Origin of the sequence: Enterobacter cloacae complex sp. 2022EL-00788 (genome assembly GCF_026627565.1) — a bacterium.
GTDB lineage: Bacteria > Pseudomonadota > Gammaproteobacteria > Enterobacterales > Enterobacteriaceae > Enterobacter > Enterobacter pasteurii.
Window position 1 is genome coordinate 1 of record NZ_JAPNMC010000023.1, and the last position, 57,671, is coordinate 57,671.

The 57,671-nt window shown below is 54.5% G+C and carries 52 protein-coding genes (1 of these 52 running past the window's edge); 24 read left to right on the forward strand and 28 right to left on the reverse strand.

Annotated elements, in window-relative coordinates; translation table 11 throughout:
• Positions 1-166: 166 nt before the first annotated feature.
• Genes OWK27_RS23085 through OWK27_RS23095 form a run of 3 tightly spaced genes read right to left on the reverse strand, consistent with a single transcriptional unit; the run spans position 167 to position 3,125 of the window.
• Entirely contained in the window at positions 167-1,129 is a 963-nt protein-coding gene (locus tag OWK27_RS23085; protein WP_267591300.1) for a lysylphosphatidylglycerol synthase domain-containing protein, read from the reverse strand.
• Positions 1,129-2,367 carry a cardiolipin synthase ClsB gene (gene clsB / locus OWK27_RS23090; RefSeq protein ID WP_267591301.1) on the reverse strand — a complete coding sequence of 413 codons (1,239 nt, stop codon included), beginning with the start codon at positions 2,365-2,367 and terminating at the stop codon, positions 1,129-1,131. Before clsB ends, OWK27_RS23085 begins: the two co-directional genes overlap by 1 nt.
• Positions 2,364-3,125: an endonuclease/exonuclease/phosphatase family protein gene (locus OWK27_RS23095; RefSeq protein WP_193356622.1), complete on the reverse strand. Its 762-nt coding sequence runs from the start codon at positions 3,123-3,125 to the stop codon at positions 2,364-2,366. Before OWK27_RS23095 ends, clsB begins: the two co-directional genes overlap by 4 nt.
• A 133-nt stretch (positions 3,126-3,258) precedes the next feature.
• On the opposite strand from OWK27_RS23095, the gene OWK27_RS23100 reads away from it, so the two are divergent.
• On the forward strand, positions 3,259-3,669 hold the full coding sequence (locus tag OWK27_RS23100) for a YbhQ family protein (RefSeq protein ID WP_006809522.1): 411 nt from the start codon (positions 3,259-3,261) through the stop codon (positions 3,667-3,669).
• On the opposite strand, the gene OWK27_RS23105 is transcribed toward OWK27_RS23100, so the two are convergent.
• From OWK27_RS23105 to cecR, 5 genes are read right to left on the reverse strand one after another with little or no spacing between them, the layout of a single operon-like run.
• Positions 3,631-4,737: an ABC transporter permease gene (locus tag OWK27_RS23105; protein ID WP_252003309.1), complete on the reverse strand. Its 1,107-nt coding sequence runs from the start codon at positions 4,735-4,737 to the stop codon at positions 3,631-3,633. The two genes, OWK27_RS23100 and OWK27_RS23105, sit on opposite strands and share 39 nt — an antisense overlap.
• Positions 4,738-4,746: 9 nt before the next feature.
• Positions 4,747-5,880: an ABC transporter permease gene (locus OWK27_RS23110; protein WP_148420758.1), complete on the reverse strand. Its 1,134-nt coding sequence runs from the start codon at positions 5,878-5,880 to the stop codon at positions 4,747-4,749.
• Positions 5,870-7,609 (reverse strand): ATP-binding cassette domain-containing protein, encoded by a 1,740-nt coding sequence (locus tag OWK27_RS23115; protein ID WP_252003310.1) that lies wholly within the window; start codon positions 7,607-7,609, stop codon positions 5,870-5,872. The genes OWK27_RS23110 and OWK27_RS23115 overlap by 11 nt, the downstream gene beginning before the upstream one ends.
• Entirely contained in the window at positions 7,602-8,597 is a 996-nt protein-coding gene (hlyD, locus tag OWK27_RS23120) for a secretion protein HlyD (RefSeq protein WP_252003311.1), read from the reverse strand. The genes OWK27_RS23115 and hlyD overlap by 8 nt, the downstream gene beginning before the upstream one ends.
• Positions 8,594-9,271, reverse strand: a complete 678-nt coding sequence (gene cecR / locus OWK27_RS23125) for a transcriptional regulator CecR (protein ID WP_148420755.1) — start codon at positions 9,269-9,271, stop codon at positions 8,594-8,596. The genes hlyD and cecR overlap by 4 nt, the downstream gene beginning before the upstream one ends.
• A gap of 205 nt (positions 9,272-9,476) precedes the next feature.
• On the opposite strand from cecR, the gene rhlE reads away from it, so the two are divergent.
• Entirely contained in the window at positions 9,477-10,859 is a 1,383-nt protein-coding gene (rhlE, locus tag OWK27_RS23130) for an ATP-dependent RNA helicase RhlE (protein ID WP_252003312.1), read from the forward strand.
• 97 nt (positions 10,860-10,956) lie between these two features.
• Positions 10,957-13,134: an ATP-dependent DNA helicase DinG gene (dinG, locus tag OWK27_RS23135; protein WP_267591302.1), complete on the forward strand. Its 2,178-nt coding sequence runs from the start codon at positions 10,957-10,959 to the stop codon at positions 13,132-13,134.
• On the opposite strand, the gene OWK27_RS23140 is transcribed toward dinG, so the two are convergent.
• From OWK27_RS23140 to OWK27_RS23160, 5 genes are all read right to left on the reverse strand, one after another.
• A complete protein-coding gene (locus OWK27_RS23140; protein WP_148420752.1) occupies positions 13,121-13,621 on the reverse strand; it encodes a fimbrial protein in 501 nt (166 codons plus the stop codon). The genes dinG and OWK27_RS23140 overlap by 14 nt on opposite strands.
• A 10-nt stretch (positions 13,622-13,631) precedes the next feature.
• Entirely contained in the window at positions 13,632-14,621 is a 990-nt protein-coding gene (locus OWK27_RS23145) for a fimbrial protein (protein WP_242174732.1), read from the reverse strand.
• A gap of 17 nt (positions 14,622-14,638) precedes the next feature.
• Positions 14,639-17,134 carry a fimbria/pilus outer membrane usher protein gene (locus OWK27_RS23150; RefSeq protein ID WP_267591303.1) on the reverse strand — a complete coding sequence of 832 codons (2,496 nt, stop codon included), beginning with the start codon at positions 17,132-17,134 and terminating at the stop codon, positions 14,639-14,641.
• Between the two features lie 74 nt (positions 17,135-17,208).
• Positions 17,209-17,883, reverse strand: a complete 675-nt coding sequence (locus OWK27_RS23155) for a molecular chaperone (RefSeq protein ID WP_252003315.1) — start codon at positions 17,881-17,883, stop codon at positions 17,209-17,211.
• 61 nt (positions 17,884-17,944) lie between these two features.
• On the reverse strand, positions 17,945-18,478 hold the full coding sequence (locus OWK27_RS23160; protein ID WP_242174729.1) for a fimbrial protein: 534 nt from the start codon (positions 18,476-18,478) through the stop codon (positions 17,945-17,947).
• 220 nt (positions 18,479-18,698) lie between these two features.
• Here OWK27_RS23160 and ybiB point away from each other — a divergent pair, with 220 nt between their 5' ends.
• Positions 18,699-19,661 carry a DNA-binding protein YbiB gene (ybiB, locus tag OWK27_RS23165; protein ID WP_148420747.1) on the forward strand — a complete coding sequence of 321 codons (963 nt, stop codon included), beginning with the start codon at positions 18,699-18,701 and terminating at the stop codon, positions 19,659-19,661.
• Positions 19,662-19,777: 116 nt separating this feature from the next.
• On the opposite strand, the gene ybiJ is transcribed toward ybiB, so the two are convergent.
• The 3 genes from ybiJ to mcbA form a co-directional block, all read right to left on the reverse strand.
• Positions 19,778-20,038: a DUF1471 family protein YbiJ gene (ybiJ, locus tag OWK27_RS23170; RefSeq protein ID WP_148420746.1), complete on the reverse strand. Its 261-nt coding sequence runs from the start codon at positions 20,036-20,038 to the stop codon at positions 19,778-19,780.
• 285 nt (positions 20,039-20,323) lie between these two features.
• Positions 20,324-20,590, reverse strand: a complete 267-nt coding sequence (locus OWK27_RS23175; RefSeq protein WP_148420745.1) for a DksA/TraR family C4-type zinc finger protein — start codon at positions 20,588-20,590, stop codon at positions 20,324-20,326.
• Positions 20,591-20,708: 118 nt separating this feature from the next.
• On the reverse strand, positions 20,709-20,972 hold the full coding sequence (mcbA, locus tag OWK27_RS23180) for a DUF1471 family periplasmic protein McbA (protein WP_148420744.1): 264 nt from the start codon (positions 20,970-20,972) through the stop codon (positions 20,709-20,711).
• Positions 20,973-21,216: 244 nt separating this feature from the next.
• On the opposite strand from mcbA, the gene rlmF reads away from it, so the two are divergent.
• The gene (gene rlmF / locus OWK27_RS23185) at positions 21,217-22,128 is read left to right on the forward strand and encodes a 23S rRNA (adenine(1618)-N(6))-methyltransferase RlmF (protein WP_193356611.1); all 912 of its coding nucleotides are present in this window, start codon (positions 21,217-21,219) and stop codon (positions 22,126-22,128) included.
• A 41-nt stretch (positions 22,129-22,169) separates the two neighbouring features.
• On the opposite strand, the gene ybiO is transcribed toward rlmF, so the two are convergent.
• The 6 genes from ybiO to rhtA all read right to left on the reverse strand — a co-directional run bounded on the left by ybiO (position 22,170) and on the right by rhtA (position 28,769).
• Positions 22,170-24,380: a mechanosensitive channel protein gene (ybiO, locus tag OWK27_RS23190; protein WP_148420859.1), complete on the reverse strand. Its 2,211-nt coding sequence runs from the start codon at positions 24,378-24,380 to the stop codon at positions 22,170-22,172.
• A gap of 120 nt (positions 24,381-24,500) precedes the next feature.
• Complete coding sequence (gene glnQ / locus OWK27_RS23195; protein WP_022647522.1) at positions 24,501-25,223, reverse strand: glutamine ABC transporter ATP-binding protein GlnQ; 723 nt, start codon at positions 25,221-25,223, stop codon at positions 24,501-24,503.
• Positions 25,220-25,879, reverse strand: a complete 660-nt coding sequence (gene glnP / locus OWK27_RS23200; RefSeq protein WP_003858462.1) for a glutamine ABC transporter permease GlnP — start codon at positions 25,877-25,879, stop codon at positions 25,220-25,222. The genes glnQ and glnP overlap by 4 nt, the downstream gene beginning before the upstream one ends.
• 93 nt (positions 25,880-25,972) lie before the next feature.
• On the reverse strand, positions 25,973-26,716 hold the full coding sequence (gene glnH / locus OWK27_RS23205; protein ID WP_003858455.1) for a glutamine ABC transporter substrate-binding protein GlnH: 744 nt from the start codon (positions 26,714-26,716) through the stop codon (positions 25,973-25,975).
• A gap of 361 nt (positions 26,717-27,077) precedes the next feature.
• Positions 27,078-27,581, reverse strand: coding sequence for a DNA starvation/stationary phase protection protein Dps (dps, locus tag OWK27_RS23210; RefSeq protein WP_000100801.1), 504 nt, complete (start codon positions 27,579-27,581; stop codon positions 27,078-27,080).
• A gap of 300 nt (positions 27,582-27,881) precedes the next feature.
• On the reverse strand, positions 27,882-28,769 hold the full coding sequence (gene rhtA / locus OWK27_RS23215; protein ID WP_252003318.1) for a threonine/homoserine exporter RhtA: 888 nt from the start codon (positions 28,767-28,769) through the stop codon (positions 27,882-27,884).
• Positions 28,770-29,123: 354 nt separating this feature from the next.
• Here rhtA and ompX point away from each other — a divergent pair, with 354 nt between their 5' ends.
• The gene (gene ompX / locus OWK27_RS23220) at positions 29,124-29,642 is read left to right on the forward strand and encodes an outer membrane protein OmpX (protein WP_003858450.1); all 519 of its coding nucleotides are present in this window, start codon (positions 29,124-29,126) and stop codon (positions 29,640-29,642) included.
• 143 nt (positions 29,643-29,785) lie between these two features.
• Here the strand turns inward: ompX and OWK27_RS23225 are convergent, their stop codons facing one another.
• Positions 29,786-31,369, reverse strand: a complete 1,584-nt coding sequence (locus tag OWK27_RS23225; protein WP_267591304.1) for a phosphoethanolamine transferase — start codon at positions 31,367-31,369, stop codon at positions 29,786-29,788.
• A 267-nt stretch (positions 31,370-31,636) separates the two neighbouring features.
• Positions 31,637-31,765, reverse strand: coding sequence for a manganase accumulation protein MntS (gene mntS, locus OWK27_RS23230; protein WP_032645368.1), 129 nt, complete (start codon positions 31,763-31,765; stop codon positions 31,637-31,639).
• Between the two features lie 183 nt (positions 31,766-31,948).
• On the opposite strand from mntS, the gene mntR reads away from it, so the two are divergent.
• From mntR to OWK27_RS23260, 6 genes are all read left to right on the forward strand, one after another.
• Positions 31,949-32,419 (forward strand): manganese-binding transcriptional regulator MntR, encoded by a 471-nt coding sequence (gene mntR, locus OWK27_RS23235; RefSeq protein WP_148420737.1) that lies wholly within the window; start codon positions 31,949-31,951, stop codon positions 32,417-32,419.
• Complete coding sequence (locus OWK27_RS23240; RefSeq protein WP_267591305.1) at positions 32,416-33,525, forward strand: anion transporter; 1,110 nt, start codon at positions 32,416-32,418, stop codon at positions 33,523-33,525. Before mntR ends, OWK27_RS23240 begins: the two co-directional genes overlap by 4 nt.
• Positions 33,526-33,626: 101 nt before the next feature.
• Positions 33,627-34,721 (forward strand): HlyD family secretion protein, encoded by a 1,095-nt coding sequence (locus OWK27_RS23245; protein ID WP_267591306.1) that lies wholly within the window; start codon positions 33,627-33,629, stop codon positions 34,719-34,721.
• Positions 34,718-36,289, forward strand: a complete 1,572-nt coding sequence (locus tag OWK27_RS23250; RefSeq protein WP_193356605.1) for a DHA2 family efflux MFS transporter permease subunit — start codon at positions 34,718-34,720, stop codon at positions 36,287-36,289. Before OWK27_RS23245 ends, OWK27_RS23250 begins: the two co-directional genes overlap by 4 nt.
• The gene (locus OWK27_RS23255; RefSeq protein WP_267591307.1) at positions 36,289-37,812 is read left to right on the forward strand and encodes an efflux transporter outer membrane subunit; all 1,524 of its coding nucleotides are present in this window, start codon (positions 36,289-36,291) and stop codon (positions 37,810-37,812) included. The genes OWK27_RS23250 and OWK27_RS23255 overlap by 1 nt, the downstream gene beginning before the upstream one ends.
• A 101-nt stretch (positions 37,813-37,913) precedes the next feature.
• Positions 37,914-38,954, forward strand: coding sequence for an aldo/keto reductase (locus tag OWK27_RS23260; RefSeq protein ID WP_193356603.1), 1,041 nt, complete (start codon positions 37,914-37,916; stop codon positions 38,952-38,954).
• A 387-nt stretch (positions 38,955-39,341) separates the two neighbouring features.
• Here the strand turns inward: OWK27_RS23260 and OWK27_RS23265 are convergent, their stop codons facing one another.
• Together OWK27_RS23265 and OWK27_RS23270 are read right to left on the reverse strand one after the other, a co-directional pair.
• Positions 39,342-39,638 carry a hypothetical protein gene (locus tag OWK27_RS23265; protein WP_148420731.1) on the reverse strand — a complete coding sequence of 99 codons (297 nt, stop codon included), beginning with the start codon at positions 39,636-39,638 and terminating at the stop codon, positions 39,342-39,344.
• 187 nt (positions 39,639-39,825) lie between these two features.
• Complete coding sequence (locus OWK27_RS23270; RefSeq protein WP_252003326.1) at positions 39,826-40,677, reverse strand: winged helix-turn-helix domain-containing protein; 852 nt, start codon at positions 40,675-40,677, stop codon at positions 39,826-39,828.
• A gap of 471 nt (positions 40,678-41,148) precedes the next feature.
• Here OWK27_RS23270 and OWK27_RS23275 point away from each other — a divergent pair, with 471 nt between their 5' ends.
• The 8 genes from OWK27_RS23275 (at position 41,149) to OWK27_RS23310 (ending at position 50,862) form a co-directional block, all read left to right on the forward strand.
• A complete protein-coding gene (locus tag OWK27_RS23275) occupies positions 41,149-41,922 on the forward strand; it encodes an EAL domain-containing protein (protein WP_267591308.1) in 774 nt (257 codons plus the stop codon).
• 10 nt (positions 41,923-41,932) lie between these two features.
• Entirely contained in the window at positions 41,933-42,529 is a 597-nt protein-coding gene (locus OWK27_RS23280; RefSeq protein WP_176610817.1) for a hypothetical protein, read from the forward strand.
• 99 nt (positions 42,530-42,628) lie between these two features.
• Positions 42,629-47,362, forward strand: coding sequence for a YadA-like family protein (locus tag OWK27_RS23285; protein ID WP_267591309.1), 4,734 nt, complete (start codon positions 42,629-42,631; stop codon positions 47,360-47,362).
• A gap of 62 nt (positions 47,363-47,424) precedes the next feature.
• The gene (locus OWK27_RS23290; RefSeq protein ID WP_267591310.1) at positions 47,425-48,219 is read left to right on the forward strand and encodes an OmpA family protein; all 795 of its coding nucleotides are present in this window, start codon (positions 47,425-47,427) and stop codon (positions 48,217-48,219) included.
• Positions 48,220-48,232: 13 nt separating this feature from the next.
• The gene (locus OWK27_RS23295) at positions 48,233-49,093 is read left to right on the forward strand and encodes a hypothetical protein (protein WP_267591311.1); all 861 of its coding nucleotides are present in this window, start codon (positions 48,233-48,235) and stop codon (positions 49,091-49,093) included.
• A 119-nt stretch (positions 49,094-49,212) separates the two neighbouring features.
• Positions 49,213-49,560 carry a hypothetical protein gene (locus OWK27_RS23300; protein ID WP_176610813.1) on the forward strand — a complete coding sequence of 116 codons (348 nt, stop codon included), beginning with the start codon at positions 49,213-49,215 and terminating at the stop codon, positions 49,558-49,560.
• Positions 49,553-49,855 (forward strand): hypothetical protein, encoded by a 303-nt coding sequence (locus OWK27_RS23305; protein ID WP_267591312.1) that lies wholly within the window; start codon positions 49,553-49,555, stop codon positions 49,853-49,855. Before OWK27_RS23300 ends, OWK27_RS23305 begins: the two co-directional genes overlap by 8 nt.
• A 29-nt stretch (positions 49,856-49,884) precedes the next feature.
• Positions 49,885-50,862 carry a DNA-binding protein gene (locus tag OWK27_RS23310; protein WP_148418671.1) on the forward strand — a complete coding sequence of 326 codons (978 nt, stop codon included), beginning with the start codon at positions 49,885-49,887 and terminating at the stop codon, positions 50,860-50,862.
• 103 nt (positions 50,863-50,965) lie between these two features.
• On the opposite strand, the gene OWK27_RS23315 is transcribed toward OWK27_RS23310, so the two are convergent.
• Positions 50,966-51,508, reverse strand: coding sequence for a DUF523 domain-containing protein (locus OWK27_RS23315; RefSeq protein ID WP_267591313.1), 543 nt, complete (start codon positions 51,506-51,508; stop codon positions 50,966-50,968).
• Positions 51,509-51,990: 482 nt separating this feature from the next.
• Between OWK27_RS23315 and OWK27_RS23320 the strand changes: the two genes are divergently transcribed.
• The 3 genes from OWK27_RS23320 to OWK27_RS23330 are packed head-to-tail and all read left to right on the forward strand — an operon-like array spanning position 51,991 to position 55,473.
• Positions 51,991-53,367, forward strand: coding sequence for a glycoside hydrolase family 1 protein (locus OWK27_RS23320; protein WP_267591314.1), 1,377 nt, complete (start codon positions 51,991-51,993; stop codon positions 53,365-53,367).
• A 51-nt stretch (positions 53,368-53,418) separates the two neighbouring features.
• On the forward strand, positions 53,419-54,741 hold the full coding sequence (locus OWK27_RS23325; protein WP_267591315.1) for a PTS sugar transporter subunit IIC: 1,323 nt from the start codon (positions 53,419-53,421) through the stop codon (positions 54,739-54,741).
• A gap of 15 nt (positions 54,742-54,756) precedes the next feature.
• Complete coding sequence (locus tag OWK27_RS23330; RefSeq protein ID WP_242174706.1) at positions 54,757-55,473, forward strand: GntR family transcriptional regulator; 717 nt, start codon at positions 54,757-54,759, stop codon at positions 55,471-55,473.
• A gap of 42 nt (positions 55,474-55,515) precedes the next feature.
• Here OWK27_RS23330 and ldtB read toward each other — a convergent pair whose 3' ends face one another.
• Positions 55,516-56,436 carry a L,D-transpeptidase gene (gene ldtB / locus OWK27_RS23335; RefSeq protein WP_193356600.1) on the reverse strand — a complete coding sequence of 307 codons (921 nt, stop codon included), beginning with the start codon at positions 56,434-56,436 and terminating at the stop codon, positions 55,516-55,518.
• 222 nt (positions 56,437-56,658) lie between these two features.
• On the opposite strand from ldtB, the gene OWK27_RS23340 reads away from it, so the two are divergent.
• A protein-coding gene (locus OWK27_RS23340) for an ABC-F family ATPase (RefSeq protein WP_267591316.1) crosses the window boundary here: on the forward strand, positions 56,659-57,671 show its 5' portion. The gene runs 583 nt beyond the window's last position; 1,013 of the gene's 1,596 nt are visible here — the first part of the coding sequence; the start codon lies at positions 56,659-56,661; its stop codon lies beyond the right edge, outside the window.

The following is a 57,671-nucleotide window of genomic DNA, read 5'->3' on the forward strand; positions in this document are numbered from 1 at the left end:
CAGGAAACGCCTCAGCGATTTACAGCCGGACCAGGGCGTCGCTGTAATTCATTTATTTTCCTGAAACAACATTCGTCGCTTTCGGTAAAAAAATTACTGGGGATCCCTCAGCCCGAAGGGAGAGGGAACAAACCCTAAAAACGGCAACGAAGTTGCCGTTTTGCTTTTATTTTGCCATCGCCTTCTCGTTCTTCGCCCGCAGCTTCTTCGCCCGACTTTCCAGCACCAGATAACAGACCGTTGCCAGCGCCAGCGGCAGGAAGTAGTAGATCATGCGGTACGCAAGGAGGGCAGCGATGATCGTTCCCTGAGAGACATGCTCGCCGGCCAGCAGGGCAATAAATACCGCCTCCAGCACGCCAATGCCCGCCGGGATATGGACTATCACGCCGGCAATACTGCTCACCAGCAGCACGCCCAGCACGAAGAAGTAGTTCACATCTTCTCCGATCAACAGCCAGATAATGGCCCCCATCGCCATCCAGTTGGCGCTGGAAACCACCATTTGCAGGACGGCGAACTTCCACGACGGCAGCACCAGCTTCTGCCCTTTAATGGTCATATGGCGACGTTTAGCAAAGGCGCACGCCCACAGATAGACCGCGATAACCAACAGCAGCACAATGCCCAGAATGCGCAACGTTGCTTCATCGATATACCAGTGCGCAGGCAGCTGCACGACGCCGATGGTGAAAATCACCCCGCCCAGCAGGATGTACCCCAGCCAGTTGGTGGTAATACTCAGCGAGAAAATGCGGGTGATGGTTCCGCCGGGTAATCCGAGGCGCGAGTACAGGCGATAGCGCATGCCGATGCCGCCCACCCAGGTGCTCAGCGTCAGGTTGAAGGCGTAGCAGATGAACGACACCAGCATCACCTGCCGCTTTGCCAGCTTATGGCCGCAGTAGGCACGCCCGAGCAGGTCGTAGCAGCCGTACATCAGGTAGCTCACGATGACCAGCCCAACGGCCCCCAGCAGCACCATCCGGTTGTAGTTGCGGATAACTTTCCACACCTCTTCCCAGTCCACTTTCTGAGCGTACACCACCAGCAGTACCGCGACGGCAATAAAGAACAGCCAGGTGAGTATTTTTTTCGCCAGCCGCCAGCGAGGATGCGATTTTGACATCAGGTTTTCCCTCCATCTTCCGCTTCAACGCGGTCCTGGGTTTCCATTTCGGGTTGAACCGGAGGATCAACCAGCGCCAGCTTCGGCGTGTGCGCGGGCAGCCAGCCCACCATCGCCGGGAAGTGGCGCAGGAAGTGGAACACCACCACGCCGATGCCAACGTTCCACCAGCTGCGTTTCGGCACCATGGATTCATCCACCCGCACGCAGTCATTCTTGATAAGCCCCTGAAGATTATCGCGCAGGGTCTGGTTAAACTGGCGATCGTGAATGATCAGGTTCGCTTCCAGATTGAGCGACAGGCTCAGCGGATCGAGGTTGCTGGAGCCGACGGTTGCCCAGTGGTCATCCATAACGGCCACTTTGCCGTGCAGCGGGCGGCGGCGATATTCATAGATCTGCACGCCGCTTTTCACCAGGTAGCGGTAGAGCAGACGGGCGCCGACCTTCACAATCGGCATATCCGGCTCGCCCTGCACGATGAGCTTCACGCTCACGCCGCGTCGGGCCGCGTTGCGCATGGCGTGCAAAATACGATAGCCGGGGAAGAAGTAGGCGTTGGCGATAATCACCTCGCGTTTGGCGTTGGCCAGCATCTTCAGGTAGTGGCGCTCGATGTCGTCCCGATGCTCCTCGTTGTCCCGCCAGACAAACAGCGCCTGGGCTTCGCCCGGCTTGCGGTTCTCTTCCGGGCGGTGGCGGCGTCGCCACCAGCGGCGAGCGGCCTCTTTGCCGGGCAGGTTTTCCAGCACGAACAGCTGAATGTCCTGCACCACCGGTCCTTCAATACGGATGGCGTAGTCCTGCTTGGCCTCCGGACCGTAATCCGACATATGCTCAGCGGAGTAGTTAATGCCGCCCACGAACGCTACCGTTTCGTCCACCACCACGATTTTGCGGTGCATACGGCGGAACAGGTTGGTGCGCATGCCGAACAGGCGCGGGCCGGGATCGTAATAGCGGAACACCACGCCCGCGGCGGTGAGCTCATTAACAAATTCATCGCTGAGATCCGGCGAGCCATACCCGTCGAGCAGAACCTCGATTTTTATACCGCGCCGGGCGGCCTGCAGCAGCGCAGCGTGGAGCTGTCGGCCAACGTCGTCTTCAAACCAGATAAACGTTTCCAGGAATACTTTCTGCTGTGCGTGGCTAATCGCCTCAAAGACCGCCGGATAAAAGTTATCGCCGTTTTCCAGCAGCGTAATGCGGTTACCTTCCTGCCATGTGCATTTCATAAGTGTATCTCCGCGCTGAGTGGGGCATGGTCGGAGAGATGTCGCCAGTTGAGTAAGGCCAGCGCCGTCGGGCTGCTGGCATGGGCATTTTTAACGTAGATGCGGTCCAGGCGCAGCAGGGGGAAGCGCACCGGAAACGTCCGTGCGGGACGCCCGCGCGCGCGGGTGAAAATCTCCTCCAGCCCCGCGTTCACCTTCAGCGGATGGTTGGCGCGCTGCCGCCAGTCGTTGAAATCACCGGCAACCACCACGGGCTCGCCCTCGGGCAGCGCATTCGTCCACTCTGCCAGCATCTGCAGCTGGGCCTGACGGTGGGCTTCACGCAGGCCCAGGTGCACGCAGCCCACGTGTATGGGGAAATCAAGATCCGGCGGCGTGATGCGGCAGTATAGCAGCCCGCGCTTTTCGCTCTCACCAACGGAGACGTCGCGATTCTCATAATGTTCAATTGGATAACGCGACAGCACGGCATTACCGTGATGCCCCTCCGGATAAACCGCGTTGCGCCCGTAGGCGTAATCGCTCCACATGGTATCCGCCAGAAATTCGTAGTGGGGCGTGTCGGGCCAGTTTTCGAAATGCATCGGATGCACCTCGTGGGCGCCCATGACCTCCTGCAGGCAGACAATATCGGCGCTGACGGTGCGTACCGCGTCGCGCAGCTCCGGTAAAATGAAGCGGCGGTTAAATGCTGTGAAGCCCTTATGAATGTTTATCGTCAGCACCTTAAGCGAGAAATGCTGCGTTTTTTTGCTCATAAACACCTTCCTGGGTGACTATCCCGATGAAAATAAAGTGTAGTAGGCGTCACAAAAAGATGCGGCGTTACGGAATTTTCCGTAAAGTGCGGTAGTCTGAATTAGCAGAGAAAAATCCTTCAGGAGAGAAGCCATGAAGTGGCAACAACGCGTTCGTGTCGCAACCGGTTTGAGTTGCTGGCAGATAATGTTGCATTTACTGGTCGTGGCCGTACTGGTGATGGGCTGGATGAGCGGCACGCTGGTGCGTGTTGGCTTAGGCTTATGCGTGCTTTACGGCGTGACCGTGCTGTCGATGCTGTTTTTACAGCGTCATCACGACGCGCGCTGGCGTGAAGTGGGTGATGTGCTCGAAGAGCTCACCACCACCTGGTATTTCGGTGCGGCAATGATCGTCCTGTGGCTGCTGTCACGCGTGCTGCAAAACAACCTGCTGCTGGCCCTGGCGGGTCTGGCTATCCTCGCAGGGCCTGCGGTGGTGTCGTTGCTCACCAAAGAGAAAAAGCTACGCGATGTTTCGTCTAAACATCGCATAGGCCACTGAGCCCGTTGTGGCCGCGATGACCAGTAGCGGCCACAAGCTTCCCCACACAATATCCAGACTCGCATCCTTCAGATAGATTTGCTTGGTGATATCCGTAAAGTGACGAATCGGGTTTATCCACGTCAAATCCTGTAGCCACACCGGCATGTTCTCAACAGGCGAAACGTACCCTGAAAGCAAAATCGCCGGCATCATAAAGACAAACACCCCGATAAACGCCTGCTGCTGCGTGGAGCAGAGCGCGGAAATCAGCAGTCCAAATCCTACCAGCGACAGGCCGTAAATCACCATCGTGAAGTAAAACAGCGCCAGCGAACCGGCGAACGGGATCTGGTAGGCCCAAATCCCAATACCCAGCACGATGGTGGCCTGGAAGGTGGCGACAATCAGCGCCGGCACCGCCTTGCCGACGAAGATCTGCCAGGTGGCGAGCGGGGAGACCAGCAGCTGATCGAGCGTACCTTGTTCCCGCTCGCGGGCCACGGACAGCGAGGTGACGATCATCACACCGATGGTGGTGATCATGGCGATCAGCGACGGCACCACGAACCACTTGTAGTCCAGATTCGGGTTGTACCAGTTGCGCACCACCAGCTCGCTGTTGTTGGGTGTAGGCTTGCCCGTCATCAGCTCCTGCTGGTAATCCTTCACCACCTGTTGCAGGTAGTTCGCCGCAATCTGGGCGCTGTTGGAGTTACGCCCGTCGAGGATCAGCTGCATCGGCGCGGTCTGGAAGGTGTCCAGGTTACGGGAGAAATCCGCCGGGAAGCGCACCAGCAGCAACGCTTTCTGCGTGTCGATGGTGGGCTGGATCTCCTGCGGGCTTTTCAGCAACAGCACGTGGGTAAAGGCTTTGGCGCGGGCGAAGCGCTGGGTCAGCTCGACGGAATGCCTGCCGTTGTCCTCGTTGTAGACGGCGATGGTGGCGTTAGTCACCTCCAGCGTGGCGGCAAACGGAAACAGTAAAACCTGAAGCAGCACCGGCAGCACCAGAATGGCGCGGGTCTGCGGCTCGCGCAGCAGCGATTGCAGCTCTTTGCGGATCAGTGTCCATAAACGGTGAAACATGCTTGCTCCTCAGTCCAGTCGCCGTCTGGTTTTCAGCCACGTCAGGCCGATAAACATCACCGCCGACGCCATCAAGAACAGGGTGTTAATAATCAGCACCACCGGAATATTCCCCGCCAGGAACAGGCTTTGCAGCGTGCTGACAAAGTAGCGCGCCGGGATGACGTAGGTCACGGCGCGGATCACCGCGGGCATGCTGTCTATCTGAAAGATAAACCCGGATAACATAATCGACGGCAGGAAGGCGGCGTTAAGTGCCACCTGCGCGGCGTTAAACTGGTTGCGGGTGATGGTGGAGATCAGCAGCCCCATTCCCAGCGTGCTCAGTAAAAACAGGCTGGTAATAAAGAACAGCACGATGAGTGAACCGCGGTACGGCACGCCGAGGATAAAGACCGCGACAAGCATGCAGAGCAGCATCGCCAGCATGCCGAGGAAGTAGTAGGGGATGAGCTTGCAGAGCAGCAGCTCGACGCGCGTCACTTCGGTGGAGAGCAGCGCCTCCATGGTGCCGCGCTCCCATTCGCGGGCGATGACCAGCGAGGTGAGGATCGCCCCTATCACCGTCATGATGATGGTCACCGCGCCCGGAATAATAAAGTGCTGGCTGATGGCGGCGGGGTTAAACCAGTAGCGCGTCTGCACGTCAATCAGCGGTTCAAACTTTTCCCCCCGGTCCTCGGCGCGCTGCATCTGCCAGAGCTGCCAGATCCCCTCCGCGTAGCCCTGCACAAAGTTCGCGGTGTTCGGCTCGCTGCCGTCGGTAATCACCTGGATCGGCGCGTCGGCGCCCGGGCGCGCCATGTTGGCCGCGAAATCTACCGGGATGACGATCAGGCCGCGAATTTTCCCGGCCTGCATTTTCTGGATCAATTCCTGCCGGCTGTCGCTGATGGTGGCATCAATGTAGGGCGAGCCGGTCATGGCGTGGGTGAAGTCCAGCGCCTCTTCGCTCTGCTGCTCCAGCAAAATCCCGATCCGCAGCTTGCTGGAGTCGAGGTTAATGCCGTAGCCGAAAATAAACAGCAGCAGCAGGGGGATCACTACCGCAATCAGCCAGCTGCTGGGATCGCGCACGATCTGGCGGGTCTCTTTGACGCACAGGGCGCGTACCCGGCGCCAGGAGAGGGCGTTACTGCGCATGGGCATTCTCCTTATCCCAGTCGTGGATGAGGGTGATAAACGCCTGCTCCATGGTCGGGTCCGGCTGTTCGTCGTCGGCGGCCTGCGCTTTCAGATCGTCCGGCGTGCCGTGGGCAATCAGCTTGCCGCGGTAAACCAGCCCGATGCGGTCACAGTACTCCGCCTCGTCCATAAAGTGGGTGGTGACCATCACCGTGACCCCTTTCTCCACCATGCTGTTGATATGCAGCCAGAACTCGCGGCGGGTGAGGGGATCCACGCCCGAGGTGGGTTCATCAAGAAACAGGATATCCGGCTCATGCATCAACGAGCAGGCCAGCGCCAGCCGCTGCTTGAAGCCGAGCGGCAGCGCGTCGGTCGCCTGCGAGGCGATGTCGGTCAGGCCGAAGGCGTCGCACATGCGGCCAATCTTCTCGTTCTGCGCCCGACCCCGCAGGCCGTAGACGCCGGAGAAAAAGCGCAGGTTCTGCTCAACCGTCAGGTTGCCGTACAGGGAAAACTTCTGCGCCATATAGCCCAGGTGCTGGCGCGCCTTGCCGGAACTGACCTTGAGATCCATGTCCAGCACCAGCGCCTTGCCGGAGGTCGGCACCAGCAGGCCGCACATCATTTTAAAGGTGGTCGATTTTCCCGCGCCGTTTGGCCCCAGCAGGCCAAAAATTTCGCCGCGCTTCACGGCAAAGTTGACGTTGTCGGTGGCGGCAAAGTCGCCAAATTTCTTGGTGAGCGATTTCGCTTCAATCACCGTTTCGCCCGCCGTGCCTTCAACCGTGTGCAGAATGGCGCCAAGCGGCGACTCCGAGGTTCCCGCGCCCCCCAGCAGATCGATAAACGCATCTTCAAAGCGCGGGGCGGTTTCCTGCATCTCGATTTCAGGCATACCCTGCGCCCGGCGGATATCGTCGGCGGTGGCCTCTTTTTTGAGGATCGCCCGCACCGAACGTCCCTGAATCATCCCGTCGCTGATCTGCGGGAGCTTCAGCACCCGCTGGAGCAGCCTGCGGTTCGACTCCTGCGGGCTGTGCAGCAGGAAGCTGCGTCCGGCCATGGTTTGCGTCAGCTTAGTGGGTTCGCCCTGATAGAGCAGTTCCCCTTCGTTCATCAGCAGCACGTCGCGGCACTGTTCTGCTTCATCAAGGTAGGAGGTGCTCCAGAGGATAAGCATGCCGTCGCCCGCCAGCTCGTGCACCATCTGCCACAGCTCGCGGCGGGAAATCGGGTCCACGCCCACGCCGGGTTCATCCAGCAGCAGCACTTTCGGCTCGCCCACCAGCGTACAGGCCAGCCCCAGCTTCTGCTTCATCCCGCCGGAGAGCTTGCCCGCCAGCCGGTCGGTGAACGGGCCGAGGGAGGTAAACTCCAGTAGGCGCGCAAAGGTGTTCTGCCGGGTTTCGCCGGTGACGCTGCGCAGGTCGGCGTACAGATTGAGGTTTTCCATCACCGTCAAATCTTCGTACAGGCCAAACTTCTGCGGCATATAGCCGAGCATGCCGTGGAGCGCCGCGTCGTCTTTAATCGGATCGAGGCCAAGCACGCTTGCCGCGCCTTCATCCGGCTTCAGCAGCCCGGCCAGCATCCGCATCAGCGTGGTTTTACCCGCGCCGTCCGGGCCGACCAGCCCGGTCACATAGCCTTTGTGAATGGTGCAGTTCAGCGGCGCGACCGCCGGTTTGTCCATTCCCGCGAAGCGTTTGACCAGATTATTGAGCTGGATAACCGCATCATTCATGTCGTTCCCCGTCGTTTAAGGTCACGGTAACGGGCATACCCTGGCGCAGCGCGTCGTCCGCGTCGGTAACGATAATGCGCAGGCGATACACCAGGTCGGTACGCAGATCCGGGGTTTCAACCGTTTTCGGCGTAAATTCAGCCGTTGGGGAGACAAAGCCCACCTTGCCGTGATACGGCCTGTCCGGGCGACCGTCGGTGTAGAGCAGCAGCTCGCGGCCCGGCTGCATCTGGCCGAGATTAGGCTCATCAATGTAGGCGCGCACCCACACCGGACGCGTTAAGGAGAGCGTTAATACGGTGCTGCCCGCGCTGAGCATGCTGCCCGGCTCCACGGCGCGGGTCATCAGGGTGCCGTCAGACGGGGCGATGAGGGTGGTATCGCGCAGATCCAGCTCCGCCTGGGCCAGCTGCGCCTGGGCCTGTTCGAGGCTGGCTTTTGCCTGAGCAATGTCCTGCGCGCGGTTACCGGAGCGGTACTGGCTGAGCTTATCCTGCGCAGATTTCAGCGTCGCCTGCGCCTGATCGCGAGATGAGCGCGCATTTTCCAGATCGTTGGCGGAAATGGTGCGGCTTTTCCACAGCCCCTGCTGGCGGTTGTAGAAGTTTTGCGCGTAGTCATAGGCGGCTTTCGCCTGCTTAACGGCAGCGGCGGCCTGAGAAATTTCTTCATCGCGATAGCCCGCCAGCATCAGGTCATACTGCGCCTGCGCGACCGAAACGCCTGCTTTTGCCTGCATCAGGGCGTTCTCAAACGGGGCCTTGTCCAGCATCCCCAGCGTCTGCCCGGCTTTAATGGCATCGCCTTCGTCAACGTTCAGCGAGGCCAGCCGGCCGCCGACGCGGAAGCTCATATTCACGGTGCGGATATCAACGTTGCCGTAGAGCGTCAGGCCACGATCCTGCTGGCTCTGATACCACAGCCAGCCGCCAATGCCCGCAGCAAGCAAAATAACAACCACCAGAATGATGGCGACAGGTTTTTTCATGACTTCTCGCTCCTTTGCGTTAAGCCTTGCAGGATCAGATCAACGTGACGGGTAATGACCTGGCTAATTTGCGCGGCTTTATCCTCATCGAATTGTGTCCAGCCCGTACGTAACAGGATGGTTTCGCGCCCCAGACGGAAGGCGAGTACTTCGCCCAACAGGGCGTGGGTATGCAAAATGGTGGCGGTATCGCTGGCGTCCCGTCCGGTATAGGCTGCGACAAGCCGGGTCAGATGGGTGTGCATCGGGGCGATCACCTGTTCGTGAACCAGCTGGTAGGCGGCAGTGGGGGAGAGCTGCTCGCGGGAGATAAACCTGCTCAGGTTCAGCGTATCGTCGTGCGTCAGCAGGCGGATCATGTTGTGACAGGCGTTAAGAATCAGCTGGCGGATGGCGGCACGGTCTGGCTCTGGCTGGCTGAACAGCGCGGTGGCCTCTTCAACGTGTGAACGAAAGTGGGTGCCAATAAAATCGGCGATCCACTGGGCGCAGGCGAGGTACAAATCCTCTTTTGAGCCAAAATAGTAGGTAATGGCCGCAATGTTCTGTCCGGCCTGGGCGGCGATATCCCGCGTGGTGGCATGCAGGCCATACTCACCAAACTGCGCCAGCGCGGCGGCGATAAGCTGGCTTTTTGCCTGTTCGCCTTTGGTTGTCGTTGGGGTCGTATTCATGGCGGTATTAAAAATTAATCAATCGATTGATTAAGATTATGCCGGAATCGCGCAAACGTCGAGGCATCACCGGGGATATTTTATGCGCCACGTCACAAAAGCTGCTACACTCCGCACCTTCGTGACATTGTGGTTTTTGTCCTTCCCGTTTGTTATATCTCCCTGAAAACTACACCTGTGATGGTCGGGGCGGTTCGGAGTTTTTATGTCTTTTGATTCCCTTGGCCTGAACCCGGAAATTCTGCGCGCCATCGCAGAGCAGGGCTACGTTGAGCCAACCCCTATTCAGCAGCAGGCCATTCCGGCCGTGTTGCAGGGCCGTGACCTGATGGCCAGCGCCCAGACCGGCACCGGTAAAACCGCGGGCTTTACCCTGCCGCTGTTAGAGCTGCTGGTAAAAAATCAGCCGCACGCCAAAGGCCGTCGTCCGGTACGCGCGCTGATCCTTACCCCAACCCGCGAGCTGGCGGCACAGATCGGCGAGAACGTGCGTGAGTACAGCCGCTACCTCAACATCCGTTCGCTGGTGGTGTTCGGTGGGGTGAGCATTAACCCACAGATGATGAAGCTGCGCGGCGGCGTGGACGTGCTGGTGGCAACGCCGGGCCGTCTGCTGGATCTGGAACACCAGAACGCGGTGAAGCTGGACAGCATCGAAATTCTGGTGCTGGACGAAGCGGACCGCATGCTCGACATGGGCTTTATTCATGATATTCGCCGCGTGCTGGCGAAGCTGCCTGCGCGTCGTCAGAACCTGCTGTTCTCCGCGACCTTCTCCGACGAGATCAAGGCGCTGGCGGAAAAGCTGCTGCATAACCCGCTGGAAGTGGAAGTGGCGCGCCGCAATACCGCCTCCGAGCAGGTGACGCAGCACGTTCACTTCGTTGATAAAAAACGCAAGCGGGAGCTGCTCTCCCAGATGATCGGTCAGGGCAACTGGCAGCAGGTGCTGGTCTTTACCCGCACCAAGCACGGCGCGAACCACCTGGCGGAACAGCTGAACAAAGACGGCATCCGCAGCGCGGCGATCCACGGCAACAAGAGCCAGGGCGCGCGTACCCGGGCGCTGGCGGACTTTAAGTCTGGTGATATCCGCGTGCTGGTGGCGACCGACATCGCCGCCCGCGGTCTGGACATTGAAGAGCTGCCGCACGTGGTGAACTACGAGCTGCCAAACGTGCCGGAAGACTACGTTCACCGCATTGGCCGTACCGGCCGTGCGGCGGCAACCGGTGAAGCGCTCTCTCTGGTTTGCGTAGATGAACACAAGCTGCTGCGCGATATTGAACGCCTGCTGAAGAAAGAGATCCCGCGCATCGAAACCCCGGGCTATGAGGTTGATCCGTCAATCAAAGCCGAGCCGATTCAGAACGGCCGCCAGGGCGGCGGTCGCGGTCAGGGCGGCGGCGGCCGCGGCCAGCAGCCGCGTCGTTCAGAAGGCGGCACCGCGAAATCCCCGGGCAAACCGCCGCGTCGTAATAACGACAGCAAACCGGCCGGTGAAAACCCGTGGCGCAGCGGCGAAGGGAAGCCGGCAGGGGAAGGGCAGCGCCGACGCCGCCCGCGCAAGCCTGCTAACCCGCAGTAATCTGGAAGCCCGGTCGTAATGCCGGGCTTTTCTTTTTGCGGCAGCGGGAAGAAAGTGCCACAATAGTGGCTGTTTATACAGTATTTCAGGTTTCCCGATGGCTTTAACCGCGGCGCTAAAAGCGCAAATTGGCGCATGGTATAAGGCGCTACAGCAGCAGATCCCCGATTTTATCCCCCGAGCGCCGCAGCGGCAGATGATTGCCGACGTGGCTAAAACGCTCGCCGGGGACGACGGGCGACATCTGGCGATAGAAGCCCCGACCGGAGTCGGGAAAACCCTGTCGTATCTCATTCCCGGCATCGCGATTGCCCGGGAAGAAGACAAAACGCTGGTGGTCAGCACCGCCAACGTAGCGCTGCAGGATCAGATCTTCAGCAAAGATTTACCGCTGCTGCGCAAAATCATCCCCGACCTGCGGTTCACCGCCGCCTTTGGGCGCGGGCGCTACGTTTGTCCGCGTAACCTCGCGGCGCTGGCCAGCAGTGAACCTTCCCAGCAGGATCTGCTCGCCTTTCTCGACGACGAGCTGACGCCAAACAATAAGGCGGAGCAGGAGCTGTGCGCAAAGCTGAAAACCGAGCTCGACGGCTACAGGTGGGACGGCCTGCGGGATCACACCAGCCAGGCGATTAGCGACGACCTGTGGCGCAGGCTCAGCACCGATAAAGCGAGCTGCCTGAACCGCAACTGTCACTACTACCGCGAGTGCCCGTTCTTTGTCGCCCGGCGCGAGATTCAGGAGGCGGAGGTGGTTGTGGCAAACCACGCGCTGGTGATGGCCGCGCTGGAGAGCGAAGCGGTGTTGCCGGAGCCGAAAAACCTGCTGCTGGTGCTCGACGAAGGCCACCATCTGCCCGACGTGGCGCGGGACGCGCTGGAGATGAGCGCGGAAATCACCGCGCCGTGGTTCCGTCTACAGCTGGATCTGTTCTGCAAGCTGGTGGCCACCTGCATGGAGCAGTTCCGCCCGAAAACCACGCCGCCGCTGGCGGTCCCGGAGCGGCTGAGCGAGCACTGCGACGAGGTTTACGGCCTTATCTCCTCGCTGAATAACATCCTCAACCTCTATCTTCCCGCCGCCCAGGAGGCGGAACACCGCTTTGCGATGGGGGAGCTGCCGGAAGAGGTAATGGAGATTTGCCAGCAGCTGGCGAAGCACCTCGAAAAGCTGCGCGGGCTGGCGGAGATGTTCTTAAACGATCTCAGCGAGAAAACCGGTACCCATGACGTGGTGCGTTTGCACCGCATTCTGCTGCAAATGAACCGCGCGCTGGGGATGTTTGAAGCGCAGAGCAAGCTCTGGCGGCTGGCCTCGATGGCGCAGGCGTCCGGCGCGCCGGTGACGAAATGGGCGACCCGCGAGGTGCGGGAAGGGCAGGTGCATCTGTTCTTCCACTGCGTGGGTATCCGCGTGGCGGATCAGCTGGAAAAGCTGATCTGGCGCAGCGTGCCGCACGTGGTGGTGACGTCCGCGACGCTGCGTTCCCTGAACAGCTTCTCAAGGCTGCAGGAGATGAGCGGCCTGAAAGAGAAAGCGGGCGACCGCTTTGTGGCGCTGGACTCGCCGTTTAACCACTGCGAGCAGGGCAAGCTGGTCATCCCGCGCATGAACTATGAGCCGCTTATCGACAACGAAGAGCAGCACATTGCCGAGATGGCGGCCTACTTCCGCGAACAGGTCGAGAGCAAAAAATACCCCGGCATGCTGGTGCTGTTTGCCAGCGGGCGCGCGATGCAGCGCTTTCTGGAGCACGTTACCGATCTGCGTTTACTCCTGCTGGTGCAGGGCGACCAGCCGCGCTACAGGCTGGTGGAAACCCACCGCAAGCGGATTGATAACGGCGAGCGCAGCGTGCTGGTGGGGCTTCAGTCTTTTGCGGAAGGTCTGGATCTGAAGGGGGATTATCTGACGCAGGTGCATATTCATAAAATCGCCTTCCCGCCCATCGACAGCCCGGTAGTCATCACCGAAGGCGAGTGGCTGAAAAGCCTCAACCGCTACCCGTTTGAGGTGCAAAGCTTACCGGCGGCGTCGTTCAACTTGATTCAGCAGGTTGGGCGTCTTATTCGCAGCCACGGCTGCTGGGGCGAAGTGGTGATATACGACAAGCGTCTGCTCACCAAAAACTACGGGCAGCGGCTGCTGAACGCGCTGCCGGTGTTCCCGATTGAGCAGCCGGAGGTACCGGAAGTGAAAAAACGCCCGGCAAAACTGGCCGCCGGGCGTAAAAAAGGCATCCATGCCAGGGGGCGCGGTCCTACTGGTAAGTAAAGGTGGCCTGAACAACGCTGTTGAACGTGCCGGCAGTGACGGGCATGGCGGTTGCGTAATAGCGTGCGGCCATGGGGAACGTGGCGGTGTGGGTGCCGGCATCGATCACCACGCTGAACCGGGCCTCGGGGGCAAGCACGATGTAGTCCAGGCGATCGGCCAGCTCTAGCGCCACCCCCGTTGCGGTGCCGCTATTGGCGAATTTGAAGGGATGGTCCCTGTCGCGCGGGCCGTCAACGGAAACGGTGGCGACCGTCAGCGTGGGCGGGCAGTTCGTCAGCGTTAAATCGAATTTTTTCCACGGACCGGTATCGCCGATGTCACGGAAGTCGCTGGCAACGCCCTGCCCCAGATCCACCACCATATTCTGGCTGCCACCGTCCACCTGACAGGTGGTGTCGTAAATATTTCCTTCGATATTGAGCGTAACGTCGGTCGCGACCGCCGGGAGGCTCGTCAGTGCGAGTAAAAGGGGTAACGTTTTCATCTTCGCTCCGTCACTGGTATTCAAGATCGATTGTGGCGATCGTATTAGCTTTCCCCGCGGTGACGGTGGCATCCGTCTGGTAATACTGCACGGCGAAGGGAATGGCATCCGGCACGTCAGGTGCAGTTCTTCCACCAACCGGGATAGGGAAGTCGTATTTAAGATCGACACCGTCAAGCAGCATTCGCACCCCGACGCCCGTGGCGCTGTCGCTGCCGGGCGTAAGGTTCAGGACATCACCAAACTGGCCGTTAACGCCGTTCGCGCTGGTCACCGAGGCCGTAAGGTTGACCTCTTCCGTGCAGGTGGCGGTGATGCTGAAATACTTCCAGGCCGTATAGCTGCCCACGTGGGTAAACTGTGATACCGGGAAATCGCCGAGTGAGACCGTCAGATTGAGGGGATCGATGGAGCAGGTCGCCGTTCTTTCGCTAACCGTGGCGGAATAGTGGCTCGTATTTCGCGCGCCAGAGATACCGACAGAACGAAAAACGCCGAATCCAAAGGGATCCATCGCCACCGACAGGGTGCCGCTCCCGATGTGTGACGCCGTTTTGATTAAGCGCTGGGTATAGCTGAACGAGAACGTTTGTCCGCTGTCGCTGCTGACCGTCCCGACGGGCGTCGCGGTGGTATCACATGAGTAGCCCTTTCCACGAACGATCTGCCCGTTACTGTTCAGAAGCTCAATGCCAATGCCGTCTACGTTGGTCGAGTACACGCCCGGCATGCCCGGCACTTCCGTTCCCGTTCCGTAATAGCAGGAAATAATAGTGTGATTAGTCATTGGCCCGACACAGCTGCCGTTAACGGTATGCGTCTTTGCCGACCCCGGGATGATGCCGCCAATGTCGAGGGTCGTGGGGACGGAAAGCGTGCCGGCGTCCAGGGTATAAGGCAGGTCGGTGCTGTCGCAGGTGGTTGCCGCCTGCGCATGCGGCATCAGGCACGCGCCTGAGAGCAAGACAACCATCGCAAAGGCAAATCTCAATATGTTCATTTTTACCTCGAAAAGTCTCACACGCACCGCGCCGTAACGTTAATAACAGCCCCGTCGTCTTTTGCGGGAAGGTGATAGGTTGCGGAGCAGCGGCTGTCGGCGGTTTTCCCCCAGCTGACCTCAACCCTGCCTTTTTTCTGCATGCCGGTCATATAAACCTGCCCGCCATCGCCCACGATAAATTCGCCCTCCTGATGAGGCTGCGATGCCGTTGCGCCGAACGGGATCGCGCGTCCGTCCGCGCGTTTCAGCGTAATTAATACCCGGCTGCCCACGTGCGTTTCGTAATGCGCGCGAACAATCGCCCCGCGCGTCGGCGTTACGGTTTTTGCGGCCTGAGCAACGTCCGCCTTTTCCGGCAGCGTTTCGGTGTTGAGCGCAAGGGTGTTATGGCGGTATGGCGACACGTACGGCACGATAGCATAGCCGCGGAAATCGGTGCTCACGCCGGTCTGATTGGTAATGTTCGTGTCGTCTGCGCCCGGCGCTTCGACCAGCGCGGCCGTCTCGCCCATCGGCTGGCCCAGCGTGACGCCATGCGCATGGGCGATCATGCTGCCCTGAAGGCCGACGTTAAGCTGCTGCTGCTGGCTATCCTGTGAATATCCGGCGCTCACCTCCCCGTAGGTGCCTTTGTAATCGGCGTTCAGGCTGGTGCTGTCGCCGCTGCTCTGACCGTGGCTCTGCTGGACGCCCCAGCTGAGGTTATCGCCGGCGAGCGCGGTGCCGTTCAGGCCCACGCTTTGGGTGGAGTCGTGTTTCGTGCTGTTCAGGTTGTAGTTGACCCAGGTGTTGCGAAGCCAGCGATCGAGCGGCACGGAGACGTTAAAGGCGATGGTCTGCTCGCTGGTTTTCTCGTTATTGTCGTCGCTGCCGTCACGGGTGTTTTTATTGAGTCCGTAGTTCAGGCCGTAGCTGACCCCGTGCCAGGAGTTGTTATAGCCGACGTTCACTGACGTCATGCTTTCGCTGGAATTCCAGTAATTCTCCTTCACCAGGCTCAGGGTCAGGGATCCAAACCTTCCGCCCAGGGATTGATCGACGGTGGCCTCTTCCCGGCTGCGTCGGGTGTCCGGCATTTCCCGGTCGTCATTGCGGGTATGCGAATCCAGGGTGTCCTGCAGCGTATAAAACCCTTTGCTGTTGTAGCGATAGCCGGCAATGGAAAAATGGGTGCCGGTGGTGGCGAAATCTTTGCTGTAGCGGATGCGCCAGGAGCGCCCGTGGGTCGGCGCCTTGTCCTGCATCTCTGATTTGGCATCGGTGACATCCACCGAAAACGCGCCGAGATCGCCGATATTCTTACCGACTCCCAGCGCCAGGGCATCGTAATACTGGCTGGCCTGCACGCCGCCGTAGGCGGTAAAGCCGTAAGGCAATCCGTAGATTGCCGTACCCTGCATGAAAGGCGTTTTTTCGACGTCGCTGTCGTAGCTGCGGTAGCGTCCTGCGGTGAGGCTGTACTTAAAGCGGCCCTCACGCTGCAATACCGGCACCGAAGCGTAGGGCACCACAAAATGCTGTTCGCTGCCGTCGGTCTCTTTCACGGTGACGTTTAAGTCCCCGCTGCCGCCGGTGGGGTAGAGGTCGTTTATTTCAAACGGGCCCGGCGCAACGTAGTTTTGATAGATGACGTAGCCGTTCTGGCGGACGATAACCTGGGCGTTGCTGTGTGCCGTTCCGCGGATGACGGGGGCAAAACCTTTCATGCTGTCCGGCAGCATATCGTCGTCCGACGCGATCTGCGCCCCGGTGAATGAAATGCTGTCAAACACGTCCGAAGGCGACGAGCTTTGCCCGAATTTAACGCTGCTGCCAAGGGAAATAATATCCCGCTGGACGTAGGTGTACACGGAAGAAAACTGGCTCTCCGCGTCACCGTCTCCGCTGGTTTTGCTCCAGGTGGAGTAGTTTCGCAAACGCCACGCCCCGAGGTTAAGACCGGGACGCAGGTTAAGAAACTCGCTGCGCTGGTCTGTGCCGTTCTCGCCCTTGCCGCGGTTGTCCCCGGCGGTAAAGCTGTAGTTCAGCAGCAGGGCGTTGATCCCCTCGTCATACTCCTGCGGGTCGACATAGTTGCGCGGCACCCGGGTAATAGCGGTCTGCGGGATGCTTAACAGCAGCTGCTGCGGGTTAACGTGAAACGTGGCGCTGGCGGATGGGATAACGCTCAGGTCAATGCACTGCGCCTTATCATCCTGCACGAATTTATCAATTTTAATGCCGAAGCTTTTTAACTGAGCCGCGCTCAGGCACGGCTGCAGCGTCGATTTTCCGCTGGCGTCTTTCTTTAGCGTGAACTCAATCTCTTTACTGGCGACTTTATTATTATTGACGTAGACGTCGACGTGATATTTACCGGGAGCCTGGCCGGGGCCGATCTCGTAAATACTGAGGTCGGTTTTTCCCTGTCCGGGGTTGTCAATATCCAGCAGTGCCGGGTTGAAATAATCATCGGCCAGAACTTTTTGCACGCAAACGCCCAGCAGCGTACAGCCCAGCGCAATTAGCATTGAGCGTCCGTGCTGTTTGGGTGGTTCGGTGCTATATTCCCAGCGCATAATGATGTTCAGATATTCCCGGCGAGTTAGTTAATCTTTGCGGTATAAGACGGGCTAATGCCGCCGTAGTCATTAATGATTTTCCAGCTCACCGAGCGCGCGGTGATATTCCCCGGGGTAGCAAAACGCGTTTCGCCGTCTGGAGCTGCATAGGTGACTTTGTCAACCTTTTTACCGTCCAGCTTTATTTCCTGGAAGTTCATATAAAATGGCGTAGGGTTGTTGACAATAAGCTGGTTGCCCTGCATGTGCCAGGATAAATGCGCGGCAACATCCTCCGGTTTACCGGTAATATCTGCCGGGCGATAGATAAGCTTAATTCGGGTTTTAATGGCAATTTGCAGCGTGTTGCTGATTTCATTGCGCTTAGAAGACGGAATGGATTTAATATTTAGCCAGAAAAGCGATTCACGATCGGCAGGCAAATTTCCCCCGGTCCGGATGATGCGCAGAACGTTGTCCTGTTTACCGTCCAGGCGGAACAGCGGCGGTGTGATCAAAAACGGTGCTTTCTCCCGCGCGTTATCTTCCGTCTCTACCCATGACTGCACCAGATAATCAAGATTGTCCGGGTTGCTGATACCAATGGAAGATTCTTTTTTATTTTCCGGGTATACCACGCGCGTGCCGCCGATGGTAATTCCGGCGTGCGCGGCAGTGGTGATCAATAAAAAGGAGGAGAGCAGAAGATATTTGCGCATAGCGACACCGTAATAAAGAAGTAACAGATATTAGCCACTGGGGTAGCTAATATCTGTTTTATTAGTTGTAAACGATGGTGAAGGTTGATGCGGCGTTCGCCAGCCCGGCAGAAATGATGTCTCCGGTCTGGATATAGCGTGCGCCAAACTGTAAATCGTTCGTTGTGGCACCTGGCGTGAGCGCATATTCTGTGGAAGCAGTATATAAGCTCAGCGGGTTTTGGGTTTTATCCAGCAGCTGGACTCCCACTCCCGACGCCGCGCCTGTTCCTGACGTAACCGCAAGGATATCCTTATTGTTACCGTCAGGCGTCCCACCGAAAGTCACTGAGGCGCTGGTGACCGTTTCAGGACAATCTTTGAGTTGAATGCTAAAGCGGGTTGTCGACGTCGTCGAACCACTTCCCGTAAATGCAGATTTAGCCACCTTACCTAATGAAACATTAAGCGGGTTGCTTAAACCATTTACAACAGTACATGCGGAATCAATAATTTCACCCGTGAAATTAATTTGTCCTTCACCACTTGATGCAAATGCAGAAACGGAAGCACACGCCATCCCGGCAGCGATGCCCGCAATAATCAATTTTTTCATTTTAATCCTCTGAATGAAAGTGTGGTACTTCTCGCATTAATCATCACCTGGCTGATTAATTCGGGGCGAACTATCGCTGAGATTTATTTTTCGTTCAATTTCTCTTCAGACCATTTTTATCCTCGAAGCGTCTGCTCCAGCACCTAAGGGCGGAAAATGATTACCCGCTCGACATTTATCAGGGCTATAGTATCTGCATAGAGCCGCAAGGAGAGATGTCGTGGATTATCGTAAAATTATCAAAGAGGTAGGGCGTGGAAAGAACCATGCCCGCGACCTGGATCGGGAAACGGCCCGGGCCCTGTACACCCATATGCTAAACGGTGATGTCCCCGATCTGGAGATGGGCGGTATCCTGATTGCGCTACGCATTAAAGGCGAAGGTGAAGCGGAGATGCGCGGCTTTTATGAAGCCATGCAGGCGCAAACGCTGCGCTTAACGCCGCCGGCGGCAAAACCGATGCCGATTGTGATCCCAAGCTATAACGGTGCCCGCAAGCAGGCAAACCTGACGCCGCTGCTGGCAATATTGCTGCACAGGCTCGGATTCCCGGTTGTTGTGCATGGCGTAACGGAAGATCCAACCCGCGTCCTGACTGAGACCATTTTTGATCTGCTGGGCATAGCCCCAACCCTGCACGCCGGGCAGGCGCAGGCCAGGCTTGACGGACATCAGCCGGTCTACATTCCGGTCGGGGCGCTGTGTCCTCCGCTGGAAAAGCAACTGGATATGCGCTGGCGTATGGGGGTCCGTAACAGCGCCCACACGCTGGCAAAGCTGGCAACACCGTTTGCTGAAGATGCGGCGCTGCGCCTTTCCAGCGTATCGCACCCGGAATACGTCACCCGCGTGGGTAAATTCTTTGAGGACATTGGCGGAAGGGCGCTGTTAATGCACGGGACGGAAGGGGAAGTGTACGCCAATCCCCAGCGTTGCCCTCAGCTTATGCTTATTGATTCCACCGGAACGCGCGCCATTCTGGAACGCGGCGAGGAAAATACCGGCGTGATATTGCCCGAGGCGAAAGATCCGCATACGACCGCTCGCTGGATTGAGCAATGCCTCGCCGGAAACGTGCCTGTTCCACACTCCATCAGGCTGCAAATGGCGTGCTGCCTGGTGGCGACAGGGGAAGCGGAAACGGTGGAAGCGGGAATGCAGCGCGTGGCGCAGTCGTTTTAAGCAAAAAAAAGCCCGTCCAGTGGCGGACGGGCAAACAAAGGGTAACAACAACAGGGTCAATGAGGGTTGGAGCATCTCACCAGAGGGATGGTGAGGGTGGAGCATAATTCATTCGATTATTTGTAGATAACCGCGGTACCGCTCAGCTTGTTATTACCGTTAGCGGAGGTAATGGTGTATCCACTTGCGCCGGCAGCCGCTGCTTTCTCAGCCAGTTTTGCTTCCAGACCGTCCAGCGTGGTCGCGCCTTCAGCACTCACAACGCCGATTTTGTTCAGGCTCTGCGCCTGAGTGGAAGAGACCGGCTCTACGGCGAAAGCGCCGAAGGACAGAGCGGACAGGGCAACAGCGGCAACAGCATATTTGATAGTTTTCATTGTTAAATTCTCGCAGGTTATTCTGTTAAGGGGACGATGTTCCGTCGATGTGATAAGTATCACGCTTTTTTGCGGAAGATAAAATCGAAGAGAATTGACGTGGTTGCTCAAAAAAATTGAATGACAAATAACTTATTGATTACTAATAAATTCGCAGGTGCGATTTACACTTCTTGCGGCTGCGCTTTACAGAAGCGATGAGAAGGGCACGTTTTGCTACGCGGTTCGCTGAAAGTCGTGAGCGTAAAGCTAAGCGCTTGCGCGGTTAACTTAGGTAAAGGAAAGTCAACGTAACTGGCTGTCTTTCGATCCTCTGCGATTATATCCTGAATGTGATGCGTTTTTTGAATCTTTCTCCTGCTGACAGGCAATGCAAAGCCGTACGCCGGGAATGGCCTTACGGCGCGCCTCGGGAATGGGTTCCCCGCACTCCTCGCATTCAGCCAGGCTTTCGCCGCGCGGAATTTCACCGCGTGCGCGCGCTACGGCATCTTCAATAGTACTGTTGATCTGTTCATTAACGGCGTCGTCATTCGCCCAACCGGAAGCCATGCTGTTCCCCTGAGTGGTTTAAGCCATATTATCATTATGGGGTTAAAAAACGCGCAGACAAGGCGCAAAGAAAGAGAACTGCATCCGTCGGGCAGATGCAGTTCAGGACTGGAAGGGGTTATTTATAGATGGTCGCCGTACCGTACATGTGGTTATCCCCGCCGGCGGCGTTCACCACAAACCCTTTAGCTCCTTCCTGACGGGCTTTTTCAGCCAGCTTGTCCTGAAGGTCATCAAGGTTGCTAGCCCGGCTGACGGAGACGGTCCCGGCCGCACGCAGCTGGCTGGTGTCGTTGCCGTTGGTCAGGGGTTGAACGGACCAGGCAGAGAACGAGGCGCCTGCCAGCGCACCCGCAATAATAAAGGTCAGATACTTTTTCATAATCACATCCTCAGGAGGGAAACAACAGGTGATTCCCCTTAAGTTTAGAAGCCTGACGAGTGTGATTTAGCGCAAAAATTTGATGATGATCTGCTTGTTTTTTGAACGATATAATCTGACATTTTCTTGACAGATCATAGACATACAGGCCACTGATTTTGGTCGTTTTTTTGCGCCTCTCAGACAGATATTTACCCCTGCGCCTTCACAGGGTATCTTACGCGGCTGTTTAAAGGAGAATGCCATGACTTCCCAAAAGCCGGGATTGCACCCGCGTAACCGCCACCGTAGCCGCTACGACATGAATGCCCTGTGCCTGAGCTGCCCTCAGTTACGGGCGTTTATCGTTCAGACCCCTGCCGGTGAACCGTCGATCAACTTCGCCGATCCGCTGGCGGTTAAAGCGCTGAACAAGGCGCTGCTGGCCCACTTTTATGGCGTAGCGAACTGGGACATCCCTGAAGGCTTTCTCTGCCCACCGGTGCCGGGGCGTGCGGATTACGTCCACCACCTTGCCGATCTGCTGGCGGATGACAACGGCGGCGCGGTGCCGAACCAGGCCACCGTTCTTGATATCGGTACAGGCGCGAACCTGATCTATCCGCTGATAGGCGCGCATGAATACCAGTGGCGGTTTACCGGCAGCGAGATCGGTGCCGACGCGTTCGCCAGCGCGCAGGCCATTATCAACGCCAACCCGGGCTTAAGCCGTGCCGTTCGTCTGCGCCGTCAGAAGGACGCCGCGGCCATTTTCAACGGCATTATTCATAAGAACGAAAGCTACGATGCCACCATGTGTAACCCGCCGTTCCATGACTCGGCCGCTTCCGCACGCGCGGGAAGCGAGCGCAAGCGTCGTAATCTGGGCCAGGCTGAAGATGGTGCGCTGAACTTTGGCGGCCAGCAGCAGGAACTCTGGTGCGAGGGCGGGGAAGTGGCGTTCATTCTGCGCATGATTGCCGAAAGCAAAGGCTTTGGCCGTCAGGTGAAATGGTTTACGACGCTGGTCTCCCGTGGCGATAACCTGCCGCCTCTCTACCGCGCGCTGACCGAAGCCGGCGCCGTAAAAGTGGTGAAAAAAGAGATGGCGCAGGGACAGAAGCAGAGCCGCTTCATCGCCTGGTCGTTTATGGACGATAACAAACGCCGCAAATAGGGTTTCAGGCCCGGCAAGCGTAGCGCCGCCGGGCAGAACGATTACAGCGTCGGCGCCTGCGGCGGTGGCGGCGTAGCCGGCGATGGCAGTACCTGATAGGTCTGTACCGGCGCGCGCACCTCCGCCAGATCGAAGTGTTTTTTCACCATGCTGTCGAGCGCGAAGCGCACCGTCCACTGCTTTAGCGGCTGGGTGGTGAACGACACGCGCAGGGTAAAGGCGGTGTTCGTCAGCCCGACGATGCCGGCGAACGACGGCTCGCCAATCACCAGCCCGCGAATATCCTCCATCTCCATCAGTTCGCTCACCGCGTCCCGCAGCGCCTGCTTCGCTTTCTCCGCGTCTTCATGGCGATCCACGTCGTAGTTCGCCACCACCGAACCAATGCCGCGCACAAAGTTGGCAAAGGTGGTGATCGAAGACCACGGAATGATGTGGTACGCCCCGGTGTCCTGACGCACGCCGACGGAGCGAATGGACATCCGCTCCACCGTGCCGGTGAGCGGCCCGATGGTTACGAGGTCTCCGGTGTTCATCCCGTTCTCAAACTGGATAAAGATGCCGGTGATAATATCTTTTACCAGCGTCTGCGAACCGAAGGAGATCGCCAGCCCCAGGGCACCGGCGCCTGCCAGCAGCGGGGCGATATTCACGCCGATCTCCGACAGCACAATCATGATGGTAATGGTGCTGATGATCACCGCCAGCGCGTTGCGAAACAGTGTGAGCAGCGTGCGGGCGCGGGCGCTGGGCAGCGGCCTGCCATGGACATCAGAGACCAGACGGTTCTCAATAAGGCTTGCCAGCAGCGTCCAGCCGACGGCGGAGAAGAACAGGATCAGCGCGATACGAATAAGTATATCGACGGTCTTTTCCCCCGCGCCGTTGTGCAGCCAGTTCCAGAAATCAAACAGGCTCCACGCGTTCAGCAGCAGCATGATTGCCACGCAGACCGTCAGAATACGCGCCGCTTTCAGGGAGACCGACATCCAGCCGTTAACCCGTTTTTGCAGCTCCGGGTAATTCCGCTGAACCGGCGGCGACAGGGTAATGGTTTTCGAAAGCCAGCGGGAGAGCAGGCCGGAGACAAACGCCGCTATGCCGATAATCGCCAGGCTTTTAAACGTCGCCCCCATCATAAACTTCAGGCTGTTGCCCGGGTCGAACAGCGAGAAGAAGCACAGCACAATAAAATAGGCGCTGGCCAGCCAGTGCCACACCAGGGCAAAGGCGCGGATAAACAGGCTGAAAAAGGAGAGGGAGCGATCGGCCAGGTGCAGCAGGCTCTCGGTAATCGCTTTTTTATTATGGAAGATGAGGTACAGCGCCCAGACGGTTATACAGAGCATGATTAGCACGTTCGCCAGCGCCCCAAACTGCACGTTAACCTGGTTGGAAATAATCGGCACGGCAACCAGCAGGCCGTAACCAATTAACCCGCTCAGTACGCTGAGCCGCACCGCCCAGTATTTGGCGCTCCGATCCTGAATCGCGAAGGGGCGAAGATCCGGCACGCGCGGGCAGAAGATCAGCCGCAGAAGGGCCTTAAAGAATTCAATCAGCGCAAACGCGTTGAGGAACAGCGCCTGCTGAAAGGCGATGGTTTTGTTTCCGGTGTTAAGCCGGTCTGCCAGCAGCTGGCCGACAAACAGCGTCATCGCCAGCAGCAGTAAATCGATGATAAAGGCTCCGGTAATCATCGCCGGAAGATGTAACCAGCTGCTTTTTTGCTGATTCTTTTTACGTCCCCACTGGCCCATTTTTCGGTACAGTGGCCAGACGCACAGGCGCAGCAGCCAGTAAAAAATGAATACGGCACCCGCCAGAATGGCAAACTGCGTGGCGGCAGCGGAGAAGGTGTGGGGGTTAAAAGGCTTGTGTGATGTGCCAATCAGGTTTCGGTAGAGCTGGGCAAAACGCGACGACAGCGCTTCACCGTAGTGACGGCTGATGTCGGTGACGTTTTCCAGCACCGTTTTTTCTTCTTCGACCTGCGGCGGCGCTATGGTCGGAACCGGATCCTGAGGCGGCGTGGCGGCCACCTTCCTTAGCTGATCGATTAACTCCTGCCTGGACGTGTCGTTCTCAAGCACGTCGGCCAGGGCGCTGTACGCGGCTTTTTTCTTTTCGGCGTCTGGCTCCGGCGGCGCATTCTGCTGGGTGGCGGTGGCTCCGGTGGTGACGCCAGGAATGGTTACAGCCAGCGATGGCGCGCTAAGCAGGCTAAACAAGAGCAACAGGATCCACGGCACGGCGTCCTCCGACAAAAATATCGTGCAAAATGATAAGTATAGAGGGCGAGAAGCGGAGGGGAGCTTTTGGGAACAATCCGGCGTAAAAAAGCCGGGCAAGCCCGGCTTAGCGTACTGCTGTCAGGAGACGTGCTGAAGGAATTCCTGGAGGCGCTGGCTTGGCGGGTTCGCGATCAGCGCCTGCGGATTTCCGTCTTCCGCGATACGGCCTTTATCAATGAAGATCAGACGGGACGCCACCTTTTCGGCAAAGCCGATTTCGTGGGTAACGATAACCATCGTCATGCCTTCTTCCGCCAGATCCTGCATGACCTTAAGCACCTCGTGACGCAGCTCCGGGTCGAGTGCGGAGGTTGGCTCATCAAACAGCATCATTTTTGGCTTCACCGCCAGCGCACGGGCAATCGCCACGCGCTGCTGCTGGCCGCCGGACAGCTCGGAAGGATAGTGATGGGCACGCTCCGCCAGGCCCACTTTTGCCAGCAGATCTTTGGCCAGCGTTTCGGCCGCCGCTTTGCTGGCTCCGCGCACGCGCAGCGGACCGAACATCACGTTTTCCAGCGCCGTCAGGTGCGGGAACAGGTAGAACTGCTGGAACACCATGCCCGCTTCCTGGCGGATCAGGCGCTCGTCTACTTTCGGATCGTTAACCTTCAGACCATCGACGATTAAATCGCCGCTGGTGATCTCTTCGAGCTTGTTAATGCAGCGCAGCAGGGTGGATTTACCGGAGCCGGACGGCCCGATAATGACCACCACTTCACCCTGCCTGATGTTCAAATCAATATTGTGCAGCACCTGGGTTGGGCCAAAGTGCTTGGAAACGTTTTTAAATTCAATCACAGGATTTTCATCCTTCTTTCAAGACGACGCAGAACAAAGCTCAGGACAAGCGTGATAATCAGATAAACAACGGCGACCGCACTCCAGATTTCCAGGGCGCGGAAGTTACCCGCAATGATCTCCTGGCCCTGACGGGTCAGCTCGGCAACGCCGATTACAATGAACAGCGAGGTGTCTTTGATACTGATGATCCACTGGTTGCCCAGCGGTGGCAGCATGCGGCGCAGCGCCAGCGGCAGGATCACGTGACGGATCGTTTCGCGACGTGAAAGGCCTAGCGCCAGGCCGGCTTCGCTGAAGCCTTTATGAATCGACAGTACCGCACCGCGGGTGATTTCCGCAATGTAGGCACCTGAGTTGATCATGATGGTGACAACGGCGGCGCTGAACGGGTCAATGCGCAGGTCGGTGAATGCCATTGGCAGGGCGAAGTAGATAAACATCACCTGCACCACAATCGGGGTGCCGCGGATCACTTCGATGAAAACCAGTGCGATGTGGTTTGCAATCCAGCCGCCGTAGGTGCGAGCGAAACCGGCCACCAGACCGATAATCAACCCGCCAACCAGACCAAGGACCGAGATCCATAGGGTCATTTTGGCGCCTTCAAGCAAGAGAGGAATGGCAGGCCAGATGGCGCTCCAGTCAAACTGCATGATGTATTCCTGTATACCGTGGTGAAAAACAAAAAACGTAGGCCCGGCAAGCGTGAGCGCCACCGGGCGTTACAAACCTGAGATCAGGTAAAATTATTTAGGCTCGGTACCGAACCATTTTTTGTAGATTTCGTTATAGGTGCCGTTCTCTTTCAGCGTTTTCAGCGCGCCGTTCACCTTGTTACGCAGGTCGTCGCTGCCTTTCGGGAACGCGATACCGTACTGCTGTGCTTCCAGAGAATCGCCTACCGCTTTGAACTTGCCGTTGCCTGCGGTTTTGATGAAGTACAGGATGTTCGGGGTATCGTGCAGCACCGCGTCAGCGCGGTTCGTGCCGAGTTCCATATAGGCGTTGTCGATGTTCGGGAACTGACGCAGGTCTTTGGTTTTGATGTTGGCTTTCGCGTAATCAACGGAACCGGTGCCGCTCTTCACAGCGACCACTTTACCGTCCAGGTCTTTCACGCTTTTTACGTCGTTGTTGTCTGCTTTCACCATCACCAGCAGGCCGCTTTTGTAGTAGCCGTCTGAGAAATCGATCGCTTTTTTACGTTCTTCAGTAATGGTGATGCCAGCCAGCGCCAGGTCAACGTTTTTGGTTTGCAGCGCCGGGATGATCCCGCTGAAGTCCATTGGCTTCAGGGTGTAGTCCAGCTTAAGTTCTTTTGCGACAGCGGCCCACAGATCCACGTCAAAACCGACGTATTTGTCACCCTGCTTAAATTCAAACGGTACGAACGCCGTGTCAGTCGCCACAACCAGTTTGTCGGCGGCCTGAGAGGACACCGCAAACGCCAGGGTAAGTGCAGCCAGTGAAACTTTTAATACAGACTTCATAGCATTTCCTTTTATATCCACGGGGCGATCCCCTGCGAGAACGTCAGGCACAATGAAAAAATCGTGCCAGTTTTACAACCTGTTGTTTTGCAAAGGAGATGATGTCACGCATTGCACAATAAGCGTGGCAATCCTGTTTTGTTGCACCAGAATGGAGCACCGTTTTGGTGCGCTTCGTTAGGGGCTTCCGACAGGGAGGTATTTAGCGCAGAATCTGACGGAAAAACAATCTTCCGTTAACGGTTGTGTGAGGTGATTATTACATTTTATTCACTTTTGCGGCCTTTTCGCCCAAAAGTGCGCACCATAAATGTGCAAAACCCCCGCCAGGGGCGAGGGCTATTCAGATAATCCGCAGGGATTATTCGATGTTGGACTCAATGAACCACAGGAACTGATCCAGGTCGCGGGAGGCGGCGGTGAAGATATCAGCAGTATCTTCATCTTTTGCTTCGCCGATGGCTTTACGAACGTCGTTCGCCACGATCGCGTAGCGGTCCGCCAGCTCTTTCAGGTGATCCTGAACGGTATGAATATCCAGCGGGTAGCTTTTCAGTGGCGTTTTGCTGTTGATCACCTGCGTGGTGCCCAGCGCCACGCCGCCCAGCTGTACGGCGCGTTCGGCCATAGTATCAAGGTGTGTAACCAGTGCTGTGCGGAAGCCATCCAGCATTTCATGAACGGCAATAAAGTTTGCACCGCGCATATTCCAGTGGGCCTGTTTGGTGATCAGCGAAAGATCGATGAACTGGACCACCTGGCGATTCAGCAGCTCAATGGTTGCCTTTTTATCGCTATCCGATACATCGTTACGGGTATAAAGCAGATTAGACGCTTTCGTTTTCACCAGTTTAGCGGTACTCATAATCTCATATCCTCTTGATGTTTGTGTCCCAGGTAATTACGGGACTAAGTATAGCACCGGATTTTTTCTCTGCGGTTTGGCGCTGCCTATCGGTTTAATAGCGAAAGGATGGTTGTATTAGTAAGTGTTTGAAATTCAAGGAATCTATAAAAATTGATGCAGATCAATCTTAATTTATCCTCTGGCAAGGCGGGCGGGTGACATATTTCAGCAATAAAGGCGACTTTGTAAGAAAGTATTTGGGCGAACGGATTAGGCGTATATTCTGCATAGAGGATGGACCATGCAGAATATAAGGGGTTAGCTGAGGTCGATTTTTTGAACCTTAGGTTCTGGACGCATGGTCAGCGTGGAGCCCATTGATGCCGCAATAATGGAGCAGAGCGCCAGCGTTTGCACCAGCGTCAGGGTTTCGCCGAGGAAAATCATTCCCGAAACGGCGGCCAGGGCGGGTTCCATGCTCATCAGGGTGCCGAAAATGCGCGTGGGCAGGCGCGTCAGGGCGATCATCTCCAGAGAGTAGGGCAGCGCCGTAGAGAGGATAGCGACCGCCAGCCCCACCGGCAGGATGGACCACTGCCATATTGAGTCCGTGGCCTGCGCCATGCCAAGCGGAACAAAAATGATGGCGGCAATCAGCGACCCTAACGCGACCGTCGCCGGACCGTGTTCTTCGCCTGCACGCTGGCCGGTTAAAATATAAACCGCCCAGCACGCCCCGGCGCCCAGCGCCAGAGCGGCACCCGTTAAATCGACTTGCGACACGCTTTGACCCAGCGGCAGCAAGAACCATAGCCCCAGCACGGCAAGGATCACCCAGATAAAGTCTACCGGACGACGGGAAGAGAAGAGGGCGACGGCCAGCGGGCCGGTAAATTCAAGCGCAACCGCGATCCCCAGGGGGATGGTCTGAATTGAGAGATAGAACATATAGTTCATCCCTCCCAGCGCCAGCCCATAAAAGAGCAGGGGCAGCCGCTGCTCCTTTTTAAAGCGTAACCGCCAGGGCTTAAAGATAACCACGAGGATCAGGGTACCTAACGCGATGCGCAGCGCCGTGACGCCCGGCGCACCGACCAGCGGAAAGAGGGATTTTGCCAGCGACGCGCCACTCTGTATGGACATCATCGCGATAAGTATGACTACAACCGGCATCCAGACCGAAGACTTGCGGGGTAAACCAGGCATCCTTTCTCCTGTCAATTTATGTCAAATGAGGTAAAAGTGGCAGTGTAATGGAAATAAGCTGCAACGGTTGAGCTACTGTTGAAAAAAAACCAGGGAAAATCCGTAAAATGAGGAAAGGTTGATGATTTTATCGCCTGAAAGATTAGGAATAATCTGGATGAATGTAACGGCGATGACGCGCACTATTAGCGTTAAAAGGTGAAAATCTGGAGTTATTTTAACAAGATAGAGCCTTCTGGAAATGTTCTGTTACAGGAAAGGTCTCATTAGACATCGTGAAGAACAAAGAGTTTCACAGAATTTTTTGATATATTTAAAACTTACGGACTTACTTGAAGCACATTTGAGGTGGTTATGAAAAAAATTGCATGTCTTTCAGCACTGGCAGCTGTTCTGGCTGTTTCCGCAGGTACCGCTGTAGCGGCAACTTCAACTGTAACTGGTGGTTACGCTCAGAGCGATATGCAGGGCGTGATGAACAAAACCAACGGTTTCAACCTGAAGTACCGTTACGAGCAAGACAACAACCCGCTGGGCGTGATCGGTTCTTTCACCTACACCGAGAAAGATCGTACTGAAAATGGCTCTTACAATAAAGGTCAGTACTACGGCATCACCGCGGGTCCTGCTTACCGCCTGAATGACTGGGCAAGCATCTACGGTGTTGTAGGTGTTGGCTACGGTAAATTCCAGCAGACCGAAAACCAGGGTCTGAACCGTACTGCTAGCAACAGCGACTACGGTTTCTCCTATGGCGCAGGTATGCAGTTCAACCCAATCGAAAACGTTGCTCTGGACTTCTCCTATGAGCAGAGCCGTATCCGCAACGTTGACGTTGGCACCTGGATCGCGGGCGTAGGTTACCGCTTCTAATCACTTCGGTGAGCCAGTAAAAAATCCGCCCCTTGTGGCGGATTTTTTTTGAGAAGCTTAAAGCAAAACGGCAATCCATGATTGCCGTTTTTTACGTTCGTTCCCCGCAGGTGAGGGCACCAGGCCGCACGAATCAGCGGAGATCACTTACTCTTAATATCGAAAATATCCGTCCCCAGATGGTTATAGTCAACTTTCTGTAACCTGAAGTTGGTAATGTAAACTGGCGGGCCCTTCTTCCCGGAGATAAACGGGTAATCATTTTTTATCTCCTTCGCCTTAATGCCCGTCCACTGTGAGAAGAATTTCAGAAAATCGTTGGCGGAACGGCGTGCCTTGATGATGCGATGCGTTTTGTCATCGCTCGACAGCACCATGAACGGCACCTGGAAGTTCTGCTGGAATTTATCATCGTGCGCCAGATACTGCACCTCTTTGCCGCGCTCCTTAAACGCCAGGCCGTGGTCTGAGAAATAGACCATGGAGAAGCTGTCGCCGCTGTTGCGCAGCTGCGCGTACAGCTTGCTGAGCAGATCGTCGGTTTGCGTCATGGTGTAGAGGTAGCAGGAGGTCTCTTTCGACTGCACAAAGTCGGCGTACTTACCCTGCGTGCGGTCGCAGGCCTGCGGATGGGACCCCATCAGATGCAGGACAATCAGCTGCGGCTGGGTGCGCTGGGTGGCAAAAACCTGCGCCGTCATCTTCAGCAGCGCTTCATCTTTGGTATTTTTATCCGCTTCAAAGTCACCGCTCTTCAGGAACTGCACCTCGTCGGCACGCTTTGCGATGCTGGCAATAGCGGTATCGTATTCACCAATCTGTCCCTGATTTGAGAACCACCAGGTCTGGAAACCGGCGCGGTTAGCCAGCGTGACAAAATTATCCTGAAACTGCGGTTTGCCATCCACCACGCGGTTAAGCGTCAGGCCGAGGGATTTCTGCGTCGAGCCGCTGGCGGCAACGTAGTCGGTAAACAGCGTACCGTTGACGGTGCTGGCAAACGGCGTGTTGTCCCAGTGGCCGCCAAACGCGCCGAGCGCATCGCGACGCGCGCTTTCGCCGATCACCACGACGTAGGTGTGGTACTTCGGCTTCACCGCCAGCACGTTCCAGGTATCTTTCATCGTGGAAAGCTCGGCCATGCGCGCCTGTTCGTCGAGCACTTCCTCGTTATTGACCACCACGTCCTTGACGAAGCGAAACACCGGATACCCGGTATCTTTAAGCTTAAACACGCCGCCCCAGGCCAGGTTTTGTACCGGCGCGACAAAAAACGTCACCACGCTGAAGGCCAGGCACAGGCTTTCAATTTTACCCCACGCCTTTTTCGCATCCGGCTTACGGCGAACCGCAATCACCCCAAGGGCAAAAATAAAGAGGCCAACGACGTAGCTGTACCACGGGAAGATCGTCAGGATCTCCGTGGACTCTTCCATATTGGTGGAGTGCAGCGCCAGCAGGGTATTAAAGTTTGGCGCGCCATACGCCTGGCCAAACGGGAAATAGGCCGCGGCGACCAGGGAGCAGAGACCCAGAAGCGCTTTCTGCACGCGCGGTGCGCTTCGCCACAGCAGGTGCAGGATGCAGGTGAACGCGACGGCATAAAGCAGGCTGAAGGGGTAGCCAAGCGCAAAGTTAATCAGCAGCGACTGCAAAAAATAAAATCCCGTCCACGGGCTTAAGGCCCGGCTGCGGGTAACAAGCGTATCAATCAGGGTTACGTTCATAGATCACTATCACGAAAACGCCATGTGCTCACCCTGGCGCCAAGGGTCAAAGCCTGCCGGACAGTGCGTGGAAAGGGAATGCGAGGTCCGCTTCAGCGAGCCGCAAATTGTGCAGGGCTGCAAGAAGATAGTGCGAGCGTGAATTAAGGTCAACAGTTGCTAAACAGATGTTTTGCGAAGGGGGCTGCAAATCCGCAAAAATAATCGGGAATTGGTCGTTTACAGGGAAGCGTGAAGGGGAAATGAAGCGGCGTGCCGCGACGCCGCTTAGTGGGAAGATTTGTCGTCCTGGTGCGGTTTGTTGTTAAACATATCGCACAGCATGTTCAACAGCATTAAGCGCACTTTGAAGGGAGAGTGGGTAAACACGGTCATACACCTCTTGAATTCGTTCATAAGACCTCCTGATTTTTGATCCCTTCGATCCGTGAAGGGTGACTGCATTACATACAGATATAGCACAGGCTATATTGTATAGCTATGGCTAATTCGTTAATTTTTTGTGCTTGTAGAGCTATGGTTTACAATGTGCGCTCCGTTACAGGGCGCTGGAAGCGTCAACCCCATTGAGGAAGCACAATGAACCGTCGCGCAGGTAAGCCAACTAAAAAAACGACGCAACTGGTGAACGTTGAAGAGCATGTTGAAGGGTTTCGTCAGGTGCGTGAGGCGCACCGCCGGGAGCTGATTGATGATTATGTTGAGCTGATCTCCGACCTGATTCGTGAGGTCGGGGAAGCGCGTCAGGTTGATATGGCCGCACGTCTGGGCGTTTCACAGCCAACGGTTGCCAAAATGTTAAAACGTCTGGCGTCGGTAGGGCTGATCGAGATGATCCCGTGGCGCGGGGTGTTCCTCACCGCTGAAGGCGAAAAGCTGGCGCAGGAGAGCCGCGAGCGCCATCAGATCGTCGAGAATTTTTTACTGGTGCTGGGCGTGAGCCCGGAAATTGCCCGTCGGGATGCCGAAGGGATGGAACATCACGTCAGCGAAGAGACGCTGGTACGGTTCCGCGAATTTACGCTCAAATACGGTCCCTCCGCTGAATGAACATCCCCGGCCTGCAGGCCCTGAAACGCGATCGCTTTTTCCATCTGCTGCTTATTATTGGCGTCGGGCTCAGTCTGTTTGTGCCCTTTGCGCCGCAGGCCTGGCCTGCGGCCATTGACTGGCGCACCATCATCACCCTGAGCGGGCTGATGATGCTCACCAAGGGCGTTGAGCTGAGCGGCTATTTCGACGTCCTGGGGCGCAAAATGGTGCGCCGCTTTGCCACCGAGCGCAGGCTGGCGCTGTTTATGGTCTTCTCGGCGGCGCTGCTGTCGACGTTTCTGACCAACGACGTGGCGCTGTTTATCGTGGTGCCGCTTACGCTCACGTTGCGTAAGCTGTGCGAAATTCCGGTGACCCGTCTGATCATTTTTGAAGCGCTGGCCGTTAACGCCGGCTCGCTGCTTACGCCGATCGGAAACCCGCAGAACATTTTGCTGTGGGGACGCTCCGGCCTGTCGTTTACCGCCTTTACCTGGCAGATGGCGCCGCTGGCGCTGGCGATCGTGCTGACGCTACTGGTGGTCTGCTGGTTTGCCTTCCCTAATAAATCGCTGCAGTACCATAGCGGTACGGCCGGCCCGCAGTGGCAGCCGCGCCTGGTCTGGAGCTGCCTCGGCCTGTATATCGTTTTCCTCACCGCGCTGGAGCTAAACCAGGCCCTGGCGGGCGCGCTGCTGGTGGCGTGCGGTTTCCTGTTCCTCGCCCGGCGGGTGCTGGTGAGCGTCGACTGGACGCTGCTGCTGGTCTTTATGGCGATGTTTATCGATGTGCATCTGCTGATCCAGCTCCCGATATTGCAGAGCGTTCTTCACGGCGTCAGCGGCCTGTCCCAGGCGGGGCTGTGGCTGACGGCGATTGGTCTTTCGCAGGTCATCAGCAACGTGCCGTCCACCATTTTACTGCTTAACTATGTTCCCCCTACGGCGCTGCTGGCCTGGGCGGTTAACGTCGGTGGCTTTGGGCTGCTGCCCGGCTCGCTGGCGAACCTGATCGCCCTGCGTATGGCAAACGACCGCCGCATCTGGTGGCGCTTCCATCTCTGGTCAATCCCGATGCTGCTCTGGTCAGCGGCGGTCGGTTTCGGACTATTCCTTCTCATATAGTGCGCAATTTGTCAGTTTTTCCTGGCAAATGTATAGCAACGTCCTAGCTTTAGTGAACGGCATAGTGTGATGCCGCTCACTGACAGGACCGTTGCTGAACTATGGCAGAAGATCAAAACCCACCTGCTGACGAGCAGGAAAACAATAATAACGAGCGCAAGCGCCCGGGCAAAAAACCGTTAATTATCCTTGGCATCGTGGTCATCGTGATGGTGATTGTGGCGCTGGTCTGGTGGTTTTTGACCCGTAACGAAGAGACCACCGACGACGCCTTCACCGACGGTGACGTGGTGACGATTGCCCCTAAAACGGCGGGCTACGTTACCGAGCTTCGCGTGCGGGATAACCAGCGCGTGAAAAAAGGCGACGTGCTGGTGGTAATCGATCCTCGCGATAACATCGCCCAGCGCGATCGGGCTAAGGCCGAGCTCGGGCTGGCGCAGGCTCAGCTGCATCAGGCTCAGGCGCAGCTGGCGCTCTCGAAGGTGCAATATCCCGCCCAGCGCGACGAAGCCAGGGCTCAGGTGCTGAAAGCGCAGGCGGATATGGCGAACGCGCAGGCGGAGTATCGCCGCCAGCGCGGCGTTGACCCGCGCGCGACCACCCAGCAAAGTATTGATTCCGCTAATGCCCAGCTGCGCAGCGCGCAGGCGGGTCTTGCCAGCGCCCGGGCGCAGCTGGAGGTGGCGGAGCAGGTTCAGCTGCAAATTCGCCAGCAGGAGACCAACGTCGAAGCCCGCGAGCGGCAGGTCGACCAGTCCAGAGCGCAGCTGGAAACCGCCAACCTGAACCTCTCTTATACCGAAGTCCGCGCCCCGTTCGACGGCTTTGTGACCAAACGCAACGTGCAGCCCGGCACGCTGGTGCAGGCGGGCACGGCGCTGTTCTCGCTGGTGTCCCCGAACGTGTGGGTGGTGGCGAACTTCAAGGAGTCGCAGCTTGAGCGCATGAAGCCCGGCGATAGGGTCACCGTCTCCGTGGATGCCTGGCCGGATATGGCGCTGGAAGGCCACATCGACAGCATCCAGCAGGGCAGCGGCTCGCGCTTCTCCGCCTTCCCGTCGGAAAACGCTACCGGTAACTTTGTGAAGATCGTTCAGCGCGTGCCGGTGAAAATCGTCATTGATAAAGGGCTGGATCCGAACAGGCCGCTGCCGCTGGGGCTGTCGGTTGAACCGAAGGTCACTGTGGAATGACGGACAGCAGCCACGAAAACTGGAAGCCCGCCAGCAACCCGTGGGCGGTGGCAATTGTGGTCACCCTGGCGGTGTTTATGGAAATTCTGGACACCACCATCGTCAACGTGGCGCTGCCGCACGTGGCGGGGTCGCTTTCGGCCAGCTATGACGAATCCACCTGGGTACTCACCAGCTACCTGGTGGCGAACGGCATCGTGCTGCCCATCTCGGCGTTCCTGAGCCGCCTGTTTGGCCGCAAGCAGTTCTTCCTGATCTGCATCGTCATGTTCACCATCTGCTCGTTCCTGTGCGGCATCGCCACCGAGCTGTGGCAAATCATCCTTTTCCGCGTGATGCAGGGCTTCTTCGGCGGCGGATTGCAGCCCACGCAGCAGTCGGTTTTGCTCGACTACTTCAAGCCGGAGGACAGGGGCAAAGCTTTCGGTCTTTCGTCGATTGCCATTATCGTTGCGCCGGTGCTTGGCCCGACGCTGGGCGGCTGGATCACCGATAACTACTCCTGGCGCTGGGTGTTCTTCATCAATATTCCGGTGGGGATCGTGACGGTGCTGGCGATCTACCAGCTGCTGGAAGATCCGCCGTGGGAGAAAAAATCGGAAGAGAAGCTCACCGTCGACTGGACGGGGATCGGCCTGATCGCCCTCGGTCTGGGCTGTTTGCAGGTGATGCTCGACCGGGGCGAGGACGACGACTGGTTCTACTCGAACTTTATCCGCACCTTTGCGGTGCTGACGCTGGTCGGCATTATCGGCGCGATCTACTGGCTGGTGTATGCCAAAAAGCCTGTGGTGGATCTGCACTGCATGAAGGACCGTAACTTCGCCGTCTCCAGCCTGCTGATGGCGGGGATGGCGATGATCCTGTACGGCAGCTCGGTGGTTATCCCGCAGCTGGCGCAGCAGGATTTAGGCTATACCGCCACCTGGTCCGGGCTGGTGCTGTCCCCCGGGGCGGTGCTGATCGTCTTAACTATTCCGCTGGTGCTGAAGCTAATGCCGGTGGTGCAAACCCGCTGGATCATCGCCTTTGGCTTTACCTGCCTGGCGGTGTCGTTCTTCTGGTCGCGCACGCTGACGCCGGATATTGACTTCGAAACCCTGGTGCTGTTCCGCAGCGCCCAGTCGATTGGGCTGGGGTTCCTGTTCGTGCCGCTGACCACCATCGCCTTTATCTCGATTCCGAGGCGGCTGAATGCCGATGCGGCGGCGCTGTTCACCATGTTCCGCAACGTGGCGGGCTCGATTGGCATTTCGCTCTCGACGGCGGCCATTACCGAGCGCTCGCAGGCGCACAGCGCGCACCTGGCGTATCACGCCTCGCCGTTTAACGAACAGTTCCAGCTGGCGATACGCGAAAGCGCGCAGGCGATCCAGAACTTCACCACCCAGGTGGGCGATCCGACCGGCATTGCCACCGGGCGGATGTACCAGACGATGATCGAGCAGTCGCGCTTCCTGGCCTACATCGACGTCTTCACCCTGCTGAGCGCGGTGGCCTTTTTACTGATTCCGTTTTGTTTGTTGCTCTCGCCGGTTAAGAGCGAGGGGAGTGCAGGAGCACACTGATGATACACAGACGTTTACACCCCCTGATGATAATGATGCTGCTGGTGGGCTGCGCCGTCGGGCCGGACTACCAGCAGCCCGCACCGCCTGCGGCCGCGCGCTGGAACGATAAGGGCGACGGCGCGGTGAAATCGCAAACTACCTCCGCCGCGACCAATCCGCGCTGGTGGAAAACCTTCGGCTCGCCTCAGCTCGATAGCCTGGTTGAGCGCGCCATCGCCGGGAACCTGACGCTACAGCAGACGGTACTGCGCATTGCCGGCGCGCGTGAACAGATTAACCAGGCGGGCGGGGCATTTTTCCCGTCGGTGAACGGCAGCGTGCAGGCCACGCGCCAGCAGCTCGGCCTGGAAGGGGAGCTGAAATCCCACGGCGTGTACGACCAGCTGGATAACGTCGATCCGCAGCTGCGGGGGGCGTTAGGACCGCTGACGCAGCCGATCAACCTTTATCAGGGCAGCTTTGACGCCCGGTGGGAAATCGACCTGTGGGGCAAGGTGCGCCGTCAGGTGGAGGCGGCGGAGGCGCAGCAGAGGGCGGCAATCGAGCAGCGTAACGATGCGCTGGTGTCGCTGGAGGCGGAAGTGGCTCGCGCCTGGCTACAGCTGCGTGGCGCGCAAAGCATTATCGCTACGCTCAATACCCAGATTGAGAGCGCCCGGCAGACGCTGGCGCTCACGGAGAGCCGCCAGCGCGGCGGGCTGTCACCGCAGATGGACGTGGAAAACGCCCGGGCGCAGCTTGGCACTCTTGAAGCCCAGCTGCCGCAGTATGAGGCGCAGGCGCGTCAGGCGATGAACGGCCTGGCGATCCTCCTCGGCAAGCCGCCGGGCGCGCTGGATGCTGAACTCCAGTCTTCACAGCCCATGCCCGCATTGCCGGATATTGTGCAAACGGGCATTCCGTCAACGCTTGCGCGGCGTCGCCCGGACGTGCGCGAAGCGGAGGCGAACCTCCATGCCGCCACGGCGCAAATCGGCGTCTCGGTGGCGGAGCTGTTCCCGAGCTTTACCCTCTCCGGTCAGTTTGGCATGCGCAACAGCGAATCCGGCTGGCTGACCGACTGGAGCAGCCACTTCTACAGCTTTGGCCCGCAGGTTTCCATTCCCATCTTCCAGGGCGGTCGGCTGGTCTCCAGCGTGAAGGTGGCGCGCGCGCAGCAGGGCGCGGCGGTACTGGACTACCGTCAGACGGTGCTGACGGCGCTCGGCGACGTCGAAAATGCCCTGGTGAGCTATCGCACCGACCAGCAGCGTGAGGCGGGCCTCGCGAAAACCATCGATGCGCTGCAAAACGCCTTTGACCTGGCGAGCGACAGCTACCGGCAGGGGATCGCCAGCTTTATCGACGTGCTGGACGCCCAGCGGCAGCTGGCGCAGGCGCAGCAGCAGCGCGCGCAGGCGCAGGTGCAGAGCGCGCTTGACCTGGTGGCGCTCTACAAAGCCCTCGGCGGCGGCTGGGAGCCGTATCAGCAGGTGCAGCTCCCGGATTACGCCGTCTTTGGCGACGCCCCGCGCGGATAGATTTGGAGGATTGGGCAAGAAACGGACAGGAACGCCACATTCGCGAAGGCCGAGGGGCGGGTATAACTAACGGACACCCATCGACATGCGAGGAAAGCGTTATGCGTTATCAAAAACTGGGCAATACCGGACTGTTTGTTTCAGAACTCTGCCTCGGCACCATGACCTTCGGCGGCGAGGGCGGCATGTGGGGCAAGATTGGCCAGCTCAGGCAAAACGACGCCGAGCAGCTGGTGGGCCGCGCGCTGGACGCCGGCATCAACTTTATCGACACTGCCGACGTCTATTCGGAAGGACGCTCGGAGGAGATCCTCGGTCAGGCGCTGAAAAACCTGAACGTCCCGCGCGAAAACGTGGTGGTCGCCACCAAGGTGTTTGGTGAAACGGGGACCGCGGGAGTGAACTCACGCGGCGGCTCGCGCTATCACATTATCGGCAGCGTAAAGGAGAGCCTGCGCCGCCTGCAGCTCGATCATATCGATCTCTATCAGCTACACGGCTTCGATCCGGCGACCCCCATCGAAGAGACCCTCTATGCGCTGGATAACCTGGTGCAGCACGGCCACGTGCGCTATATCGGCGTCTCTAACTGGGCGGCCTGGCAGATTGCCAAAGCGCTGGGCATTTCCGAACGCCTGGGCCTGTCCCGTTTCGCCTCACTCCAGGCGTATTACACCATCGCCGGACGCGACCTGGAGCGCGAGCTGGTGCCGATGATGCAGAGCGAAGGCGTCGGGCTGATGGTCTGGAGCCCGCTGGCGGGCGGCCTGCTGAGCGGGAAATACGGCCGTGACGGGCAGAGCGAAACCGGAGGCCGTCGTCTGGAGTTTGACTTCCCGCCGGTGAATAAAGATCGCGCCTTCGACTGCGTGGACGTGATGCGCGTCATTGCCGAGCGTAAGGGCGTTTCTGTGGCGCAAATCGCGCTGGCGTGGCTGCTGCATCAAAAAGCGGTGACCAGCGTGATTATCGGCGCGAAACGGGTCGAGCAGCTGGAGGACAACATTGCCGCCACCGGGATCCGCCTGAGCGAAGACGAGCTAAAAGAGCTTGATGCCGTCAGCGCGCTGCCGCGCGAATATCCGGGCTGGATGCTGGAGCGGCAGGGCGAGCATCGCCGCAGCCAGCTCGCGCAGCAGTAACCTTCCTTCCCCCCGGCGGCGCGTCGCTTGCCGGGGGGGAAGGCCTTAAAGAAGTTATGGTACTCATCACTTTTGTTCAAACAGAAAACTCCAGTAAACGAAATACCTGCAATTTTCATAGCCGCTACGACAGCGCGCTGATACTGGTTTTGTAATTCACCAGGGCTGCAGCCCGCTGATGTTCCCTTCATACGTCTCCAGGTAGTCCGTAAGTGCAACCACGGGCTGGCAATAATCCAGCTGAGCATGAAGGAATAGACTGAAAAGAGTCTAACAGGCATAACCCGTTTTCCCAGAATCTGAAAGTAGCGGCGAAGATAAAGCCCATCATATACTTTTTTAATCCACGCAAATCAAAATTATTCAATAATTATTGCTTAATGTGTTTTATTTCTTTTTAATGCAAATGAAGGAGGGTAGTGGTAAATCCCCAATAATAAATGAGTTTGAATGTTTTCGAATTGTAATTCTTTTGTTTTCAAAATCAAACAGATCGAACAATAACCCTGCTGATTCATTTTGGGTCATATTATCATCAGGGTGTTTAGAAACTAATATATCAGATAAATAAAAATCACTCTTGTTTCTGCCAAGCACCTTAAAGGTTATGTCGCGATTGACAAGATGTTTATTAATTGGAACGGGTTGCCTGGCTGATACCGATGTTCCAAAGATGCTGATCATGCCTGTTCCTGGGCGGATCTTAACGCTGATTGTACCATTAAAAGTATATTCATGATCCCCTGGTGAGTTCATTTCAACGGCGGCAGTACAATTTACATTATTACTATTCGAGATAAAGCATAAGGTAATAACGGTAAGGGTTATTATAAGAGTGATAAAAATAAAACACGTCAAGATTTTATATTTTTTATTCATGAGTAAAAAGGCTCTTACAGGTAGAGATAACTTTAGATATATTATCCTGATAACCACATCGGCTAATAAATAACCGACCTGTTTTATCATAAAGCAGACTGTCTTCAAGTTGTGAGATATAGAAGTTATTAGCGACGCATGGTAATTTATCTTTAGCAATATGTTCAATGGTAACTAATTTAGATCCGATTAAATCTTTAGAGCTTTTATAAAGTGTGTAAACTGAGCAGGAGTCAATCTTACCTGCCAGATAAAGTTTCGTTGTTTTAATCTCTCCTCGGTATAAGTAAAATAAAAGCAGGACAGAGCAAAGTATGATGAATGAAAGCACATTAATATAATGAAAGTATTTAATATCATTTTCTTTCAATAAAGAACTGAGATTATCTCTTGTCATAATTAATGAATTATCGGTATGTTCGGTATGGAAAGAAGTTAACGCCTCCGAATGTTCAAGAGGTGTCAAAGGGTTATCCAATGTAGACACAAAAGAAGACGCATCAGTTAAGCTTTCAACTAGCCTGACTTCGACTTTCGTTGTCAGCACAAATCCAGTCCGCGGTATAGTTATCAGAAATTCAGTATTGTCTCCAAGAAGTTGAAAGTTTTTACGGATAAGGGATATGTATTGTGAAAGAGTATTGTTCGAGGCCTTATATCCGTATTCATCCCATACACTGTTTAAAATTTCGGTGCGAGTTAACGTAGTTCCTTGATATTTAATGAATAGTGATAACAACCGCGAGGCTGTAGCCGGGAGCAGTATTGTATCATTAGTATCAATGTTGGTTAAAGAACACTGAGTATCATCATAAACAACCTTATCATTAAAAATATATAACATAACTTTCTGACCTATATATAGTTATTGTACCTACAGTTTGTGTATTTATTGCCCGCCTGTTTAGTAGTGCTACTTTATCATAAGAATAATCTATGTCACTAAATTAAATAAACAAAGGTGATAATTGTTGATTATTTTTTATATTTTTTGGGAGTTTGTGAGTCTTTTTTTATTAATATAGAGATGTTTCGTAAAATTATAATCTTATACATTAATGTATTTTATATATTCATAGTTTAATTGTCTTTATTTTCTTATATATGTAGATATTAATCCCGTATTTTCTCTGTTGTTTAATATAATGTTCTGAAATGGGAGGGAGGGTGTAAAATGTGTTACAGCAAGTAACCATTGGTTTAGATCAATCAACGCAGGCGTTGAAAATATACACATACATGTTCAGGGCAACACAACCTGGTGGCCAGAAGGGAACGTACGATGCTGATAACGAACAATAGTGGGAAGTCTCGAATGGAGTTCAATGCTGTTTATAACTCAGCATCTATAATGGATGTAACTCCCTTCTTGCAACCGATTGTTAATGTTTTAGATGGCACGCTTGCAGGCGTAGAAATTCTTTGTCGGGTTGAGACAAATAAAGGTTACATCCTAAATCAATTTCAAATAGAAGAACTTGAAGCTCCGGGTCGAGCTGATTTCTACGCCAGGCAATTGTTACTTAAAACAGTTGAACAACTGAGTCGATATAATACTATAGGAAATATACCGCAAGGGTTTATTTTCACATTGAACATAACTGCATCACAGATTATGTCAGAAGCGATGAAGAAAGAGATCGTCAGATTTAAACATTGCTTCCCTTCAAATGTTGAAGTGTTGCTTGAGATCGTCGAAAGAAATGTTATGGATTTAACGGAAGGGTTAATCGAATCAATCGCTTTTTATGATTCAATTGGTGTAAAAATTGCTATTGATGATGCAGGGATAAACTCCGCAGCAATGCGATACTTTGGAATCACTAACGTTGCGATGCTGAAACTAGATCGTTCTGTAACTCGTATCACTGAAAAAAACGAATTAATACACAAGAAACTAGTTAACAGTATAGTAAGCCTATCGAGTTTTTGTGATGTAAAAGTTATTGCTGAAGGAGTCGAAAATTCTAACCAGCAACATGCACTTGAAGAGTGTGGCATTTCTTTAATGCAAGGTTTTTATTACTCAAAGCCAGTTCCAGTTAAAGAGTTTTGCATTTTTTTAAATAAATTTGGAGGCCAGGGATAAGGGTGCGTCTATGCGAAAGAATGTTAAAATCATATCTGACGATTACTATTATATTAGAGGTTTACAGTCTCTATTTAATGGTAAACGATATTTGAATGTTACATGTTATTACCTGTACGATCTGACTCGTGGTGGGTTAATAGATATTTTCCTTACGTCAGCCAGGACTATGGATGATGTTGTTCTTTTAGCTGTGGATGATTTAAATATCATTAAGGAAATATCTTGCTTAGATAACACCAATGTAATCTACTCTATTCGAACCCTCAGTAAAAACGACATGGTTCTTTTTTACAAAGATTCTTTGGTTATCGATCGATATATTTCTCTGGATCGGCTGAACAGACTTTTTATCAAAACTCCTGCTATTTTATCCAGGACTGAAGCATCTTTGTCGAAAAAAGAGGAGATGGTTATTTTTAACTATTTTGGACTCACTTTTAAACGATTTAGCTATTTACAGAAGGATATTGAGCGAAAGAGAGTAAGTTATTATAAGCGCTCTGCTTATCAGAAATTTAGAGTGTCTGGAGATGGAGCTGCATACTCTATAGTCAAAGCTTTATGTCATATAAGGCCAATGGTTCGTCAGCGCGTTGATTTATAACCTGGACAATTTTTCATTCTAATTTGCTCTAACTATTGGGAGGCATTTCATCAACTATAGCTTTAAAAATATTATTTTATGAAAAATTAAGGGAAGAAAATGAATAAAATATATAGATTGATATGGGATGCAGATAGGGGAATGTTGATACCTGTCAGTGAACTCACCGTTTCAAAAGGTAAAAGTCACAGCGTTTGTGGGGCTGTGGTTTCCTGTGGGGTTTTTAAGCTTTTTCGATTATCTGCTATTTCATCTGCATTTCTAATGTTATCAGAGTTAGGTGGTATATCTCCCGCTTTTGCAGCTTATACTGCAGACGGTGGTTTACTGTGTACTACAGCTGATGTTACTGCTGGCATTTGCACATTACCAAGCGGTTCAGGGACAATTGCAATAGGTTCAGGATCATTATCTGCCTCTCAATCTACCGTAATAGGTATAAATTCCAAAGCAACCAATGGTGATACCACTGTTGTAGGATGGAGAATAAATTCCAATAGTAATAACTCTACTGTAATTGGTAATGATTTACAGGTGGTTGACAGTAATGACTCTGTAACTATTGGAGCTGGTTGGAATGATGCTGGCAATATTGGGGTAATGGGTAAAAATGGTATCTTCAACAGCCGATTTGCTGCATCTGTTGGATCTGTTAATACCATTCAAAACTCAGAATTCGCTGTGAACTTAGGGGCCCAGTCTCTTATTTCTGGTGCACCAAAGGCAATTGCTATCGGTGGGAATGTAAATGTAACGGCGGCAGGTGCAATTGCACTTGGTTACAATGCAAAAGCTTCTGATATTGATTCTATTGCTATAGGTGTTGGTTCTAAAACCGATGCGATTGTCAAAACCCCAGAAATAGTGATACGTGGGCAATCTTATGCTATGGCAGGGGGTAACCCAACTTCGACTATGAGTATTGGTAATACCGATACCGGCGTGACGCGCACTATTACCAGTCTTGCTGCTGGTCGCGTTAATGCATCCAGTACGGATGCAATAAATGGTTCTCAGCTATATGCTTTCCAGAATGCCATGGATCAGCTTGTATTAGATAATAGCTTCAATTTCCTCGATAACGATGGTGATGGAGTTTCTATTAAAAATGGTGGTTCTTTACAGTTCAAAACACCTAATAACAACATTCAAATCGATGAGAAAGGTGTTACGGATGCTGGGGTACTTGAGGTTGCGTTAAACAATAATCTCGATTTAACCGATAGTGGCAGCATTAAAACTGGCGATTCAATCGTTAACAATGACGGCCTGACCATCGCGAACGGCCCGAGCATCACCACCGGCGGGATTGACGCGGGCGGGAAGGCAATCACCAGTGTGGCCGCAGGCAGCGCCGCCACCGACGCGGTGAACGTCAGCCAGCTGACCGACCAGGGCCGCGACCTGACGGCGAAGGGGCTGAACCTGGCGGGGAACGCTGGCAGAGGCCACCTGAACCTGGGCGACACCCTGAGCGTGCTCGGCGTGGGCAGCACCGCGGGGAGCTACAGCGGGGCCAACCTGAAGACCGGGGTGGATGCGGCGGGGAACCTGAACATCACCCTGGCGGACGCGCCGAAGTTCGGCAACGTCACCATCAACGACGGGGACACTGGTCGTATCAGCGGGGTTGAGGACGGCGTGGACGGCAAGGACGCGGTCAACATGAACCAGCTCGACGACGTGGCCACGGCGGCGAACGCGGGCTGGAATGTGACGGACGCGGCGGGTAACGCGGCCAACATCGGCCCGGCGGGCGAGGTGAAGTTCACCTCGGCGGACGGCAACCTGACGGTGGCCCAGACCGGGGCGGACGACGCGGGCGTGATCAGCCTCACTCTGAACCGCGATCTGGATCTGGACTCGGTGACCGCGGGCAACAGCGTGCTGAACACCGACGGCCTGACCATCGCAAATGGCCCGTCCATCACCACCGGCGGCATCGACGCGGGCGGGAAGGTGATCGGCAACGTGGCGGCGGGCGTGGCGGGCACCGACGCGGTGAACGTCAGCCAGCTGGCCGACCAGGGCCGCGACCTGATAGCGAAGGGGCTGAACCTGGCGGGTAATACCGGGACCGGACACCTGAACCTGGGCGACACCCTGAGCGTGCTGGGCGGGGGCAACACCCCGGGCAGCTACAGCGGGGCCAACCTGAAGACCGATGTTGATGCGGCGGGCAACCTGAATATCACTCTGGCGGACGCGCCGAAGTTCGGCAACGTCACTGTTAACGATAATGGCTCTGGAAAAATTACCGGACTTACAGCAGGTACTGCGGATACAGATGCAGTAAACGTTGGTCAGTTGAACAACGCGGTGATCTCAGCAAGCGCAGGCTGGTTCGTTACCGATGAAAACGGAAATAAAGCAAATATTAGTGGAAATGGAGAAGTTAAATTCTCTTCCACAGATAACAATTTGACGGTTGAACAGAATGGTTCCACAAATGCTGGTGACGTTGAGTTTACTCTGAACCGCGATCTGGATCTGGACTCGGTGACCGCGGGCAACAGCGTGCTGAACACCGACGGCCTGACCATCGCGAACGGCCCGAGCATCACCACCGGCGGCATCGACGCGGGCGGGAAAATAATTGGCAACGTGGCGCCGGGCGTGGCGGGCACCGATGCGGTCAACATGAACCAGCTCGACGACGTGGCCACGGTGGCCAATGCGGGCTGGAACGTGACGGACGCGGCGGGTAACGCGGCGAACATCGGCCCGGCGGGCGAGGTGAAGTTCACCTCGGCGGACGGCAACCTGGACGTGGCCCAGACCGGGGCGGACGACGCGGGCGTGATCAACCTCACCCTGAACCGCGATCTGGACCTGGACTCGGTGACCGCGGGCAACAGCGTGCTGAACACGGACGGGCTGACCATCGCGAACGGCCCGTCCATCACCACCGGCGGGATTGACGCGGGCGGGAAGGTGATCGGCAACGTGGCGCCGGGCGTCGCGGGCACCGACGCGGTAAATGTGGACCAGATGACCAGTCTGAGAAGCGACCTGACGACGAAGGGGCTGAACCTGGCAGGGAACGCCGGCAGCGGCCACCTGAACCTGGGCGACACTATGAATGTGCTGGGTGAGGGCAGCACAGCAGGCAGTTACAGTGGTGGAAATATTCGGACAAACGTTGATAGCTTCGGTCATCTCAATATAGAAATTGCAGACTCGCCGAAATTTGGAAATATCACAATTAACGATGGCAACAGAATAACCGGACTGGCTGATGGGCAGAATTTAGATGATGCCGTTAACTTGGGTCAGCTAAATGAAGTCGCTGCAAGCGCAGGTGGTAGCTGGAATATCCGTGATGCAAATGACCTTGGTTATGCGGCATCTTATGAGGTTAATTCAGGTGATACTGTTACATTTGCTTCAGCAGATGAAAATCCAACAGATCTTTCCGGCAATTTAACAGTGCAACATGAGAACGGTACGGTTACATACGATCTCAATGAAGATCTTATCCTGAGTTCAGTAACGACGGGACAAAGTGTTCTGACTAACGATGGATTGACGGTCGGTCGCAATGTAATGCTTGGAAATACCGGTCTCGTCATTAATGGCGGTCCAAGTATAACAGTGAACGGTATTGATGCGGGAGGTAAAAAAATTACTCATGTTGCAGCTGGTACTGATGCTACAGATGCTGTCAATGTCAGCCAGTTAAAGGATTATGGTGATGTCATTATCAACAACATCTATAACACAGGGATGAAGTATTTCCATACCAATTCGACATTAGCGGATTCTCAAGCTACTGGAACAGACTCTGTGGCTATTGGACCTAATGCCGTTGCGTCTGGTGATAATTCAATTGCAAGTGGCAATGGTGCTATTTCATCAGGCTCAGGCGCGTTAGCAAACGGACATAATGCCGAGGCCACAGGAAATGCTTCAGTATCTATAGGTGAAAATTCAACTTCTAAGGCTGAAAATTCCGTTGCACTGGGTTCTGGTGCTGTTGTGACTGAGAATGGTAAAAACTCAGTGGCGCTGGGGGCTGGCTCTGTTGCTGACCGTGAAAATACGGTTTCCGTTGGCAGTGAGGGGAATGAAAGACAGATTACGAACGTAGCCGCTGGGGAAAAAGAGACAGATGCTGTAAACGTTGGCCAGTTAAATGGCGTCCGTGATGAAATTACTAATATTGGCGGTACGATCACTAATATTAGTGAGGGTAAGGATGGAATGTTCCAGGTAAATAATACCAGTAATAATTCCAGACCTAATCCATCAGGAAAGGATTCACTCGCTGGCGGCGCAGGCGCAAAAGCGTCAGGTAATAACAGTATGTCAGTGGGGACTAATTCTTCTGCATCAGGCGAAAATAGCGTTGCATTAGGTAATGGCTCTTCCTCAAAATCGCAAAACTCAGTTTCATTGGGGGCAAATTCTATCGCCGACCGTGATAACTCTGTTTCTGTAGGTTCCATTGGGGCGGAACGTCAAATTACTAATGTTGCGGCAGGTGAGGCACCTACTGATGCAGTAAATGTATCCCAACTGAATGATGCTGTTGGCACGATTAATCAGAATACGAACAATAAGTTCGGACAGCTGAAAAATATGGTCGAGAAGCAGGGACGTAAAATGAGCGCTGGCGTAGCTGGAGCAATGGCTATGGCTGGTTTACCGCAACCTTATTCGCCGGGTGCAAGTATGGTGGCGATGGGGGGAGGAACATTCCAGGGAGAATCAGCTGTGGCATTAGGTGTTTCTGTTATTTCTGATAACGGAAAATGGGTTACCAAACTGTCGGGTAGCTCAAGCTCCCAGGGTGATTATGGTGTCAACGTAGGCGTCGGTTACCAGTGGTGATCTGATTGTTCTGACCAGGCCGGGTGTCTAACCCGGCTTGGTAAAACTGAGATAAATATATTATGACTAAGAAAAAAAACCTTTTTTCTCATTGGCCGCTTTTGGCTGTTATTCTGGTGGCCGGCTGTACCAGAACATTGAGTGAAGTTAGTGATTCTGGAAAAACGGGATCACCAAAATTTCCTCAAATGATATCCGCTGTTAGGGAGGAAGGTTCTTATGTTTCATTAGAAAATCTGTCGCTTGTAAGAGATAATATGACAAAGGCGCAGATTTACGAACTAATGGGGGCGCCTCATTTTCATGAGGGAGTTTTATTTGTAAAAGAGTGGGATTATATACTCCATTTTAATGCTCCTGGTGGGAGAGTAATGACATGCCAATACAAAATCACTTTTGATGATAAAATGAAAGCTCGTGGTTTTTATTTTAAGCCGGAAGACTGTCTTGCAAAATTAACGCCATCAGCCAAGACAAACAAAGTAGCGCTACATAAGGATTTAAGTGCAGAGTCATTATTCGCATTTGGAAGTGCTAGTCTAAATATAGCTGGCTCGGGTAAAATAGAAGCACTTGCTAAGGAAATATTAGAACTCAATCCTGATTTTAAAAGGCAAAATGTTATTGTTACTGGTTATACAGATCGTTTTGGGGGGGCGGCTGAAAACGAAACATTATCTTATAAAAGAGCAATAGCTGTAAAATTACTACTGGTTAAAAATGGTATTCCTTCTAATGCTGTAAAAGCATATGGAATGGGGGAGAGCAATGCCATTAAATATTGCGCGGGTCCAAAAACACTAGCCGTTGTGGAGTGTCTGGCTCCAAATCGCCGAGTTACTGTTGAACTAAACTAATAAGGGATTATAAATGAGTGAATTCAATAAGATCATGATTGCAGCGGGATTGGGAATCCTCTGCTCATCAAATGTAGTGTTAGCTGCTCCGCAGGAGGCAGCAAAAACGCTATCGATTCCTTCATATAATATTATTGCAGAAACGCTTATTCGTATGACTCCGAGTGTAAATGGGAAGCGAAATGATGTGTTAATGCAGGAGATATGCGCTATTGCTCAGGGAGCAAAAAATAAAGATGACGTTGTTAATTCTTTAAAAGGTGAGAAAGTAGATCGCAGTACTGCCGTGCTTTTAAACAGTGATTTGAGAAGCCAGCAATCGATCTGTACTGCCTGGATGGCTTCAACGCTGTTCGATACAGTTAATACCTCAGCCTGGATGATGCCAGTAAAATCTGAGAGTGTTAAGAAACCGTCAGATTCTGAAAGCTGGAAGTTCTGGAAGAAAAAAGAAGCAGCAGAAGAAACAAAGCAGGAACAACTTCAACTGGATCAGCAACGATTTTTCCGTAGTGCACAGTCTCGTCTCAATATTGCACAAGCTGATGCTGAATTGTTCGGAGTGATTGCTGCAAATATGGAAGTATCGAAGGATATTAGCACTTTTTCTGGCTGGCAGCAAAAAGTCGCCCAAATTGTTACCGAGCACGCACCGTCTTATCTGAATAAGATAAAATTACTTACGTCTGCTTCGAATAATAACCATTTCGTTAGTTTTGTAGTAAAAGATAATTCTTTCGCTGTACTCGATTCTAACGGTTATGAACTATCCCAGGCAGGGAGTGTGCCGTTGTTAAGAGTTAGAGGTGTTGACTGGTTAGGTAATGGTAAGATTTTAGGTAAAGAATATTTTGTAAGTGTGAATATTAAATAATAAAAAATGTGGCATCTCTTAACTTTAAGAGATGCCAGCAAACAGAAAGCTTTCTTATTTAGAGTTATAGCCTTTAAGTAAGGGGCTTTTATAATAAAAAATCTCAAAGGGTTTATTTTGTGTGTGAAATAGAAAAAGTTGCATGCGCAAGCAAAGATGAGTCTTTATACCATATTTTCTCTCAGGTTAGTCCAGAGATCTTCCGTGAATTTTTATTGGAAAGGGAGGCCAGTAAGGTATGTTTATCATGTGGGATAAACAAGTTATATATACCTACCAGAGAAATGGATGGTGGTAAGGGGCATTATGTATGGTATCAGTCAATTAATCATGCATTTGATATTACTCCAGACAATGCAGAATATCTCACTGTTTGCACGCATTGTGGTTACATCAGCCGATATCACAGTATGATTGTTTTTGACTGGATGGCAAAACTGCAGAAAAAGGAGAGTGGGGATGGCTAACGACATAATAATCCAGTGGCAAATGTTATTCCCAGATAATGAGGGCGAAGATTGCTTAAATAACCCTAAGGGTACAGATAATATCAAACGTGACGAAGAATCTTCAGATAAATGTCTGGAGGCTTTCTCTCTGGTCACTGAAGAACTGTTTTACTTGCAACAACTAATTTCTGAGGTAGTGACTAAAAAGGATTTACATGAGTCACTTAAATGCCACAAAAAGAAAGGTACAAAAGTACTGGTTGTATTTTTTATCATTGTTGTGATTTTTGGTCTGGTAGTTAGCATTTTTTAGACTAATGATTAAATTATTGAGAGAGCGCTATGATTGATGCAGAATATGAACCAAAACAAGTTATCGATGCGGGCATTGCATTGCAAAGTGAAGGACGAAACGTTACAGGCTTTGCACTCCGTAATCGAATTGGAGGTGGAAACCCGGGAACATTGAAGCAAGTTTGGGATGAATACCAGACATCACATTCGAGTATAAATGTAAATAGTGGTGACGGTCTCCCCGTAGAAGTAGCTGAGGAAGTTAAAACCGTAGCAGCATCCCTTACTGAACGTATCGTTCATTTGGCAACTGAATTAAACAACAAAGCTGTACGAGCAGCAGAGCGGCGAGTATCAGAAGTCACCCGAGCTGCCGGAGAACAAACGGCACAAGCAGAACGTGAGCTCGCTGATGCTGCGCAGACAGTAGAAGAGCTTGAAGAAAAACTTCGGGAAGCTTTTTCTGAAAATACCTGGCTAGCGCAATCTCTTGAATCTGAGAGACTTTTGTCCCGCCAACGCGGTATGGAAATTAATCAACTAAAAGAAAGAGTTCAGGCTCAGGATCAAACAATACGACAGCGCGAAGAAACCACAGAAAAATTAGTAAACGGCATTCAGGAGTCACTGCGTTCTGTTGAACAAACGCTGCAACAGGAAAGACAATCATATGAAAATAATTTGACTGGGATGCGACTTCGCCTGGACCAGGCTGCAGAGAAAGAGAGACAACTTACTTCAGAATTGAAACGAGCAAGAAATGAACAGGTTACTTTAGCTGCAAAGCTTGAATCGCATGAAAGCATAGCTAAAGAACAAATTCATAAGCTAAATCAAGAATTGGCTCGCTCTCAGGAAAAAGCAAACAAGCTGGAGCTTTCACGTGCTGAAGCTCGTAAAGAGGTTTCAGATGTACGCGAGCAGTTGGCTTTTATACGACGTTCACAGATTGCAGATGATTCCCCTAAAGCCAAAGTCTCATATGAGCAAAAGGCAATGCTGTGGGAAGCTCAAACGAGTAATTAAAATTTTTGATATAAAAGCATGCGTTAATAAACAAATCCCTTTTTATTAACTCGAAAGAACAAGTGAATTTTTCACTTGTTCTTACCTGCTCGATCCTGCGGGCTTACAGATCACACCTATTCTGAACAGAATTGCGCTCTACGTGGTTAACCGCTCGTTCCCGTTCTTGAATCCATATAACAAGCTCCGCAAACTGGGTTTCGGAAAATACCGCAATACCATGATCGGAGAGCAGTGATGCTGCCACTCCCATACCCGATGTAAGCTGGTTGCTGAAAGAACCGTTATAGATAAACTGACTTCCGCACGTTGGGCTACCATCAGTTAACAATGCTGCTGCACATCCTGATTCTCGTGCTGCTCGCAGAGCCAGCCAGGCTGCAAGCTGATAATGAGCAGTTACATCCGCTCCAGTATTTTCAATTATTCTGGCTTGTCCGCACATTACGTCTCTACCATCGGCCGACACAATCTCTGCAGGTGGTCTCGGAACGGGTAGCCCGGCAGCTAGCTCAGGGCAGTGAATCACCAGGCGCTGCTCCTGTTGCCAGAGAGCAAGTTGTTGACTCATCTGCGCTTTCTCTTTTCCGTTATAACGGACTTTAAGCCCCATCAGGCAGGCACTGACCAGAATTTTATTCATCATTTTATTTGAATGTTCAGAAGAGAACGCTAAGGATTGTAACACCTTGCCTTACGATTTTGTATTGCAGGGCTGATACGTGCCGGGTGCCGGTAACTCCACACATCTTCGACCGGTAGCTTTCATGCTACTTGAGCCGACAAAATCTTTTGCCGGGTCAACGGTGGCGAACCGTTAAATAACTTCGACAATTACCGCAATAGCTTGACCCCGCCAATGCACTGGGCTGCTGGAACTGGCTCCAGTCCCATCATGCTGGCGTTAACGCCAGCCGATACCCAGCTCTTAAGCCGTACCCGTGGGATAATGCCCGGCGCGCGTGCGGCGTTTTAGTACATCAGCACCAGTGAGCCGGTCCCGATCGCGGCGAACGCATTTTTATTGCGCCGCTCACAAAAAACGATCCTCCCCTTTGATCGACATTTCATCTTCGCCTATATGACTAGTCATGAGATTTTAAATGACTAGTCATATAGGGAGAGAGCATGAACAAATTGCTGCCGGCCAACTTTTTATGGGGCAATTCGGTATCCAGCATGCAGACGGAAGGGGCCTGGAATGAGGGCGGAAAGGGTATGTCGGTCTACGACATCCGCGAGGCGGGAGAAAACATCTCCGACTGGAAAGTTGCCACGGATTCCTACCACCGGTACCGGGAAGACTTCGACCTGATGCAGGATCTGGGCATGAACTGCTACCGTTTCCAGATTTCCTGGAGCCGGGTCTGTCCGCAGGGCGACGGCGAGTTCAACGAGGAAGGCATCGCCTTTTACGACCGCTTTATCGACGATCTGATCGCCCGCGGTATAGAGCCGATGATCTGCCTTTACCATTTCGATATGCCGCTGGCGCTGGCGCAGGAGTACAACGGCTTTAACGATCGCCGCGTGGTGGAGGCCTTTATCCGCTACGGCAAAAAGATGATCGACTGCTTCGGCGACCGCGTGAAGTACTGGCTGACCTTCAACGAGCAGAACATTTTCCATATGCCGGAAGCCTTCCGCATCTCCGGCTATATGAAAGGGGAGCAAACCCTGCGCGAGCTGTATGAGCTCCAGCACCATGCGATGGTGGCGCACATGTCGCTAACCGACTACCTGCACCAGACAAAGCCGGGCCAGCTGATGGGCGGCATGCTGGCGCACCAGCTGGTTTACCCGGCCACCTGCAAACCGCGCGATATCTTCTGCGCCCTGCAGTTCGACGAATTTCTCAACCAGAACCTGCTGCGCGTCTTTGCCGGTCAGGGCTACAGCCCGGCGGTCATGGCGGTGGTGGAGCAGGAAGGGTTCGGCGATATCTTCCGTGCTGAGGATCTTGCGCTGTTCGCGAGAACCAAAAACGACTTTATGGCCTTCAGCTACTATGCCAGCAAAACGCTCGACAGCGATGCGATCCCGGACGGCACGCCGGTGAACTATTACCTGCTGCACGGCGAGAAAAATAACCCGTACCTTAAAGCCACCGAGTGGAACTGGCAGATCGATCCGCTGGGCTTTCGCACCATCATCACCCGCTACGCCAACGACTGGCGGATGCCGGTGTTCCCGATTGAAAACGGCATCGGGGTGATTGAATCCTGGGACGGCGTAAACCCGATCGACGACACCTACCGCATCGACTATCACCGGGCGCATATCGAGGCCATGAAGGCCGCCATGTTCGAGGATGGTGCTGAAGTTATGGGCTATCTCGGCTGGGGGTTGATCGACATTCTCAGTTCGCAGGGGGACATGCGTAAGCGCTACGGCGTGGTCTACGTCAACCGCGAAAACCATGACCTGAAAGACCTGAAGCGCGTGCCGAAGAAAAGCTACGCGTGGTTAAAACAGGTCATCCATACCAACGGACGCGAGATGTAAGCCGTACGCTGCCGGGCCGTTTTTGTGACTGATTGATGGGAACTCTCCGCTATGTCTGAAACAAAAATCACACCGCACATGCAGTCTTTTGTCGATAAATTTGTAGCGTTCTCGGCGCGCCTGGCAAACCAGGTGCACCTTCGCTCCCTGCGCGACGCCTTCGCCACGGTAATGCCGATTTTCATCCTCGCCGGCCTGGCGGTGCTGGTGAACAACGTGGTCTTCCCGTGGCTTTTTGAAGGCGACACGCTGGTGAGATTTAAGATGTGGGGCGAGGCGATCGTCAACGGCACGCTGAATATCGCCGCGCTGCTGCTGGCACCGATGATTGCCTGGTCGCTGGCGCGCAACAAAGATTTCGACAATCCGGTCTCGGCAGTGGTTATCGCCGTCAGCAGCTTTATCATTATGATGCCGATGCGCGTCCCGCTTACGCCCGTCGGCAGCGACGCCGCGGTAAACGTTACGCAGGTGCTGACCTTCGCCAATATCGGCTCCACCGGCATTTTCGCCGGCGTGCTGATTGGGCTGCTTTCAACCGAGCTGTTTATCGCCATTTCGCGGCTCAGGGTGCTACATATCTCGCTGGGAGAGAACGTGCCGCCGGCGGTCAGCCAGTCCTTCACCGCGCTGATCCCGACAATCCTCACGCTGTCGCTGTTTGCGGTGCTGGCGGCGCTGCTGGCAAACGTGCTGCACACGGATCTGATCCACCTCATTACCACGTTTATTCAGCAGCCGCTGCGGCTGATTAACACCAGCCTGCCGGGAACGATTTTTATCTACAGCTTCGGCAACTTCCTGTTCACGCTCGGCATTCACCAGTCGGTGGTGAACAGCGTGGTGCTGGAGCCGTTTCTGCTGATTAACACCAACGAAAACATGCTGGCCTTTGCCGGTGGTCAGCCGATCCCGCACATCATCAACAGTATCTTCGTTCCAACCTTTGGCATGGTGGGCGGAACGGGCAGTACCATCTCGCTGCTGATTGCTATCTTCATCTTCTCGCGACAGCGGTCGGCGAAGCAGGTGGCGCGGCTGTCGCTGGCGCCGGGCCTGTTTAACATCAACGAGCCGGTGATTTTCGGCCTGCCGATTGTCTTTAACCTGCCGCTGATGATCCCGTTTGTGCTGCTGCCCGCCATCGGCATTTACTTCGCCTGGCTCTGTACCACGCTTGGGCTGATGTCGCGCTGCGTGGTGATGATCCCGTGGACAACCCCGCCGCTCCTCAGCGCCTGGCTGGCGACGGCGGGGGACTGGCGCGCCGTGGTGGTGCAGTTGGCAATCATTGTATTTGGTGTATTCTTCTACCTGCCTTTCCTCAACGTTGCCGAGCGAGTGGCCCTGAAAAACAGCGGGACAGAAAACTAATCATAAGGAAGGACGATGGCGGCGAAGTACATCACCATAGCGCGGGAAATTAAGAAACGGATTATCAGCCAGCAGTACGCCGCCAATGAACCGCTGCCGGACCAGTTTGCGCTGGCGGCGGAGTTCAGCACCAGCCGGATGACCATTCAGCAGGCGATGCGCCAGCTGATCGTTGAAGGGCTGGTGTATACCCGCCAGGGGCAGGGCACGTTTATCCGCAAAAACTTCCTTCAGCTGTCGCAGTGGGATCTCTCCGGCAGCGACTACTTCGGCGCAACCAAAACCTGGGAACATCTGGGCACGGTGAGCAGTCAGGTGGTGCACTTTGAGCTGCGCTTCCCGAACGAGAAAGAGCAGGCGTCGCTGATGATTAACCCGGATACGCCGGTATACGACTTTATCCGTCTGCGCTTGCTGAACGGCGAGCCGATGTCGCTTGATTCCACCGTGATGCCGCTCAGCCTGGTGCCCGGCCTGAATAAAACCCATCTTGAGGGTTCGGTGTTCCGGTATGTTCAGGAGACGCTGGGGCTGAAGATCATGGGGTCGTATCGCGTGGTGCGGGCGCTGAAGCCCAGCGCGCTGGATATGCAGCATCTTGTCTGCGAGCAAACCGATCCGGTGCTGGAGGTGGAGCAGGTGATCTATCTGGAAGATGGCACGCCGCTGGAGTACGCGCACTGTCACTATCGTTACGACCACGGCGGCATCGTTATCGTCAATAACGGATAAAAAAAAGCGGGCATCGAAGCCCGCTTTTTCGTTGTGTCGTTATCAGTTCAAACGCACAGGCATCCCGGAACGGTTCTGAATCGCCTGGTCAACGATGGTTGTTTCCACGTCCGCCTGAGAGGTAACGGACTGCACCGCGCTGGTCAGCTTAATCGGTACGATTTCGTTGTTGTTGATCTGCTCTTCGCTGGTGGACAGCGGGTTGTGCACTTCAATGTAACGGCTGCCGTCAGGCTCTGACGTCGCCTTCACCGGTTCATTGATGAACTGCACGCGCGTGCCGACCGGCACGTTTTCGAACAGGAATTTGATGTCTTCGTTACGCAGACGCACGCAGCCGTGGCTTACGCGCAGGCCGATACCGAAGTTGGCGTTGGTCCCGTGAATCGCATACAGACGGCCAATGTACAGCGCGTACAGGCCCATCGGGTTATCCGGGCCGGCAGGCACAACTGCCGGGAGCGGCTCGCCCGCAGCGATGTACTCGGCGTGCATTTTAGCCGTTGGCGTCCAGGTTGGGCCCGCTTTCTTACGCTCAACTTTGGTGGTCCAGTTCAGCGGGGTATCTTTACCCAGCTGGCCGATACCGATGGGCAGCACGATCACGGTGTTGGTGCCTTTCGGGTAGTAATACAGACGCATTTCGGCGCTGTTAATCACGATACCTTCGTGCACGGTGTCCGGCAGGATCAGCTGCTGTGGAATGTTGAGCACGGTTCCCGCTTTCGGCAGATACGGGTCAACGCCCGGGTTAGCTTCCATCATGTTAGACAGGCCGAGCTGGTACTGCGCCGCAAAGTACTCCAGCGGCTGGGTATTGCCTTCCGGTACCGTCACCACCTGGTTTTCACCCACCAGACGGCTACCGTCTGTAGGCAGGGGATACGTCACCGCAGAAGCGGTCTTACAAAAACCTACTACGGCTAACGCCGCCGCAAAAAGCGTTGTTAATTTCATGTTCATGTTATGCGAGGTATCTAAGCCATTCCGGCGATGAGTTGATAAGACTGAATCTGTAATGGGAGCGCATTATATGTGCATTCCCGCTAACAGTGAATTCAGATGTGTACGAAATCACATTTTTTTCGAATTTGTTAAAGTTTAGTGGATTGCCGCAACACGGGATCTCAATTCGGAATTGTGGCATAATGCCGCGTTTATCACACTTTTCGCAGGAATCTCTCCGTGTTAGTTACCAGCAACGTCACTATGCAGTTTGGCAGTAAGCCGCTGTTCGAAAATATTTCCGTCAAATTTGGCGGCGGCAACCGTTACGGCCTGATTGGTGCCAACGGTAGCGGAAAATCCACCTTTATGAAGATCCTCGGCGGCGATTTAGAGCCGACGCTGGGCAACGTGTCGCTCGATCCGAACGAGCGCATCGGTAAGCTGCGTCAGGATCAGTTCGCCTTCGAAGAGTTCACCGTGCTCGACACCGTGATCATGGGGCACGCGGAGCTGTGGGAAGTGAAGCAGGAGCGCGATCGTATCTACGGTCTCGCCGAAATGAGCGAAGAAGACGGCTATAAAGTGGCCGATCTGGAGACCCAGTACGGCGAGATGGACGGCTACTCCGCGGAAGCGCGTGCGGGTGAACTGCTGCTGGGCGTGGGCATTCCGGTCGAACAGCATTACGGTCCGATGAGCGAAGTCGCGCCAGGCTGGAAGCTGCGCGTGCTGCTGGCCCAGGCGCTGTTCTCTAACCCGGAAATCCTGCTGCTCGACGAACCAACGAACAACCTGGACATCGACACCATCCGCTGGCTGGAGCAGACGCTGAACGATCGCGACAGCACCATGATCATAATCTCGCACGACCGTCACTTCCTGAACATGGTTTGTACCCACATGGCGGATCTGGACTACGGCGAGCTGCGCGTTTACCCGGGCAACTACGACGAATACATGACGGCGGCAACCCAGGCGCGTGAACGTCTGCTGGCCGACAACGCCAAGAAGAAAGCGCAGATTGCCGACCTGCAATCCTTCGTCAGCCGCTTTAGCGCCAACGCCTCTAAATCGCGTCAGGCCACCTCGCGCGCCCGTCAGATCGACAAAATCAAGCTGGAAGAAGTTAAAGCCTCCAGCCGTCAAAACCCGTTCATCCGCTTCGAGCAGGACAAGAAACTGTTCCGTAACGCGCTGGAAGTGGAAGCCCTTACCAAAGGCTTCGATGAGGGTCCGCTGTTTAAAAACTT

Excerpts from the sequence above, each read along its gene's own strand:
- OWK27_RS23085 (WP_267591300.1), bottom strand. The coding sequence starts at position 1,129 with ATGTCAAAATCGCATCCTCGCTGGCGGCTGGCGAAAAAAATACTCACC.
- clsB (WP_267591301.1), bottom strand. The coding sequence starts at position 2,367 with ATGAAATGCACATGGCAGGAAGGTAACCGCATTACGCTGCTGGAAAAC.
- OWK27_RS23095 (WP_193356622.1), bottom strand. The coding sequence starts at position 3,125 with ATGAGCAAAAAAACGCAGCATTTCTCGCTTAAGGTGCTGACGATAAAC.
- OWK27_RS23100 (WP_006809522.1), top strand. The coding sequence starts at position 3,259 with ATGAAGTGGCAACAACGCGTTCGTGTCGCAACCGGTTTGAGTTGCTGG.
- OWK27_RS23105 (WP_252003309.1), bottom strand. The coding sequence starts at position 4,737 with ATGTTTCACCGTTTATGGACACTGATCCGCAAAGAGCTGCAATCGCTG.
- OWK27_RS23110 (WP_148420758.1), bottom strand. The coding sequence starts at position 5,880 with ATGCGCAGTAACGCCCTCTCCTGGCGCCGGGTACGCGCCCTGTGCGTC.
- OWK27_RS23115 (WP_252003310.1), bottom strand. The coding sequence starts at position 7,609 with ATGAATGATGCGGTTATCCAGCTCAATAATCTGGTCAAACGCTTCGCG.
- hlyD (WP_252003311.1), bottom strand. The coding sequence starts at position 8,597 with ATGAAAAAACCTGTCGCCATCATTCTGGTGGTTGTTATTTTGCTTGCT.
- cecR (WP_148420755.1), bottom strand. The coding sequence starts at position 9,271 with ATGAATACGACCCCAACGACAACCAAAGGCGAACAGGCAAAAAGCCAG.
- rhlE (WP_252003312.1), top strand. The coding sequence starts at position 9,477 with ATGTCTTTTGATTCCCTTGGCCTGAACCCGGAAATTCTGCGCGCCATC.
- dinG (WP_267591302.1), top strand. The coding sequence starts at position 10,957 with ATGGCTTTAACCGCGGCGCTAAAAGCGCAAATTGGCGCATGGTATAAG.
- OWK27_RS23140 (WP_148420752.1), bottom strand. The coding sequence starts at position 13,621 with ATGAAAACGTTACCCCTTTTACTCGCACTGACGAGCCTCCCGGCGGTC.
- OWK27_RS23145 (WP_242174732.1), bottom strand. The coding sequence starts at position 14,621 with ATGAACATATTGAGATTTGCCTTTGCGATGGTTGTCTTGCTCTCAGGC.
- OWK27_RS23150 (WP_267591303.1), bottom strand. The coding sequence starts at position 17,134 with ATGCTAATTGCGCTGGGCTGTACGCTGCTGGGCGTTTGCGTGCAAAAA.
- OWK27_RS23155 (WP_252003315.1), bottom strand. The coding sequence starts at position 17,883 with ATGCGCAAATATCTTCTGCTCTCCTCCTTTTTATTGATCACCACTGCC.
- OWK27_RS23160 (WP_242174729.1), bottom strand. The coding sequence starts at position 18,478 with ATGAAAAAATTGATTATTGCGGGCATCGCTGCCGGGATGGCGTGTGCT.
- ybiJ (WP_148420746.1), bottom strand. The coding sequence starts at position 20,038 with ATGAAAACTATCAAATATGCTGTTGCCGCTGTTGCCCTGTCCGCTCTG.
- OWK27_RS23175 (WP_148420745.1), bottom strand. The coding sequence starts at position 20,590 with ATGGCTTCCGGTTGGGCGAATGACGACGCCGTTAATGAACAGATCAAC.
- mcbA (WP_148420744.1), bottom strand. The coding sequence starts at position 20,972 with ATGAAAAAGTATCTGACCTTTATTATTGCGGGTGCGCTGGCAGGCGCC.
- rlmF (WP_193356611.1), top strand. The coding sequence starts at position 21,217 with ATGACTTCCCAAAAGCCGGGATTGCACCCGCGTAACCGCCACCGTAGC.
- glnP (WP_003858462.1), bottom strand. The coding sequence starts at position 25,879 with ATGCAGTTTGACTGGAGCGCCATCTGGCCTGCCATTCCTCTCTTGCTT.
- glnH (WP_003858455.1), bottom strand. The coding sequence starts at position 26,716 with ATGAAGTCTGTATTAAAAGTTTCACTGGCTGCACTTACCCTGGCGTTT.
- dps (WP_000100801.1), bottom strand. The coding sequence starts at position 27,581 with ATGAGTACCGCTAAACTGGTGAAAACGAAAGCGTCTAATCTGCTTTAT.
- rhtA (WP_252003318.1), bottom strand. The coding sequence starts at position 28,769 with ATGCCTGGTTTACCCCGCAAGTCTTCGGTCTGGATGCCGGTTGTAGTC.
- ompX (WP_003858450.1), top strand. The coding sequence starts at position 29,124 with ATGAAAAAAATTGCATGTCTTTCAGCACTGGCAGCTGTTCTGGCTGTT.
- OWK27_RS23225 (WP_267591304.1), bottom strand. The coding sequence starts at position 31,369 with ATGAACGTAACCCTGATTGATACGCTTGTTACCCGCAGCCGGGCCTTA.
- mntS (WP_032645368.1), bottom strand. The coding sequence starts at position 31,765 with ATGAACGAATTCAAGAGGTGTATGACCGTGTTTACCCACTCTCCCTTC.
- mntR (WP_148420737.1), top strand. The coding sequence starts at position 31,949 with ATGAACCGTCGCGCAGGTAAGCCAACTAAAAAAACGACGCAACTGGTG.
- OWK27_RS23240 (WP_267591305.1), top strand. The coding sequence starts at position 32,416 with ATGAACATCCCCGGCCTGCAGGCCCTGAAACGCGATCGCTTTTTCCAT.
- OWK27_RS23245 (WP_267591306.1), top strand. The coding sequence starts at position 33,627 with ATGGCAGAAGATCAAAACCCACCTGCTGACGAGCAGGAAAACAATAAT.
- OWK27_RS23250 (WP_193356605.1), top strand. The coding sequence starts at position 34,718 with ATGACGGACAGCAGCCACGAAAACTGGAAGCCCGCCAGCAACCCGTGG.
- OWK27_RS23255 (WP_267591307.1), top strand. The coding sequence starts at position 36,289 with ATGATACACAGACGTTTACACCCCCTGATGATAATGATGCTGCTGGTG.
- OWK27_RS23260 (WP_193356603.1), top strand. The coding sequence starts at position 37,914 with ATGCGTTATCAAAAACTGGGCAATACCGGACTGTTTGTTTCAGAACTC.
- OWK27_RS23265 (WP_148420731.1), bottom strand. The coding sequence starts at position 39,638 with ATGATCAGCATCTTTGGAACATCGGTATCAGCCAGGCAACCCGTTCCA.
- OWK27_RS23270 (WP_252003326.1), bottom strand. The coding sequence starts at position 40,677 with ATGTTATATATTTTTAATGATAAGGTTGTTTATGATGATACTCAGTGT.
- OWK27_RS23275 (WP_267591308.1), top strand. The coding sequence starts at position 41,149 with ATGGAGTTCAATGCTGTTTATAACTCAGCATCTATAATGGATGTAACT.
- OWK27_RS23280 (WP_176610817.1), top strand. The coding sequence starts at position 41,933 with ATGCGAAAGAATGTTAAAATCATATCTGACGATTACTATTATATTAGA.
- OWK27_RS23285 (WP_267591309.1), top strand. The coding sequence starts at position 42,629 with ATGAATAAAATATATAGATTGATATGGGATGCAGATAGGGGAATGTTG.
- OWK27_RS23290 (WP_267591310.1), top strand. The coding sequence starts at position 47,425 with ATGACTAAGAAAAAAAACCTTTTTTCTCATTGGCCGCTTTTGGCTGTT.
- OWK27_RS23295 (WP_267591311.1), top strand. The coding sequence starts at position 48,233 with ATGAGTGAATTCAATAAGATCATGATTGCAGCGGGATTGGGAATCCTC.
- OWK27_RS23305 (WP_267591312.1), top strand. The coding sequence starts at position 49,553 with ATGGCTAACGACATAATAATCCAGTGGCAAATGTTATTCCCAGATAAT.
- OWK27_RS23310 (WP_148418671.1), top strand. The coding sequence starts at position 49,885 with ATGATTGATGCAGAATATGAACCAAAACAAGTTATCGATGCGGGCATT.
- OWK27_RS23315 (WP_267591313.1), bottom strand. The coding sequence starts at position 51,508 with ATGATGAATAAAATTCTGGTCAGTGCCTGCCTGATGGGGCTTAAAGTC.
- OWK27_RS23320 (WP_267591314.1), top strand. The coding sequence starts at position 51,991 with ATGAACAAATTGCTGCCGGCCAACTTTTTATGGGGCAATTCGGTATCC.
- OWK27_RS23325 (WP_267591315.1), top strand. The coding sequence starts at position 53,419 with ATGTCTGAAACAAAAATCACACCGCACATGCAGTCTTTTGTCGATAAA.
- OWK27_RS23330 (WP_242174706.1), top strand. The coding sequence starts at position 54,757 with ATGGCGGCGAAGTACATCACCATAGCGCGGGAAATTAAGAAACGGATT.
- ldtB (WP_193356600.1), bottom strand. The coding sequence starts at position 56,436 with ATGAACATGAAATTAACAACGCTTTTTGCGGCGGCGTTAGCCGTAGTA.